This is a genomic window from Fibrella musci (genome assembly GCF_041321105.1).
In the GTDB taxonomy this organism is placed as follows: domain Bacteria; phylum Bacteroidota; class Bacteroidia; order Cytophagales; family Spirosomataceae; genus Fibrella; species Fibrella musci.
This window is the reverse complement of the sequence record NZ_JBGGWD010000004.1, coordinates 115,344-173,014: the sequence shown is the minus strand read 5'-3', so window position 1 is coordinate 173,014 and position 57,671 is coordinate 115,344. Positions and strand designations below refer to the sequence as shown.

Annotated in this window: 42 protein-coding genes and 2 pseudogenes (2 of these 44 cut by a window edge); 18 read left to right on the top strand and 26 right to left on the bottom strand. The window is 55.7% G+C overall.

From position 1 onward, the window contains the following. Window positions 1-926: the 5' portion of a YpdA family putative bacillithiol disulfide reductase gene (locus ACAW74_RS13865; protein WP_370698803.1), read on the bottom strand. Its footprint begins 94 nt before the window's first position; 926 of the gene's 1,020 nt are visible here — the first part of the coding sequence; its start codon is at window positions 924-926; its stop codon lies beyond the left edge, outside the window. A gap of 204 nt (window positions 927-1,130) precedes the next feature. Beyond that, window positions 1,131-2,738, bottom strand: a complete 1,608-nt coding sequence (locus ACAW74_RS13860; RefSeq protein ID WP_370698802.1) for a hypothetical protein — start codon at window positions 2,736-2,738, stop codon at window positions 1,131-1,133. A 190-nt stretch (window positions 2,739-2,928) separates the two neighbouring features. Between ACAW74_RS13860 and priA the strand changes: the two genes are divergently transcribed. From priA to ACAW74_RS13845, 3 genes are read left to right on the top strand one after another with little or no spacing between them, the layout of a single operon-like run. Next, complete coding sequence (priA, locus tag ACAW74_RS13855; protein WP_370698801.1) at window positions 2,929-5,448, top strand: replication restart helicase PriA; 2,520 nt, start codon at window positions 2,929-2,931, stop codon at window positions 5,446-5,448. Window positions 5,449-5,490: 42 nt separating this feature from the next. Then, window positions 5,491-5,724, top strand: coding sequence for a hypothetical protein (locus tag ACAW74_RS13850; RefSeq protein WP_370698800.1), 234 nt, complete (start codon window positions 5,491-5,493; stop codon window positions 5,722-5,724). Beyond that, window positions 5,717-6,445: an ATPase gene (locus ACAW74_RS13845; protein ID WP_370698799.1), complete on the top strand. Its 729-nt coding sequence runs from the start codon at window positions 5,717-5,719 to the stop codon at window positions 6,443-6,445. Before ACAW74_RS13850 ends, ACAW74_RS13845 begins: the two co-directional genes overlap by 8 nt. Window positions 6,446-6,454: 9 nt before the next feature. Here the strand turns inward: ACAW74_RS13845 and ACAW74_RS13840 are convergent, their stop codons facing one another. Beyond that, on the bottom strand, window positions 6,455-8,656 hold the full coding sequence (locus ACAW74_RS13840) for an alpha-galactosidase (RefSeq protein ID WP_370698798.1): 2,202 nt from the start codon (window positions 8,654-8,656) through the stop codon (window positions 6,455-6,457). Window positions 8,657-8,819: 163 nt separating this feature from the next. Further along, window positions 8,820-11,648: a malto-oligosyltrehalose synthase gene (gene treY / locus ACAW74_RS13835; protein ID WP_370698797.1), complete on the bottom strand. Its 2,829-nt coding sequence runs from the start codon at window positions 11,646-11,648 to the stop codon at window positions 8,820-8,822. A gap of 175 nt (window positions 11,649-11,823) precedes the next feature. On the opposite strand from treY, the gene ACAW74_RS13830 reads away from it, so the two are divergent. The 6 genes and pseudogenes from ACAW74_RS13830 to eutC all read left to right on the top strand — a co-directional run. Further along, on the top strand, window positions 11,824-12,543 hold the full coding sequence (locus ACAW74_RS13830; protein WP_370698796.1) for a murein L,D-transpeptidase catalytic domain family protein: 720 nt from the start codon (window positions 11,824-11,826) through the stop codon (window positions 12,541-12,543). A gap of 115 nt (window positions 12,544-12,658) precedes the next feature. Continuing rightward, window positions 12,659-14,221, top strand: coding sequence for a hypothetical protein (locus ACAW74_RS13825; RefSeq protein WP_370698795.1), 1,563 nt, complete (start codon window positions 12,659-12,661; stop codon window positions 14,219-14,221). Between the two features lies 1 nt (window position 14,222). Further along, on the top strand, window positions 14,223-14,561 hold the full coding sequence (locus ACAW74_RS13820; protein ID WP_370698794.1) for a tRNA-binding protein: 339 nt from the start codon (window positions 14,223-14,225) through the stop codon (window positions 14,559-14,561). A 65-nt stretch (window positions 14,562-14,626) separates the two neighbouring features. Beyond that, window positions 14,627-16,723 carry a plastocyanin/azurin family copper-binding protein gene (locus tag ACAW74_RS13815; protein ID WP_370698793.1) on the top strand — a complete coding sequence of 699 codons (2,097 nt, stop codon included), beginning with the start codon at window positions 14,627-14,629 and terminating at the stop codon, window positions 16,721-16,723. 642 nt (window positions 16,724-17,365) lie between these two features. Beyond that, entirely contained in the window at window positions 17,366-19,837 is a 2,472-nt protein-coding gene (locus tag ACAW74_RS13810; RefSeq protein ID WP_370698792.1) for an NHL domain-containing protein, read from the top strand. Window positions 19,838-19,920: 83 nt separating this feature from the next. Continuing rightward, window positions 19,921-20,664: pseudogene (gene eutC, locus ACAW74_RS13805) on the top strand (ethanolamine ammonia-lyase subunit EutC); the annotation flags it as partial. Between the two features lie 93 nt (window positions 20,665-20,757). Here eutC and pdhA read toward each other — a convergent pair. Beyond that, on the bottom strand, window positions 20,758-21,804 hold the full coding sequence (gene pdhA / locus ACAW74_RS13800; RefSeq protein ID WP_370698791.1) for a pyruvate dehydrogenase (acetyl-transferring) E1 component subunit alpha: 1,047 nt from the start codon (window positions 21,802-21,804) through the stop codon (window positions 20,758-20,760). Between the two features lie 253 nt (window positions 21,805-22,057). Here pdhA and recF point away from each other — a divergent pair, with 253 nt between their 5' ends. Then, the gene (gene recF / locus ACAW74_RS13795; RefSeq protein ID WP_370698790.1) at window positions 22,058-23,149 is read left to right on the top strand and encodes a DNA replication/repair protein RecF; all 1,092 of its coding nucleotides are present in this window, start codon (window positions 22,058-22,060) and stop codon (window positions 23,147-23,149) included. Between the two features lie 92 nt (window positions 23,150-23,241). Here recF and ACAW74_RS13790 read toward each other — a convergent pair whose 3' ends face one another. Beyond that, window positions 23,242-23,634, bottom strand: a complete 393-nt coding sequence (locus tag ACAW74_RS13790) for a VOC family protein (protein ID WP_370698789.1) — start codon at window positions 23,632-23,634, stop codon at window positions 23,242-23,244. 108 nt (window positions 23,635-23,742) lie between these two features. Between ACAW74_RS13790 and ACAW74_RS13785 the strand changes: the two genes are divergently transcribed. Beyond that, window positions 23,743-24,000 carry a hypothetical protein gene (locus ACAW74_RS13785; RefSeq protein ID WP_370698788.1) on the top strand — a complete coding sequence of 86 codons (258 nt, stop codon included), beginning with the start codon at window positions 23,743-23,745 and terminating at the stop codon, window positions 23,998-24,000. A gap of 45 nt (window positions 24,001-24,045) precedes the next feature. Continuing rightward, on the top strand, window positions 24,046-24,984 hold the full coding sequence (locus tag ACAW74_RS13780; protein WP_370698787.1) for a carbohydrate kinase family protein: 939 nt from the start codon (window positions 24,046-24,048) through the stop codon (window positions 24,982-24,984). Here ACAW74_RS13780 and ACAW74_RS13775 read toward each other — a convergent pair. Next, window positions 24,981-25,568 (bottom strand): hypothetical protein, encoded by a 588-nt coding sequence (locus tag ACAW74_RS13775; RefSeq protein ID WP_370698786.1) that lies wholly within the window; start codon window positions 25,566-25,568, stop codon window positions 24,981-24,983. The genes ACAW74_RS13780 and ACAW74_RS13775 overlap by 4 nt on opposite strands. A 148-nt stretch (window positions 25,569-25,716) precedes the next feature. Here ACAW74_RS13775 and ACAW74_RS13770 point away from each other — a divergent pair, with 148 nt between their 5' ends. Together ACAW74_RS13770 and ACAW74_RS13765 are read left to right on the top strand one after the other, a co-directional pair. Beyond that, on the top strand, window positions 25,717-27,366 hold the full coding sequence (locus tag ACAW74_RS13770) for a DUF1800 domain-containing protein (protein ID WP_370698785.1): 1,650 nt from the start codon (window positions 25,717-25,719) through the stop codon (window positions 27,364-27,366). Between the two features lie 132 nt (window positions 27,367-27,498). Then, window positions 27,499-29,007, top strand: coding sequence for a DUF1501 domain-containing protein (locus ACAW74_RS13765; protein WP_370698784.1), 1,509 nt, complete (start codon window positions 27,499-27,501; stop codon window positions 29,005-29,007). Window positions 29,008-29,046: 39 nt separating this feature from the next. Here the strand turns inward: ACAW74_RS13765 and ACAW74_RS13760 are convergent, their stop codons facing one another. From ACAW74_RS13760 to pseH, 8 genes are all read right to left on the bottom strand, one after another. Further along, complete coding sequence (locus ACAW74_RS13760) at window positions 29,047-31,485, bottom strand: ABC transporter permease (protein ID WP_370698783.1); 2,439 nt, start codon at window positions 31,483-31,485, stop codon at window positions 29,047-29,049. 142 nt (window positions 31,486-31,627) lie between these two features. Then, window positions 31,628-32,371 (bottom strand): glycosyltransferase family 2 protein, encoded by a 744-nt coding sequence (locus tag ACAW74_RS13755; protein ID WP_370698782.1) that lies wholly within the window; start codon window positions 32,369-32,371, stop codon window positions 31,628-31,630. 73 nt (window positions 32,372-32,444) lie between these two features. After that, the gene (locus ACAW74_RS13750) at window positions 32,445-33,728 is read right to left on the bottom strand and encodes a glycosyltransferase family 4 protein (RefSeq protein ID WP_370698780.1); all 1,284 of its coding nucleotides are present in this window, start codon (window positions 33,726-33,728) and stop codon (window positions 32,445-32,447) included. Window positions 33,729-33,904: 176 nt separating this feature from the next. After that, window positions 33,905-34,651 carry a DUF3800 domain-containing protein gene (locus ACAW74_RS13745; RefSeq protein ID WP_370698779.1) on the bottom strand — a complete coding sequence of 249 codons (747 nt, stop codon included), beginning with the start codon at window positions 34,649-34,651 and terminating at the stop codon, window positions 33,905-33,907. 25 nt (window positions 34,652-34,676) lie between these two features. Then, the gene (locus tag ACAW74_RS13740; RefSeq protein WP_370698778.1) at window positions 34,677-36,164 is read right to left on the bottom strand and encodes a lipopolysaccharide biosynthesis protein; all 1,488 of its coding nucleotides are present in this window, start codon (window positions 36,162-36,164) and stop codon (window positions 34,677-34,679) included. 11 nt (window positions 36,165-36,175) lie between these two features. Continuing rightward, window positions 36,176-37,234 carry a pseudaminic acid synthase gene (pseI, locus tag ACAW74_RS13735; RefSeq protein WP_370698777.1) on the bottom strand — a complete coding sequence of 353 codons (1,059 nt, stop codon included), beginning with the start codon at window positions 37,232-37,234 and terminating at the stop codon, window positions 36,176-36,178. A 76-nt stretch (window positions 37,235-37,310) separates the two neighbouring features. Further along, a complete protein-coding gene (locus tag ACAW74_RS13730) occupies window positions 37,311-37,628 on the bottom strand; it encodes a tail fiber domain-containing protein (protein ID WP_370698776.1) in 318 nt (105 codons plus the stop codon). An 865-nt stretch (window positions 37,629-38,493) separates the two neighbouring features. Next, window positions 38,494-39,033 carry a UDP-4-amino-4,6-dideoxy-N-acetyl-beta-L-altrosamine N-acetyltransferase gene (pseH, locus tag ACAW74_RS13725; protein WP_370698775.1) on the bottom strand — a complete coding sequence of 180 codons (540 nt, stop codon included), beginning with the start codon at window positions 39,031-39,033 and terminating at the stop codon, window positions 38,494-38,496. A gap of 107 nt (window positions 39,034-39,140) precedes the next feature. Between pseH and ACAW74_RS13720 the strand changes: the two are divergent. Then, window positions 39,141-39,299, top strand: a pseudogene (locus ACAW74_RS13720) (transposase); the annotation flags it as partial. A 606-nt stretch (window positions 39,300-39,905) separates the two neighbouring features. Here ACAW74_RS13720 and ACAW74_RS13715 read toward each other — a convergent pair. The 7 genes from ACAW74_RS13715 to ACAW74_RS13685 all read right to left on the bottom strand — a co-directional run bounded on the left by ACAW74_RS13715 (window position 39,906) and on the right by ACAW74_RS13685 (window position 47,782). After that, the gene (locus ACAW74_RS13715; RefSeq protein ID WP_370698774.1) at window positions 39,906-40,622 is read right to left on the bottom strand and encodes a LamG domain-containing protein; all 717 of its coding nucleotides are present in this window, start codon (window positions 40,620-40,622) and stop codon (window positions 39,906-39,908) included. Between the two features lie 351 nt (window positions 40,623-40,973). Then, entirely contained in the window at window positions 40,974-41,960 is a 987-nt protein-coding gene (gene pseG, locus ACAW74_RS13710) for a UDP-2,4-diacetamido-2,4,6-trideoxy-beta-L-altropyranose hydrolase (protein WP_370698773.1), read from the bottom strand. A 96-nt stretch (window positions 41,961-42,056) separates the two neighbouring features. Then, the gene (gene pseF, locus ACAW74_RS13705; protein WP_370698772.1) at window positions 42,057-42,758 is read right to left on the bottom strand and encodes a pseudaminic acid cytidylyltransferase; all 702 of its coding nucleotides are present in this window, start codon (window positions 42,756-42,758) and stop codon (window positions 42,057-42,059) included. A gap of 47 nt (window positions 42,759-42,805) precedes the next feature. Further along, window positions 42,806-44,515, bottom strand: a complete 1,710-nt coding sequence (locus tag ACAW74_RS13700; protein ID WP_370698771.1) for a hypothetical protein — start codon at window positions 44,513-44,515, stop codon at window positions 42,806-42,808. Beyond that, window positions 44,512-45,687: a UDP-4-amino-4,6-dideoxy-N-acetyl-beta-L-altrosamine transaminase gene (gene pseC, locus ACAW74_RS13695; RefSeq protein WP_370698770.1), complete on the bottom strand. Its 1,176-nt coding sequence runs from the start codon at window positions 45,685-45,687 to the stop codon at window positions 44,512-44,514. Before pseC ends, ACAW74_RS13700 begins: the two co-directional genes overlap by 4 nt. A 99-nt stretch (window positions 45,688-45,786) precedes the next feature. Further along, window positions 45,787-46,806, bottom strand: a complete 1,020-nt coding sequence (pseB, locus tag ACAW74_RS13690; RefSeq protein WP_370698769.1) for a UDP-N-acetylglucosamine 4,6-dehydratase (inverting) — start codon at window positions 46,804-46,806, stop codon at window positions 45,787-45,789. Between the two features lie 94 nt (window positions 46,807-46,900). Beyond that, entirely contained in the window at window positions 46,901-47,782 is an 882-nt protein-coding gene (locus tag ACAW74_RS13685) for a hypothetical protein (RefSeq protein WP_370698768.1), read from the bottom strand. A gap of 181 nt (window positions 47,783-47,963) precedes the next feature. On the opposite strand from ACAW74_RS13685, the gene ACAW74_RS13680 reads away from it, so the two are divergent. Next, window positions 47,964-48,521, top strand: coding sequence for a DoxX family membrane protein (locus ACAW74_RS13680; protein WP_370698767.1), 558 nt, complete (start codon window positions 47,964-47,966; stop codon window positions 48,519-48,521). A 103-nt stretch (window positions 48,522-48,624) separates the two neighbouring features. On the opposite strand, the gene ACAW74_RS13675 is transcribed toward ACAW74_RS13680, so the two are convergent. Continuing rightward, complete coding sequence (locus ACAW74_RS13675) at window positions 48,625-49,014, bottom strand: RidA family protein (RefSeq protein ID WP_370698766.1); 390 nt, start codon at window positions 49,012-49,014, stop codon at window positions 48,625-48,627. Between the two features lie 166 nt (window positions 49,015-49,180). Here ACAW74_RS13675 and ACAW74_RS13670 point away from each other — a divergent pair, with 166 nt between their 5' ends. Continuing rightward, complete coding sequence (locus tag ACAW74_RS13670) at window positions 49,181-50,206, top strand: MBL fold metallo-hydrolase (RefSeq protein ID WP_370698765.1); 1,026 nt, start codon at window positions 49,181-49,183, stop codon at window positions 50,204-50,206. Window positions 50,207-50,258: 52 nt separating this feature from the next. On the opposite strand, the gene ACAW74_RS13665 is transcribed toward ACAW74_RS13670, so the two are convergent. Both ACAW74_RS13665 and ACAW74_RS13660 read right to left on the bottom strand, forming a co-directional pair. Next, complete coding sequence (locus tag ACAW74_RS13665) at window positions 50,259-51,737, bottom strand: M28 family peptidase (RefSeq protein WP_370698764.1); 1,479 nt, start codon at window positions 51,735-51,737, stop codon at window positions 50,259-50,261. Window positions 51,738-51,860: 123 nt separating this feature from the next. Further along, entirely contained in the window at window positions 51,861-55,658 is a 3,798-nt protein-coding gene (locus ACAW74_RS13660; protein ID WP_370698763.1) for an RICIN domain-containing protein, read from the bottom strand. Window positions 55,659-55,881: 223 nt separating this feature from the next. Between ACAW74_RS13660 and ACAW74_RS13655 the strand changes: the two genes are divergently transcribed. Next, window positions 55,882-56,607, top strand: a complete 726-nt coding sequence (locus tag ACAW74_RS13655) for a hypothetical protein (protein ID WP_370698762.1) — start codon at window positions 55,882-55,884, stop codon at window positions 56,605-56,607. Between the two features lie 105 nt (window positions 56,608-56,712). On the opposite strand, the gene ACAW74_RS13650 is transcribed toward ACAW74_RS13655, so the two are convergent. Further along, a protein-coding gene (locus ACAW74_RS13650; RefSeq protein WP_370698761.1) for an AAA family ATPase crosses the window boundary here: on the bottom strand, window positions 56,713-57,671 show its 3' portion. The gene runs 19 nt beyond the window's last position; the window shows 959 of its 978 coding nt (coding positions 20-978); the start codon falls outside the window, past its right edge; it ends in the stop codon at window positions 56,713-56,715.

Genomic DNA, 57,671 nt, shown 5'->3' with positions numbered 1-57,671 from the left:
ATAAACACTTTTTCGGTGTAAATACCTGCCATGACCGTACCGCAGACATACAGCCCAGGTACGTTGGTCTCGAACGTCTGCCGGTCGTATACCGGAATCTGCGTCTCGGGATCAAGGTCAACGCCGCAACGGGTTAGTAGCTCGGCATCGGGGGTGTAGCCCGTCAGCATGAGTACAAAATCGGCGGGAATCGTCTGGGTTTCGCCTGTTTTCAGGTTGTGCATCCGGACGTAGTCGGGCCCGATACGCGTTACGCAGCTATCGAAGGCGGTTTTGATCTTGCCCTCTTTCACCCGGTTTTTCACGTCGGGAATGAGCCAGTATTTCACCGTCGGCTTAAAATCTTCGCCCCGGTGCACTACCGTCACGTCTACGTTGTGGCGGTACAATTCGAGCGCTGCTTCAACGGCCGAGTTGGCGGCCCCCACAATCACCACCTTCGTAAACGAGTACTGGAAGGGTTCGTCGTAATAATGGCTGACGTGCGCCTGCTCTTCACCGGGGATACCCAGCCAACGCGGCTTATCGAAATAGCCCGTTGCCAGAATGACTTTATAAGCCTGAAACGTGTCGCCGGTGGTGGTCGTGATAATGAACAGATCCCCCTGTTTGTGCACCTTCTGGACTTCCGTGAACACCTTCGTATTCAGCTTGAAATAGGCCGCTACTTTGCGGTAATACTGCAACGCTTCGTTGCGGTTGGCCTTCACGCCCGAAATCGGGAACGGAATTCCGCCGATTTCAATGTTTTCGGCCGTCGAGAAAAAGCGCATCAGTTTCGGATACCGCCGAATCGACTCGGTAATGCTGCCTTTTTCCAGAATAAGGTGGGTCAGGCCGCTCTTGGCGGCTTCAATGCCCGCTGCCAGTCCGCAGGGGCCACCACCCACAATGATGACATCGTAAGGGTGTTCGCTTGTATTCATATCGGCTGTATTACGCTCAGATGGATATAAGGCTAACGCAAAATCAGCGCGGAAAGGTCGAGGGGTAAGGAATGTACAATGCACGATGTGTAATGTACAATGCACAATGTATAATGTACAATGGGTGTTGCCACGCCTAACTGTGCATTATACATCGTACTGTGTACATTGTACATCGTGCATTGTACACAGTACATCGTACAGTCACTTTATACGCCGGAAGGTGATTGGCGCGCATCCGCCGGGGCCGATGGTGATGGTCACCAGAGCGGGGCTGCACCCATCGACGATACCGGGTTGCGGCAGGAGCAGGGCGTAGAGATAGCGCGTTTGTTCGACCAAACCATGATTCTGAAGGGGCGGCAGCGTATTGCCCGGCAAAGTCGCCACCAGATCAACGTCGGGCGTGATAGTCGCCAGCCGGGTGCCACCTGTGTAGAGACTACTGCTACTTTGCGGCGTATCGAACAACACAAACGCCACCTGATCGCCCGAATTCACCTGGTTGAGCAGCACCCGTACGTCGGGTAGCAAATCGCCAGCGCAGAGGGTAAGCGCATCGGGTGTATCCAGGAAAGGTTGCGGACAAGGGTCGTTGGTAGGCGCTTCAACCACCACAATGTCGTAGGCTTCGCAGCCCGTTTCCAGGTCTTTTACCACAATGGTGTAGCTTCCTTCTTTCGACACAATCGGAGAAGGATCGGTGCTGGTAAAGCCGTCGGGGCCCATCCACACGAATAGCGGCGTGGTGGCGTCGGTTTCTACCGACAGCATCACCGAACACGTTTTGCAGGGCATAGCCCCACCCTGCGCGGCAATCAGTGGCGGCGGCACGGGACTTTGAAGCACACGGGCGGGATTCGACGCATCGACACAGCCGTTGGCAAACGTAACGATGGCCCGGTAAATCCCCGGTGCGCTGACGGTGAGCGTAGTGCCTTCGCCCGCTGTGCCCCAGGGGCCTGTCCACAGAACAGAACTGTAACGACCCGTGATGGTAGCCGTTAGGGTAACCGTCGGGGTGTTGCAGCTCAGCGCCCCCTGATTGACCGACACGACACCCGGACGCTGATCGCTGGCGACCGTTGCCGTAGTAGCGGTACCCCAGCAGCTACCGAGGCGGCCAGTAAGCGTGTAGGTACCGGGTTGACTCACCGTTATGGACGTGCCATTAGTTGGGGTTGGGCTACCAGTACGCCACCACGAATAGGTGGTGCCCGGTGTGGGGTTGGTCAGGCTCAGCGTGACATGGTGGTCGGTGCAGGTCAGGGTTGTCGAGTGAGGCGTCATCTCCATAGAGACACTCGGAAAAACCGTAACGGTCGTCTGGGTGGATACACGGCAGGTCAGATCATCGGGGGTAGGATAAAGCAACCCGTAGACGTAATAAACGATGGTCGCCCCCGTGGTGTTGGTTGTTGGCAGGCTGGCCAGCGATGCCGTAACGGTGCTGCCCGATGGATTGGTAAGTGCATACGTACCTGGCGGACTGCCGCCCAGCGGGGTGCCGCCCGTATACATAGCCGTGCCCGACTGGGGGCTGCTAAAATAAACCAGCCGCAGACTATCGGTGGGAGCCGTGTTGGTGGTAACCAGTTGCAGACCGGGCAGGACGCCACCGGCGCATACCGATAGCGTGTTGACAGGCGTCGTCAGGGTTGGGCATCCTGCCAGACGGGCGGCGACGTTGCTTGTGTGTGAAGTACTTGCGGCGACCTGCGCCCAAACCGGGAAGCTAGCTATCAGGAGCAAAATGACTAGCCAACTTCGCAAGGCCATCCCCCAGCGGACGGTTGCGTACTCGTTTTTCATGTGAGGCTGTACTATGTAAATAGGCTGTACTTAGGCAGATAGGTCGATCGATTCAGCGTCGATTGGCGTTACAGGCAAAATCAGGCGCTGGTCGGCGTATCTTTATGGGCTGGGGGTATGTGCACTTGTATCAAATCCCTTGCCAGTTTGGCCAGTAGCATCGAGTATATTTACTGGAAGTGACTTTCTCATGAGTGAAACGGCAACAAATACACTATTTTCCTACTCGACTACCGAAGAAATCACCGTCTTTGCCGATCTGATTCTGCCGATCCCCGTGCCACGTTTGTTTACGTACCGGGTCAAACGGGATATGGCCGAGGCGATCAAGGTGGGCGCGCGGGTGATTGTGCCCTTCGGGAAAAGCCGGGTCATCACGGCCGTGGTAGCCAAGCTGCACAACCAGCCACCCCAGAACTACCAGGCTCGTTACATCCTCGAACTGCTCGACGAATACCCGCTTGTTACGGGCTATCAGTTGCAGCTATTCGACTGGATGTCAACCTACTATATGTGTTGCATCGGTGAAGTGCTCAACGTGGCGTTGCCGTCGGGTCTGAAGATCACGAGCCAGTCGAAGGTGCAGTTCAACCCCGATTTCGATTATCCTGAACTGCTCAATGAACAGGAGTCGGCGCTGCTTGAGCAACTGAAAAAGCATCCGTCGCTGAGTTACGAAGAGCTGGGTCGGCTGGCTGGTGAGGTGAACGTACCCACGCTGATCAAATCGCTGGTCGACAAGCGGGCGGTCATTGTGTTCGACGAGGTGAAAGAAAAATACGTACCCAAGATGGTACGCAAAGTAAAACTGCACCCCAACTACGAGCAGCCTGAACAATTGCTGGCGCTGCTGCAACGGCTCGACAAACTCCCGAAGCAACAGGAAGTGGTCATGCGTTACCTGCGGCACGTACCCATGCAACGCAACCCGGCACTCAATAAGAACGGGCTCGACAAAACCATCCTGAATCAGGACGACGAACTGTCACAATCGTCGCTGGGTACGTTGATCAAGAACGAAGTATTCCTGACGTTCGAGGTCATCCAGCCGCGTTTTGCCGATACGTTTTCGCCGCAGAAAGAAATCAAGCTGACGCCCGCCCAGCAAACCGCCGCCGACAGCATCATGGCGCAGTTTAGCGAAAAAGACATCGTGCTGTTTCACGGCATCACGGGCAGCGGCAAAACTGAAGTCTACATCGATCTAGTGCAGAAGGTGCTGGCGAGCGGCTCGCAGGTGCTGTATCTGCTGCCCGAAATCGCGCTGACGACCCAGATTGTGGTGCGCCTGCAAAAAGTGTTTGGCGATAAAATGGGCATTTACCACTCCAAATTTTCCGACAACGAACGCGTGGAAGTCTGGAAAGGCATCGTGTCGGGGCAGTTTCAGTTTGTGGTGGGCGTGCGATCAGCGGTGTTTTTGCCGTTCGACAACCTCGGCCTGGTGATCGTAGACGAAGAGCACGAAACCTCTTACAAACAGCACGACCCGGCTCCGCGCTACCACGCCCGCGACGTGGCCATGATGATGGCGCAGTGGCAGCAGGCCAAAGTGTTACTCGGCTCGGCCACGCCCAGCATCGAGACCTACTACCAGGCCAAGCAGGGGCGTTACGGGCATGTCGAACTGTTTCAGCGGTATGGCGACGCCAATCTGCCGTTTATCGCGCTGGTCGATGTGAAGCGCGAACGGAAGCAGAAGACGATGAAGAACGAGTTTTCGTCGGTATTGTATGAAGCCCTGGCCGACAATCTGGAGCGGAAACAGCAGAGCATTCTGTTTCAGAATCGGCGCGGTTACTCGCCCTACCTGCAATGTGAAGACTGCGAATGGACGAGTCAGTGCCTCAACTGCGCCGTCAGCCTGACCTACCACATGCGGGCCGCTGAACTGCGCTGCCATTACTGCGGCCACAAAGAAGCCGTGCCCAAGGTGTGCCCCACCTGTGGCTCCACGAAGGTGAAGACGGTAGGCTATGGCACTGAGAAACTCGAAGATCAGTTGCAGATCATGTTTCCCGAGGCCCGCATTCAGCGCATGGACCTCGACACCACCCGCGCCAAAAACGCCTATCAGCAGATTATCAGCGAGTTTGAGGCGGGTAAGGTCGATATTCTGGTCGGGACGCAGATGATCACCAAGGGACTCGACTTCGACAACGTGAGTCTCGTGGGTATTTTCGACGCCGACCGGATTATCCACTTCCCCGAATTCAGGGCGACCGAGCGGGCGTTTCAGATGATCACGCAGGTGTCGGGTCGGGCCGGGCGCCGGGCCGACCGGCAGGGGCGGGTACTGATTCAAACCGGCAACCCCACGCAGCCGGTGCTGCAAAAAGTGATCGACAACGATTACTTCGGTCTCTATGAAGACGAGATCGTGGAACGGCGCGATTTCAACTACCCGCCTTTCTCCCGACTCATCAAACTCACCGTGCGCCACACCGATCAACGCATCAGCAAACGCGCCGCCGACCGCCTTCGCGCCGAACTGGCTGAAAAGCTGGGCGATGAGCGCGTGCTGGGGCCCGAAGAGCCACTGGTCGAACGCATCCGCAACCAGTTTCTCTACGACATTCTGGTCAAGCTCGAAAAAGACAAGATCAACGTCAAGGCCGTCAAAGCCTTTATTCAGGAGCGCATCACCGACATCCTCACCGACAAAGGCCTCCGTCAGGTCAGCATCGTGATTGATGTGGATTGCCTGTGATTTTGCTTAACTTGTTACAATCAACAGTAATTTTCTACAGCCATGATACTATCAGACGATGAACTAGACTTTTTGGAACAACAAATTCCTGAACTAGCTGAATTGGCTACCCGAAGGGCATTTTGGCAGACGCTGGCTTCGGGCGATCATGCTGTAGTGGCCGAAGACGGACTAATAGTTGAGGTGAGCCCTGATGGCACCCGGAAGGTTTTAAAAACAATCGAAAAACCTCAACATATCGTGCAGCGGCAGTTTATTATCCCGAGACATGACTAGGCGTCTGCGCATGTTTGCTGGTCCTAACGGATCGGGAAAGAGTACTGTAAAAACAGACATTCCGGCCTCTTTTTTAGGAACGTACCTGAATCCAGATGAGATTGAACGGCTGGTGAGGCAGGATGGCTTTTATGATCTGGCTGGTGTAAGCTTATCGGTAGAAGAGCAGGAAATTGTCAGCTTTTTCGACGCGCATCCACTGACCAGAAAAGCTGGACAGCAGCAAAGTAGCGTCGTAGGTGTAGATGAGGCTGCTGGGCGGATCTATTTCGTCGCTGAGCGATTTAATTCGTATACCAGTGCTATACTAACCGACTTCCTGCGCCAAAAACTTATTCAGACTGGGCACTCCTTCACATTTGAGACGGTGATGTCGTCGGCCGACAAACTGCAAACGCTACAAAAGGCGCAGCAGGAAGGGTTTCGCACGTACCTGTATTACGTCGCAACAGAAGACCCTCTAATCAACGTTGCCCGTATTCAGCATCGAGTGCGTACAGGCGGGCATCCAGTTCCTACTGACAAAGTAATTGAACGGTATCATCGATCGCTGAATCTGCTCCTTGATGCCATTCGCCTAACAAACAGGGCGTACATATTTGATAACTCCGGCTCATCAAGGGTTTGGGTAGCCGAGGTTACGGAGGGCACCTCAATACAACTACAGACAGACTCTACACCAGGTTGGTTTGTGAAGGCTGTGTTGGATAAACTTTCGTAGCTATCAGCCCTACTCGACAACCAGCCATAGCATGCTTTCGGGGGCGATGTCGACGGTGAGGGTCGCTTCGCGTTGACGGTTAAGGCGATAGAGTTGGGGCTTGCCCTCGCCAACGCGAATCCGGGCGGAGTCGATCAGGCCGGCGTAATAAAGGGGCAACCGAATAGTGCGGCGAATGGGCTCTTTCAACGGATTAAACAGCACAGCCAGCCCTTTTTGTGGCAACCGTGGGTTCACGTGCAACATCCCGTCCCAGTCGCGACCGTCGGGGCGGCGCAGGTGAATCAGGTCGGAGTTGAGGATGGCGCGGTACGTTTTATACCAGTCGATGACCTGCCTGACGGCCGTTTTGGTCGCGTCGGTATCGTACAGGCGTGGCCCCCGGTAGCAGGCCTGCGCGCCCGTACCATAGTTCTGTAACATCAGCGCCTTGTAGTCGGCGAGGTGTTCCGACAGCGGTTCGATAGTTGCCGCACTGCCACCGCCCTGATATTGGGTCAAGGGGACAAACATCCAGCCCATCGAGGGCGTCTTTTCCCAGGTTCCATCGAAAATATGCTGCCGCCCGTGAACGATCTGCTCGGCGCGGGGCAGCGAGAAATTAACCTCCCGGTAGCCCATCGCGATTTTATGCGTGCCATCCAGAAAATACCAGTCGGGCGCGTTGATATATACGCCGCGTTCGTTGAGCCAGCGGTAAAAGCTCTTCTGCATGTCTAGCTGCTGCCATTGGCTATCGGCGAGGCCTTTATGGCCGGGGTGGCTGGTCGACGCGCACACATCGCCGGGGTAGGGACCGTCGTGTTCGAGCACATCGAAGCCGGTTTCCGTGATAAACGTTTTCAGCTTTTGCAGGTAGGCAATGCCCCACGGGCTACCCAGACAGGCTGCGGCCCCAAACTGCGCCCCTTTGTCGGGTAGGCCGGTTTTCGGATCGATAACGTCGTCGGCATCGCTGATCCGGCGGCTGCTGAAGAGCGAGTACCCACCCAGCCGGATGCCCTTACTATGGGCGTAATCGACCAGCTTTTTGAACTTCTGAATATTGACGGCCGACGTATCTTCCATGTTGAGCCCGCTGCCAAAGCTCAGGATGATCATCTCGTAACCGGTGGCGGCGCACTGATCGACCATAGCACGTACCTGCGCCGGGTTGGTGCTGATGAGGTGCATGAAAATGGGATTCTCAGTGGCCCACGGGACAATGGTGCGGTACATACGCCGTTGCGCCAATCCATTGCGTTCGCGGTCGTATGAGTCGAGCAGTAGTTCGTGGGTACGTATGGAGGTGTAGGTCTCGCCCGGAGACAGCGACACGCCCGGCCCGATGGGCGGGTGCACTTCCAGCAGGCAGGGCGTCTGATACTCATAATTGACCTGCGAGCGGTACAGGCTGTCGGTTTTCCAGTGCGTTGTCTGATCCGACAGGTTTGCCTTCATGGCGTTGTTGAACGCGTAGTTGCTCTCAACATATAATCGGGCGGGCGTCTTCATCTGATCGGGTCGGCCCACCACCGCCGATTCTTCTTCCGGCACGGCCAGTATTTCGTTGACCACACCATCGAGCGTCAGCGTCGTGTTGCCCCGATTCTCGATTGTCAACCACTTGGCCACCAGGGGCAGGCCGTCATACAGACCGTAATGCACCGTCACGCTTACACCCGGCAGGTTAGCATGCGTATAAGTAAACGACAGCGTTTTGCCGGTGGGCTGATTCGGGTTCAACGCCCAGAAACGGGGTTTCCAGTTCAGGTAAGGTTTTAGCTCAGTAACCTGTACCTGCTGAAGCTGGAAATCGGCGGCGTTGGCGGTCAGCGTCGGAATCCAGTCTTCACGCAGGTAAGCGTGCAGCGATTGTCCATACAGCCCACCCACAGCGTACGATTGGCCGTTAATGGTCAGTCGGGCCTCGGGGCGTACCGAGCGCACAAACTGTTCGCCCGTTCCCAGATGTTTTAGCGACACCGTAGCCACGTTGGGCGCGATCCGAAACCGGCGCAGTAGCAGCCCGTTGCTGAGGTACAGGTCGTTGCCGTCGGCAGAGCGGTAGACCTGCGCCGATGCACGTATCGACTTCACCAGCCAATCGCCTTCGACGGGCTTCTCGCCCGGCCATAATGGCAACTGACCAACGGGTTGGCCGTAAACGGTTTTTCCAAAACCAAGAAACAGCAGGCCGGCTAATAGCCAGTAAGGGTAACGTCGGGGCATAGGCGTGAATGAGGTTGCCCCAAAAAGCATCCTGCCAACGCCAGACTACTCGTACTAAGCGGGCATTGCCTACATGCAGCGAAGGGTATAAAAAGGCAGGCTATCACGCCCTGTTGTAGCCTGCCTTTTTATACCCTTCGGGATCAATCGTACTACTCAACCATTACCCCTGTTTCAACAGGGCCAGCGGTAAGCTACCCGCGAACAGGTCGGTTAGTTGTATCGACGGGCTGCTGACGGGTTTACTGCTTAACGCATCCGTCCATTTGCTGTTGTCGGGAAGCGTTACTCGCGTATCCTGCCAGTCGAGCGCAAGTGGATCAGCCGTGCCGGTTTGGTTGGCCAGGCGGGCCAGGTGCAGTGGCACGACGACAACGTACCCAGCCGTGTCGGTTTGGCGGGCGAACGCCAGTACATACTCGCGATACGTACCCTCCACGGTGAGGGGAACGTACCCAGCCGAGGCCCAAAAATCCGGATTTTCGCGGCGTTCGGTCAGTAGCTTGTGCGTCAGCCAGAGTTTGATCTGCCCTGTACGGCGGCTTTCCCAGAGGGCATCGGGCTGAGGCGCTCCCTCGCCCTGAAGCGCGTTCAGCATCTGGGTACGTTGTTCATAGTTGACCGCCCGCCGGTTGTCGGGATCTACGAGACTCATATCGAACAGTTCGCAGCCCTGATAGACGTCGGGCATACCGGGCGTCGTGAATTTCAGCAGCACCTGCGCCAGTGAATTGACAATCCCGAAATCGGCAATGCGGTCGAAGAACCGGGCAAATTCGGGCCAGAACGCACCATTTTTGTCGAGCAGGCTATCGATGTAGGCATAGCAGGCGTCCATATAACCGCGGTTGGGCTTGACCCAACTTGTGTGCCGCTTGGCCTCCTGAAACGACTTCGTGACGTAATCGTGCAGCCGACGCGGGAAGTCGTCTTCGTCGTCCCAGGCGGTTGAGCCTTCCTCATACGGATAAGCACCCACCAGCGTTTGCAGGATGAAATACGCATCGTTGGGGTCAGGTTGGTTGGCGGGTCGGTTCGCGGCGGTCTGGTCGAGCCAGCGTTGGGCCGTTTGAGGCCATTCGTCGCCTAGCGCCGTCAGCACATTGAGGCGGGCGCGTACGTCTTCGCCCCGTTTGGTATCGTGGGTCGAGGTGCCGTTCATCGCCAGCGGCCATTGCGCCTGCCGGTCCTGCATGGCTCGGTGAAAGGCGTCGACATCCATACCAAACGCCTCCGCCGAATCGCCCACTTCGTTATGACCGATGAATCGGAAATAAGTGTAGAGCAGTGTATCCTCCACGCCTTTCGCCATCAGCGGCCCCGTGAATTGCATGCACCGCTGGTAGAACCGCAGGGCGCGGGCGTTGTACTCCGCATCGCCTTCGAGCGGTTTTTGCAGCCAGATTTCGTCCAGCAAATCGACCGACGCACCAAACTCGACGGTCCGCTCGCGCACAGCAGTCAGCAATTGACGCACGGCCCCGGCTTCGTCGGCCGACAGCGGAAACTGGTTGCCATAGAACCGATACACGGGGCATTGCACCAGCAATTCGGCCAGCGTCAGCAAAAACATCGTGTCGTTGATCGTCGCCATGCGCTCGGTTGATACCAACTGCTGGTTGTAGAAGAGCTTGTACAGGTTGGCCAGTTCGCCACCCATATCATGATACAGAATATAGGCTTTCCGGCTGAGCATCTGATCGTGTACCGACGTGGCGTTGCCCACCAGTTGCTGGTAAAACTTGGTAAACGCCGCCTCACTCGTTGCGTCGGTCAGTACGTTGTTCACCAGCGCCAGGTAGTCGTACCCACTGCTCCCCTGAATGGGCCAGTTAGGCAGGTTTTCGCCCGGTTCCAGAATCTTTTCGACCACGATATACGGATCGTCGCCCATCGCCCGGCGCAGGTTGTCGAGGTAACCGGCGGGGTCGAACAGGCCATCGACGTGATCGACGCGCAGGCCCTGAAAGGTGCCGTCGTCGACCAGTTCCTGAATAAGTGAGTGGACATGCTCGAACACTTCGGGGCGTTCCACCGCCAGACATAATAGGCCGTTGACCGTGAAAAACCGCCGGAAGTTGATGCGCCGCCGTGTTTCGTCGCCATCGCACAGCCGGTAGTGCTGATCCTCGGTGAGCGCGTGCAGTTCATCGACCGATTGGTTGATGGTCGCCAACCGATAGTCGACGTAGGCACGTACCTCGGCGTTGTCGTCCATCAGTGCGGCCAGTTCCAGCCGGGCGGCGTCCCAGGCTGCGGCGGCGGTAGTATGCTCCTCGGCCGTCGAGTGGGCGCGGCGAGCTTCGGGCTGCGCGTGCTGCCCCTGCGTGGCTACATTGCCTTCGAAAACGGTTGGGTGCGTCGGCTCAGGTACGTACAACCCGTCGATCTGATCGAGCCATTGGGCGAGCGCTGCCGGTACATTGGCCGGCTCAACCGTCGTACCGACGGGCGTGGTCAGCACGTGCGCATAGGTGTGCGGTGCCAGCGGAAAATGGTTTTCGTAGTAGGCGAGCACCAGTCGCTGATGCTGGTAGGCGACCTGCAACTCACCCCCGGCAATAATGTCTTTGAGCGGTTTACCCAGAAACGGCGCCATCAGCGTGCCGCTAAACAGCTCATTGGTGCCGGGAATATCGAAATAGCCCGCGTAGACCGACTGCTGTCCTTTTTCCAGCACATCCGTCACCCAGGGGTTGGCGGGATGGTAGGCGAGGTGATTCGGCACAATGTCCTGCACCCAACCCATACCCCGGTCGCGGAGCCAGCGGCTCAGGTCACGAAGTTGAGCCACCGTGCCGATTTCGGGATTGATCCGCTGCGGGTCGATGCCATCGTAGCCGTGCGTACTGCCAGGCGTGGCGGCGAGAGTCGGCGCAGCATAGATGGTGGTTACGCCCAGTTGGTGCAAATAGTCGAGCTGCTGTTGCAGGTCAGCAAAGGTAAAGCCGGCATGCAATTGCATGCGGTAGGTCGAAACAGGATTATACATAACGTGGTGTGACCCCACCCCCAGCCCCTCCCCTGAAAGCAGGGGAAGGGAGTTTTGGCTTCGCCTTCTCCGAAGGATCAACGCAGCGGAGCTCCCCCCTCCCCTTTTTTAAGGGGAGGGGCCGGGGGTGGGGTAGTAATTCTTATCTTTAACCAGTAAAGCCGACCGTAGTTGTATGAAACTTTTTCTACTGCCCATTCTAGCCTTATTCTGCTGTGGGACAGCCCCGCTGCGCCAGCCTGAAACAACCGCGAAACCGACACGTACCTGCACGACCTCGGCCGATCCGCGCATGCACCTGTACGACGATCTCGACCTGGAACTACTGGGCCTGAATCGGCGGGCGTATGAGTTGGGCGTGACCGGCATGCAGTACGTAAACAAGCCCAAACCGCTGTTGCTGCTGGCCGATATGACGCAGCCTTCCGTCAACAAACGGCTGTACGTGATCGACGTAGCGAACCGGAAACTGCTGTTCCAAACCTACGTGGCGCACGGGCAGGGGTCAGGTACGTTGCGGCCCCGCCAGTTTTCCAACGTAGCGTCGTCGATGCAGTCGAGTCTGGGTTTTTACCGAACGATGGGCCGTTACTGGGGCAAACACGGGTTGTCGCTGAAACTAAAAGGGCTGGAGCCGGGCATCAACGACCGTGTGTTTGACCGAAACATTGTCTTGCACGGTGCTGCCTACGTATGCGAAGACACCATCCGTTACACGGGTATGCTGGGGCGAAGCCAGGGATGCCCCGCCGTGCCCGACGCCCTCTCGACGCCCATCATCAAGACTGTAGAAGGCGGGGCCACGCTGTTTGTGTATTATCCCGACAGCCGGTATCTGGCTACGTCGTCGTTTATCAATGGAAAACGTGAGCCCGTAACGGTAGCGAGCCGGTAACACGTTAATTTCATGCATTTAATGCCAGCTTCGATAGGAAACTTCACCCCCTCCCTGCTTTTAATTTAATAGCAACCGGAAGCCAATGCGGCTTTTCCGAACGTACCTAACTTTCATGATCAATAAATCATTTATTGCGGCTGGCGCTTTCTGGGCCTGCGTGTGCCTGCTGGCAACCCCTACATGGGCTCAAACGCAGTCTGTTGAGGCCAGTAAACCGCTCGTACTGACCACGCAGTCTGCCGATTTTCTGCTGCAATTCGACTGGATGCCGACGAACGGCGCCAACCCCATGCTCACCCTGTCGAACGGACAGGCAATTCCCCTCCAAAACAGTAAGGTGGGTAAACTGCCCGGCCTGTGGCAAACGGTATCGCTGAGTTACCAGGCAGCCCGCAAAGGCATGCCCCCCATGCTCAATAAATTGCTGATCAACGGCGTAACGGTGCAGGAAGGCGCCAACCTGATTGCCGGTAAAGCGAGTGGCCAACCCGTGCAGCTAACGGTCGCCAGTGGGTCGGCCACGGTACGCAACGTGGTGGTTCGCCCCCTCGCCGACCGCTCCGTAGCCAGCTGGGCGGGTCCCGTGACCTACAAGCTATACAAGGGTAGCTTTGAAAACCGGGCCGAACTCGACAACCAGAAACCCATGAAGACCGACACCGATGCGGGCATCAACTACAACGTGTCGTACGGGCAGTCGGGGCGCTTTACGATCCTCTTCGACGGCAAACTGAACGTACCTGCGGCCGGCGATTATATCCTCGACCTGCAAATGGGTGGTGTCGCTGGCGTTTGGGTCGACGGTAAGCCGGTAATTCAGATGACCTACCGCGATCTGGTCGATCCGGTATCGCAGCCGATTAATCTCGCCGCTGGCACCCACGACGTACAGGTGGCCTTTGCGCGCTCGTGGCCAGCTCCGGGGTTAGGGTTATTCATCAGCCAGCCCGACACGCGCCCCCAGGCGCTGCACGTGAGCGGGTCGCTGCCCGAAGTAACGCCCATCAGCACGATGCTGGCCCAACCCGAACCCCGCCCCACGCTGATCCGGTCGTTTGTGCAGATGCCCGGCGAGGTGTCTAAACGGACCCACGCTCTGTCGGTAGGGAGTCAGACGGGCATGCACTACAGCGTCGATCTGAACCAGATGGCGCTGCTGATGGCCTGGAAAGGCAACTTTGCCGACGTAACGCAAATGTGGTACGAACGCGGCGAACCGCAGTTGCTCCAATCGGCCGGTACGACGGTTCGCCCCGCTCCCCGCACGGCCCTGGCCCCGCTGGCGAGCAATACCGCTGCCTGGCCCGATAGCCTGGGCACCAATGTATTGCAGTATACGGGGCTGGTGCTCGACAAAGAGGGTAATCCCGCCGCCGAATACACGCTGGCTGGCACGACAGTACGTGATCAAATCCGCGCCTCGGCCAACGCCCTCGCCCGCACGCTGACGATCAACGGTGCATCTTCGTCGCCGCTCTACTGCCGCTTGGCAGCCAGCAAGAACATTGAGGAAGTAGACAAGGGACTGTATGCCATTGACGACCGCAGCTATTTTGTGCGCCTTGACCCCAAAGCGCCCGTGTCGATTCGGCAGAGTGGCGGGAAGCAGGAACTGGTGATGCCTGTGGCGCTCAAAAATGGCAACGCCACCATTAGTTATTCCCTCGAATTTTAAGATGGAGCCCCTCACCTGGTCTGAGTTTGAGCGCGTCGATATGCGAGTCGGGACAATCCTGTCGGCGGAAGTCTTTCCGCAGGCCCGCAAACCCGCCTACAAGCTCACCATCGACTTCGGCCCGGAGATCGGCACCAAACGAACTTCGGCGCAGATTACCCGGCTTTACCAGCCCGAAACTCTCGTAGGGCAGCAGGTGGTGGCGGTTGTCAATTTTCCGCCGAAGCAGATTGGCCCGTTTATGAGTGAATGCCTCGTGCTGGGCAGTGTAGCGCCCGACAATACTGTTACCTTATTATCAACCACCCATCCCGCCGAAAACGGCCTGCGGATCGGGTAACTTCTTCTTAACCCTATAAGGTTTCAAAAACCTTGTAAGTTTAAGGATTTGACAATCAAAACTATATGAAAAAGCTCGCGCTTTCGCTGATTGCTCTTTCACTGATTCACACGGTAACGCTGGCGCAGAAACCAGCCAGCGAAGACGATTACTACCGCATCGTGACCCTGCCCGTTCCCGAAGGTGTCGCGCTCGAAGTGGGCGGCATGACCTCACTGCCCGACGGGCGGCTGGCCGTAAGTACCCGGCGGGGTGAGGTCTGGTTTATTGGTAACCCCTATATGCAGGGGAGCCGCCAGCCCACCTTCAAACGCTTTGCCACCGGTCTCCACGAGCCGCTCGGCTTGCTCTACCGTACGGTTGGCCCCCACAAAGGCGAACTCTTTGCCACGCAACGCGGCGAAGTGACCCGGCTGATTGACACCGATGGCGACGACATTGCCGATGAGTACCGCTCGTTTTACAAGTGGCCGCTCTCGGGAAACTACCACCAGTACAGCTACGGCCCGCTGCCACTGCCCGATGGCGATATGGTGATCACGCTTAACGTCGACTGGATCGGGAAAGGCGGTAGCCTCTCGAAATGGCGCGGCTGGATGCTGCGGCTGAACGATAAAGGCGAAATGACCCCCTGGGCCACGGGCCTGCGCTCACCGGCGGGCTTCATGGCCCTACGCGATGGCAGCATCTTCTACGCCGAAAACCAGGGCGACTGGGTCGGGTCGGGTCGGGTAACGCACCTCGAGAAAGGCGACTTTGCGGGTAACCCCGCCGGCCTGCGCTGGAGTGGTGAAGAAGGTTCGCCGCTGAGCCTCAAACCCGAGGACGTACCCAGCACGGGCAAACCCATGCACGAGGTAGCCAAAACGGTGAAGAACCTGAAGGTGCCTGCCGTGTGGTTCCCGCATACGCTGATGGGCATCTCGACCTCCGACATGCGCGAAGACACCACCAACGGCGCGTTTGGGCCCTTTGCCGGGCAGGTGTTTGTGGGCGACCAGGGCCACAGCAAGATCATGCGGATGACGCTCGAAAAAGTAAATGGCAAGTGGCAGGGCGCCTGTTTCCCGTTCCGCGAGGGCTTCCAGTCGGGGATTCTGCGGATGCTATGGGGGCAGGACGGCTCCATGTTCGTGGGTATGACCAGCCGCGGTTGGGCCGCTACGGGCAAGTCGCCGTTTGGGGTGCAGCGCCTCGTCTGGACGGGTAAAACGCCGTTCGAGATGAAGACGATCAGCTCGCGGCCCGATGGATTCGAGATTGCCTTCACCATGCCCGTCGATCGCAAAACGGGTGAAGATCCGGCGAGCTACAGCCTCAACAGCTTCACGTACAAGTATCACAGCACCTACGGCAGCCCCATCGAAGATGCCCGCACCGTACCCATCCGGGGTGTCATTCTGAGCGCCGACGGCCTCTCGGCCCGGCTAGTCGCCGACACCACGCTGCGCGAAGGCTATATCCACGAAGTGAAAGCCGAGGGCGTCAAATCGGCCACGGGTAGCTTGTCGCTGCTGCACAACACAGGCTACTACACGCTCAACGCCATTGCCCCCGGCGAACGGGCTAACGTACCGGCACGCATGGTGGCTTCGGCTAGCGCTGCGCCAATGGCCCACGACCACGCGGCCATGATGGCCAGCACCACACCCGCTGCCAGCACGAAGAGCAGCAAAGCCACGGGGAAGGCTGGCAAAGTCGCTGGTACAGCCATCACGCCAACCAAAAAGACGGTAGCCGCCGTAGCGGCCAAGCGCACCACCGAGCAGCCCACCGACTGGACCAACGGCCCCGATCAGACGATCAGTATCGGTACGAAACCGGGCCTGAAATTCGATACCGAGCAGGTGGAGGTGAAAGCGGGTAGCCGCATCAAATGGGTCTTCAACAACAATGACGACATGCTCCACAACTGCGTGATTGTGAAGCCGGGTACGTCGGCGGCGGTGGGCGATGCCGCTCTAAGGCTGAACCTCAACGGCGCGAAGCTCAACTACGTACCCAACTCGCCGAACGTGTTGTACCATACGAATATCCTGCAACCCGAATCGGCGGAGAGCATCTATTTCACAGCCCCCACCGAACCGGGCGACTACCAGTTCGTCTGCACCTTCCCCGGTCACTCGATGTTCATGGTGGGTACGTTGCGGGTTGTGAAATAACGTTATCAACGGTACTTAATCGATTAGGCTACGGCCTTTATAAACAATTGGCGTAATGGCATTCCTTCGTCGGTACGGGATGGCATTACGCCAATCTTAGTAAACGCCCAATATTCAACCCGTCCCCTGCTGCTGCAAAGTCAGGCACCCGACCGACCAACTGACCTGAAACGTCCTTCTTTACTAACCAAGTTCTATTATTATTGACTTTGATGTTTGTTTGCCTCAACGAAGGTTCATCCCCGCTCTTTACTTAGCGTCATTGCTTTTCGAATTGTAGCTATCACCCGCGCTTGTTATCTCTGCTTGCAAAAGCACCCGATTCAGTCAACAGACAGCTAGTCGGCAACGTACAAGATTACCAATGAAGCTGGCATCAGACAGAAAGCCTTGTAGCACCTCATTAAGTACCCGCAACTACTTTTAGTAGAATAAAGCATTGTCACTTATAAGGTTACACTCACCCTCTTATATTTACCTTCATTTACTTTTATCTGCCGTTTAGCCACCTGCGTCCTTCACCTTGATTCGGTCATTTCATCAGAGCCACAGGGGGCTTTAACAATCGCCGACCTGCGTGTTATCTAAATGCCACACAACGTAGGTACCCACCTGACTTATCACTTTATTGTATACCGCACCATGAACAGTACATCGTCAATAATCCCAGAACGCCAGGCAGGGCCTCGGAGACACAAACTGCCCTTTGCCTGGGTTGTCTTCAGCATTTTATTAGTTGCTGGTTTTGCGTCGACATCGCCAGGTCAGACCATACGAACTATAGCCGGATCAACTCCTGTGGCGAACGGCGGTCCGGCTACAGACCTGAATTTGTCGGGCGTAATGGCAGTTGCCGTCGATTCGTACCACAACCTATACATTGCCGGCAGTGGCTGGAATGGCGTTCTTAAAGTTGATCCGAATGGCATAGCGACAAACATACCAACGTCTTACTATGTCAAGTCACTAGCCAGCGACACAAACGGAAATATCTTCTTCGGATTAATCAGCGGGGTTATTCAGAAACGGGCACCCAACGGTACCATTACCACGCTTGTAACAGGCGGTCCTTTTTCGTCTCCTTCTGGCTTGGCGGTAGATGGGCTGGGCACCATTTATGTGTCGGATGAAGCAGCCCGTACTATTCATAAGATAGCTCCCAACGGCACCATCACCCGAGTGGCCGGAACCGGCGGGCTGGGTAGTTCAGGCGATGGAGGTCCGGCCCTGAATGCCACGTTCAACTACCCACAAGGGGTGGCTATTGACTCATTTGGCAATATCTATGTGGCCGATTTCAACAATAGCCGTGTTCGGAAAATCGATCTGAATGGCATTATAACTACGATTGCTGGGACAGGTGTGGAAGGCAGTGGTGGTGATGGCGGCCTAGCTACGAGTGCCCAGTTGAATAAGCCGGTCGGGTTGGCGTTTGATCCGGCTGGTAACCTGCACATTAGTGATGCAAATAGCCTCAAAGTGCGCAAAATCAGTCAGGGTGGTACGATCTCTACTGTAGCGGGTACAGGCGCAAACGGATTTAGCGGTGATGGTGGTCCGGCACTAAACGCCGCATTAGACCGGCCTTTTGGACTCGCATTTGACCAGAACGGGAGTTATTATTTTGCCGACATCTACAACAAGCGCGTCCGGCGAGTAGATGGCAACGGCCTTATCAACTCTGTTGCCGGTGGTGGCCCCCTGGTCTTTAGCGGCGATGGCGGCCCCGCTGTATCGGCCCGATTGAACAGACCCGCGGCGGTAGTAGTAGATCGTCAGGGTAACAAATACATTGCTGATACAGAAAATCAACGGCTTCGAAAAATAAACGCCAACGGCACCATCTCAACGATCGCCGGGAATGGCGTCGAGAATCCGATGGGTACCGGCGATGGCGGCCTGGCCGTGAATGCCGCCCTGTACAGACCTAATGATGTGGCATTGGATAGCCGGGGGACCATTTATATCTGCACGGGTAATCTGATACGCCGTGTAACGCCCGATGGCATCATCTCAACGTTTGCGGGTAACAATTCTGCCGGATTCAGCGGTGACGGCGGGCCGGCTACCAATGCGAGCCTGAATGCCCCGGCAGGAATCGCAATCGATAAATATGACAACGTATTTATCGCTGATTTAGGCAACTTCAGAATTCGTAAGGTTACGCCAAATGGGCTTATTACCACGATTGCGGGCAATGGCTCACCTGGGCCCACTAGAGGCGGTGGCGGTGATGGCGGGCCGGCCTCGCAGGCCTCTGTCTGTCCCTACAGGGTAGCCGTCGACAGTGCGGGAACTGTCTACTTTTCTCACGTGTATAGTTTTCGGTTTGAAAACACACACCGTATCCGAAAGATAGGTGTCGATGGGATCATCAATACGGTGGCAGGCACTGCTAGTGCCAATGGTGGCTTTAGTGGTGATGGTGGCCCTGCCTTGGACGCTAAGCTTTTTCAACCGCAAGGCTTGGTTGTCAATCAGGCAGGCGAGGTCTTTTTTGCCGACAAATCAAATCACCGTATCAGAAAGATCTCACCTCAGGGCATTATTAATACCGTTGCCGGTACTACCGCCGGGTTAGGTGGTGATGGCGGCCTCGCTATCAACGCCGCCCTGAACGCTCCATCGGATGTGGCCGGCGACCCATCGGGCGTCTTATACATAGCCGACACTGACAATAATCGCATCAGACAGGTTGATCCGGAGGTGAGCATACAGGTTTTGGGATCGTCAACAATATGCTCGGGAAGTAGCGCTACTCTCGTTGCAGCGGGTGGAACAAGCTACAGTTGGTCTACAGGTGCTAGCAGCGAGTCGATCGTAGTCAACGTAGCCGGAATCTATTCTGTAACGGCCTTCAGTGGTAGCCAGCCGGTAGGAGTTGCCACCAAAACTATTTACACAGCCGGGCAATCGACAGTGAAAGCGGGAAACTGGACCGATCCAACAGTATGGTCCTGCGGACGGATTCCACAGATAACCGATCTGGTGCTATTGCAGCATACTGTATCACTGCCTACCAGCTACACGGGACAGGCCAAGCGTCTTACGATGACCGGAAATGGTAAACTCGTTTACGGGCTGTCCGCACAGGTAAGAACGGCTTTTCAGTAGGTAGGCCAGGGCACGCTGTTTGAAGTTTACAGGACAAAGCAACCTGATGCTACAGCAATTGACCTTACCTTCAGCAAGCTACTTCAATGGATGAATGGCATTTCCTTCAGGCCTACACCGCCGCCCGCATTGCCCGGGGCCGGGTTGGGCATAGCCTGCCGACACACGCCCTGCTCGATTTCCAACTCGATCACGCCCGCGCTCGTGATGCCGTCTACTCGACACTGGATACGGGCCGGCTCCTCACCGAACTCGACCGCATTCTGCCCAGACCCCTGCTGCTGCAAAGTCAGGCACCCGACCGGCCAACGTACCTGAAACGTCCCGATCAGGGTCGCCGCCTCAATGCCGACTCGTGGCTTCGGCTGCAAACGCTACCAACCCCGGCGACCCCGCCCGATCTGGCTATCGTCGTGGCCGATGGGCTGTCGGCTACAGCCATCAACACGCACGTGGTGCCCCTGCTGACTCAACTCGTTCCAGCTTTGGTGCATCTGGGCTGGTCGTTAACGCCGCTCTGTCTGGTACAGCAAGGGCGTGTGGCCGTGGCCGACGAGGTTGCCTATGCGCTCAAAGCCAACGCCACGTTGATCCTGCTAGGCGAACGTCCCGGCCTCTCCTCCCCCGACAGCCTGGGAGCGTACCTCACTTACGCCCCTCGCCCTGGCCTCACCGACGAATCGCGTAACTGCGTGTCCAACATTCGTCCCGATGGTATGCCCTACGAACTGGCCACGCAAAAACTGCTCTACCTGCTCACCGAAATGCGCAACCGCAAACTATCGGGCGTGGATTTAAAAGACGAGATGGGCCTGTTGGGCGACTAAGCACCCGTACAACGTAGAAAGTCCACTGGCCAAGGGGATGTTAGTTAACATCCCCCCTTGGCCAGTGGACTTTCTACGTTGTACCTCTATTGCCTATTCCATCAGGAACGGGTAATCGGCCTGCATGTATACGTCTTTGAACGCTTCTTCAGCAGGCGGGTAGGGCGACTCTTCGGCAAACTTCACCGATTCGTCTACTCGCGCTTTGATGTTGGCGTCGATCGCGGCGATTTCTTCTTCTGTGGCAAAGCCTTCTTTCAGAATCGTCGCCTTCACGTTTTCGATCGGGTCGCGCTGCTTGTACTGCTCGACTTCGTCTTTGCTGCGGTACTTCTGCGGATCAGACATCGAGTGCCCCCGATACCGATATGTACGGAACTCCAGGAAGGTAGGGCCCTCACCGGCACGGGCGCGCTCAGCAGCGCGGCTCACGGCCTCGTGTACGGCTTCCACACTCATCGCATCGACCGGCTCCGACGGCATATCGTAGCTTTCGCCGATGGTGTAGAGTTCCGTCACGTTTGAGGTGCGGGCTACCGACGTACCCATGGCGTAACCGTTGTTTTCAACCACAAAAATCACAGGCAGTTTCCACAGCATCGCCATGTTGAACGCCTCGTGGAGTGCCCCCTGCCGCACGGCGCCGTCGCCGAAGAAACAGATGCAGAGGTTACCCGTTTTGTTGTATTTCTCGGCGAAGGCGATACCTGCCCCCATCGGAATCTGCGCACCCACGATACCGTGACCACCCACAAAATTCACTTCCTTGTCGAAGATGTGCATCGACCCGCCCTTGCCCTTCGATGAGCCCGTTTGCTTGGCAAACAGTTCGGCCATGACGGCGTTGGGGCTGCTACCCAACGCGAGCGGAATACCGTGATCGCGGTAGGCGGTGATCCACTTATCGTCTTTAGTCAGGGCCGAGTAAGATCCCGACGAACAGGCTTCCTGCCCAATGTACAGGTGGCAAAAGCCCTTAATCTTCTGCTGTCCGTAGAGCTGCCCTGCTTTTTCTTCAAACTTCCGCTGAAGCTGCATCGACTCGTACCAATAGAGGTAACGCTCTTTGGGGTGCCGCGTTTTGGCCGGTGCCTTGCCGTTACTTTTGGTAGCAGACGCTTTGTCTTTGACAGTTGCCATTGTGTATACTGTAAGTAGAGAGGTAATTGCCCTATGACGGCCACCCGCCAACGGGAGAACAAAGGCGATGTATCTTTGTTGCTGCTATAAGGCAAATTGCCTGCAAAAGTACAAATAAGATGGGAACGCGGATGAAACAGATTGAACGGATTAGCACAGATTAGTTATTCTGGCCGACGAACGAATCCACCAGACATCAAAAAGCTGGGCCAATCCCTTCCATCCGTTTCATCCGCGTTCCCATCAGCACCCCATGCACCTCGACAAACTGAGCCTGACAAACTTTAAGAATTACGAAGATGCTCTCTTCACGTTTAGTCATCAGGTGAATGTGATCGTGGGGCCAAATGGCAGCGGCAAGACCAACCTGCTCGACGCCATCTACTTTCTGGCCCTGTCGAAAAGTGCGTTCCAGACCATCGACGCGCTGAGCGTTACGCACGACGAAGATTTTTTTATCCTCGACGGCATCTTCGTCAAACACGACCGGCCCACGCAAATCACCATCAGCCTGCAAAAGGGGCAACGTAAGGTGATTCTGGCCGATAAGAAGCCCTACGAAAAAATCAGCGAGCACATTGGCCGCTTCCCGGTGGTGCTGATGGCCCCCAACGATACCGATCTGGTGCGCGAACACAGCGAGGACCGCCGTCAGTTTGTCGACGGCGTGCTCTCACAACTCGACATCGACTACCTCCAGGATTACCTCCAGTACCAATATGTGCTGAAGCAGCGCAACAGCCTGCTCAAACTCTTCGCCGAACGCCGCGCCGTCGACCACGATCTGCTCGACACCTACGACCAGCCCCTGCTCTACATCGGGCAGCGCATTTTCGACCGCCGGAAGCGGTTTGTGGCCGATTTCCTGCCCAGTGTACAGGCCCATTATACGTACCTGAGCGAAGGCCGTGAAGCCGTCGATATCGTGTACGACTCCGACCTGAACAAGCTGGGTTTCGAGGATCTGTTTGTGCAGAACCGCAGCCGCGACGTAGCCATGCAGCGCACTACGATGGGCGTTCACCGCGACGATTTCGAGTTTCTGATCGATGGCGTAGCCCTCAAGCGATTTGGGTCGCAGGGGCAGCAAAAGACGTTTGTGATCGCTCTCAAGCTCGCCCAGTTCGACTTGCTGCTGGCCGACAAACAGACGCGCCCAATTCTGTTGCTCGACGATATTTTCGACAAACTCGACGATGGCCGCATCGGTAAGCTCATCGAGCGCATCAGCGACGGTACCTTCGGCCAGTTGTTCATCACCGACGCCCGCCCCGAACGTACCCAGCAATTCCTGGCCAACGTACCCGCCGATGTTCGCTTCTTTAGGGTGGAGAAGGGCGTTTAGAGTTTAAGGTTTAACGTTTGATGTTAGCTGCGCTAGATCAGAACGCGTAAGCCAACGTCAAACCTTAGACACCAAACTTGAAACCGTCAACATCAAGCCGTTATTTCAATCCGATTCTGCTCGGGGTCCAGCACGACGCTTTCGTAGTAGCCATCGCCGGTACGGCGGGGTTCGCCAACGATGGTAAACCCATCAGCCCGCATCCGTTCGGTCAGGCCATCGACGGCGGCTTCGCTACCTATGGATATGGCAAAATGAATCAGGCCTGAGAATTGGGCATGCGCATCGTTCAGCGAGTCGGGAATGCCCGGTTTGTGCATCAGTTCAAGGCGGGCACCACCGTCGGGAAACGACAAAAAATAAGAGGAGAACCCGGTTCGGGGATTCACATATTTTTCGTTGGCCGTAGCGGCGAAATACGTCTCGTAAAAGCTCCGCATCGCTTCCAGATCACGAACCCAGATGGCCAGATGGTCAATCGTCATGGGGCAAAGGTCGGCGATCGGGGGCACTCGCCGTTCGCTCTGATTGACCAAAGGTGGTGATGTATAAACGCATTGACTAACTTGCCATTCATACAGACACACAAACCTATGTCACTCGAAGAACGAATAAACAGGCTGGAAGACCGAATCGCCGAGTTGCTGATTTCGCAGGCCACGCTTAATGATCGGTACGACGATGTGCTCAATCGGGTCGCCGAACTGGAAGTTACCAACGAGCAGCTACGCCACCAGATGGCCACCCTGACGGCCTACCTCGATCTGCAACCCGATCAGATCGACGCCGAGCCGGATCAGTTTGGCATGTCTAAATGGCTCAAACAGGTCGTTAAACGGCGCATCAATTAACGTTTCAATTACCACCTCCCACCTACCCTTTCACCCTACGCTTGTATGTCGTCGCGACGCCTCGTTTTGTCCGTTGGTGAGCTGCTGGCCGATTTTCTGGGCCAAACCTTTACCGAAAGCCTGCTCGATGCGGCTGATTTCACCCGCTTTCAGGGCGGATCGCCCGCCAACATGGCCGCCAACATGGCCCGGCTGGGCAACGCTTCGGCGCTGATTGCCTCGGTGGGCGACGACAATCTGGGCCAGTTTCTGGTACAGGAAGTAGCTAAGACGGGCATCGACACAAGCCACATTACGACCGACGCTACCGAGCCGACGAGCATCGTAGTGGTGTCACGTACCCGCGCTACGCCCGACTTCATCGCCTACCGCACCGCCGACCGGCTCATCCGGCCCGAGCACCTGCCCGACAGCTTGCTGGCGCAGGCGGCGCTGTTTCATACGACCTGCTTTGCCCTTAGCCGCGAACCCGCGCAGTCGACCATTGTCGATGCCGCCCGGCGCGCCGCTGCTATGGGGGTGCAGGTCAGTATCGACGCCAACTACGCGCCCAGCATCTGGCCCGACCGGCAACAGGCCTGGCAGATACTGACTGACTACTGCGGCACCGGTGCCCTCGTGAAACTGAGCGAAGATGATGCCGCTCGTCTCTATGGCAACGTACCTGGCGAGACGACCCACGAGCAGATCCTAGCCGATTTCCACCGAATGGGAGCTCGGCTCGTTTGCCTCACGCTGGGTGCCGACGGCAGCCTCGTTTCGTCGGATCATGGTGCTACGGTGGTGCGGGTACCGGGTCAGCCGCTCACGGTTGTGGATGCGACCGGTGCGGGCGACGCCTATTGGGCCGGTTTCCTGACGGCCTGGCTCGACGGCAACGTACCTACAGCCTGCGCGCAGGCGGGGGCCAACCTGGCCGCCCTTAAACTCACTCGTAAAGGGCCATTGCCCGCCCAGGTAGAGCGAAGTGTACTCTACAGCTAGCGCGGTTGAGTGACCATCGAGCAGCTAATCCAGGAAAGCCGGTAAGGCGCAAACAGCCAAGTCTCGCCGTCCAGCACGCAGCCATCGGTCTGTACGGATCGCTGGCCGGGTCGTTTTTGCTCGAACACCGCTCGTTCCTGGTTATACCGCGCCTGGTAAGCTGCTGATGTAGCTTCTATAGCGGGCGAAAGCCCCCCTTCCCGAACCAGATAATAATGAGCGACCAGCCAGTAGCTCTTTTCGGCGACGCCATTACGGCGCTGGGGTGTCCATTGCCCATTTAAAGAACGTATCGACTGCCCAATGTCGGCCAAGTAAGCAACGGGCAATGCCGTATCGTCGTCGGCCACTACGCCCACCGTATCCAGTTCGCCCGTTTCGGTCAGCCTGAACCTGGCTGTCATCCGAACACCACCCGTCTTATAGCGGTACGCCCCGGCTTTTAGCCGATTGACCGCATATACGGCTCCCTGTCCATTGGTCAGGCTGGGGGGCGTAATTGCCGACTGTGCCTGAGCGAAGACGGTGCAGAGCAGCAGAAAGGTCAACAGACAGAACCGGTTCAGGGTATCACTAGTCGTCATTGGCGATACGAACGTTGCTTAGTAGTGAGCAATATATCGCTTTTGGGCAAATGGGCAACTTAACGTGGAAATGGCCTACTATTTGCTATTATCTTTGGTATACAGCCTGATACGACACGTTAACCGGGCGGCGCTTTGCCCAACCGTAATGCCTCTTTTAGATCCTTACACCGTCCCGCTAACCCGGGAGACGGCGGCTCATCTATTGCGCCGGGCTACGTTTGGCCCCACCAAAGCAGAGATTACGTCGCTGGTGGGCAAAACCGCTGCACAGGCTGTTCAGACGCTGATCAGCAACATTAATTACACCCCGCCGCCGCCTGTCGAGATGGATGAGAATTACCCGGCGGCTGGGCAGCCTTATCTCAACGGGCCGTTCAACGGGGGGCGTAACTTTCAGTTTGGCTATTTCATCAAATACTGGTGGCTGGGTCTGATGACCCAGCAAACGAACACGCCCAACCTGATCGACAAGCTGACGATGTTCTGGCAAAACCACTTCGTCACGACCCGCGCTACGGTGGATGATTACCGCTTCGTCGATCGATACATCCGGCTGCTGCGTACCAACGCACTCGGCAATTTCCGAAGCCTGCTCATCGCCGTGACCAAAGACCCGGCCATGCTGCGCTACCTTAATGGCAACGAAAACAAAGCCAGCAGTCCCAACGAAAACTACGCCCGTGAGCTTCAGGAGCTGTTTACCTGCGGGGCGGTCGATTTTGCCGGGAATAAAAACTACACCGAAGACGACGTGAAAGCCGCCGCCCGGGTGCTCACCGGCTGGAGCTACACCAACCACTGGATCGAGGGTTCCACCTCGTTCACGACGGTGTTTACGCCTGCCGAGCACGATAGCACCAACAAAACCTTTTCGGCCAAATACAACAACACCGTCATCACGGGCCGAACGGGGGCTACAGCGGGCGATTTGGAGCTAGACGATCTGGTGACAATGCTGCTCAACCATCCACAGACAGCCAAATTCATCTGCCGGAAACTTTTTCGCTGGTATGTCAACCCACACGTTACGCAGACAATCGAGGACACCGTGATTGCCCCGCTGGCTACCTTCTTTGCTTCGGCGGCCAACAACTGGGACATTCAGCCGGTGGTGGTGAAACTGCTTACGAGCCAGCTCTTTTTCGACGCCAGCAACCGGGGCGCCATCGTTAAATCACCGGCCGATCTACTGGCGGGTTCGCTTCGTTTTTTTGAGCAGCCGGTGCCCGTGATCGCCACCGACTACGTGGCCTTTCGCCGGCTGATGGAGTTTGTACAGTGGCGGATGGAACAACTACAGATGGATACCCTTGATCAGCCGACGGTGTTTGGTTACGAGCCATTTTACCAAACAGGTTTCTCTAAAAACTGGATCAACACCAACACGGTAGCCCAGCGCAATGAGTTTACCGACGCGCTTATCTGGCGATGGTACGAAGTCAAACCGGGCTACAACCTCGGCATCGACGTGCTTACGTGGGCGCGGTCGCTTCAGCCCGACTTCAGCAACGTCTACAACGCTACTACCAACCCGACTGGCACGCCGCCCATTACCTGCGAACAGGTGTTGGCTGCTTTCACGGCCGATATGTTCGTGTTTGAGCTACCCCAGACCCGAAAAGATTTCCTGATCGACACGATGATGATGCAGAGCCTTCCGCGTACGTCCTGGCTGTTTGAGTGGAATGCCTATCGCAGCAACCCCACACATCCGGCTAACGCCAACACCGTTACCTGGCGGCTCCAACTGCTGATGCGCTACGCCCTGCGCCTGGCCGAGTACCACGTTTGTTAATTGTACCTGTGTAGAGACGCATTCCCATGCGTCTCATCTGTGAACATCATTCAGGAATGAGCTACGAAAATACGTCTCATCTGTGAAAACCATCCGGCAATGAGACGCATGGGAATGCGTCTCTACAGTCTTATGAACCGTCGAAAATTTTTTGCTGCGGCGTCGGCCTTCACGGTGCCGGTCATGCTCAACGGGTTGGAACTGAAAGCCATGACCCGGCAATCGGCGCTGGTACAATCGCTGCTGAACACCAACGCGGTCAACACCGATCGCGTGCTGGTAATTGTGTACCTGAACGGCGGCAACGACGGCCTGAACACGGTTATCCCGATTGATCAGTATTCACGCTACGACACACTACGGCATAACATCGCCATCCCGCAAAACAACCTGCTGGCGCTGAACGGCTACCCCGAACTGGGCCTCCACCCGAGCATGACGGGCATGCGAAACCTGTTTAACGATGGGCGGCTGTCGATTATCAATTCGGTTGGCTATCCCAACCCTGATCAGTCGCATTTTCGTTCGACGGACATTTACATGAGTGCCGCCGACTCGAATGTGCAGCTGACCTCGGGCTGGGCCGGGCGTTATCTCTCCGACCAGTATCCGGGTTATCCCACCGGCTACCCCAACGCACAGATGGAAGACCCGCTGGCGCTGCAAATCGGCTACCTCACCAGCACCACGCTGTTGGGTCCGCAGCAGTCGATGGGCGTGTCGGTCAATGATCCCGATGCCTTTTACCAATTGGTAGGTGCAGGCCAGAACATTCCACCCGCCGATGTACCTCCGGGCGATGCTGGCGATCTGGTAACGTTTATTCGGCAGCAGCAAGCCCTGGCCGTGGGCTATGCGGGCGAAATCAAGACGGCGTTTAATGCGGGGCAGAACTTCTCAACGTACCCACAGCCGAACCAGAATGCCCTCGCCGATCAGCTCAAAATCGTGTCGCGGCTGATTCACGGCGGGCTAAAGACCAAAATCTACTTCGTATCCGTCGGTGGCTTCGACACGCATTCGACGCAGATTTACAATGGCAATCCGCTTCAGGGCGCGCATGCCGATTTGCTGGGTAAAGTGTCGGATGCACTCTGGCTCTTTCAGGAAGACCTTCGGCAGCAGGGCGTGCAGGATCGAGTCGTGGGCATGACGTTCTCCGACTTTGGGCGGCGGGCCAACTCCAACGCTTCCTTTGGCACCGATCATGGTGTCGCGGCTCCGCAGTTTGTGTTTGGCACGGCCATGAAACGGCAGATCATCGGCCAGAATCCGAACCTCTCGGACCTGATTCCGAGCTATGGCAATAACTTCGACGTGAAGATGCAGATCGACTTCCGGCGACTTTACCGCGACATACTGGTCGACTGGTTTGGCACGACACAGGCGAAATCCGATTCGTTACTATTGCACAATTTCCCCACGGTCTCGCTTTTTTCCGACCTCTGCCAGACGGTTACTTCCGGACCCTGGAACGACGCCAATACCTGGTCGATGGGGCGGGTGCCGGTGGCGAGCGAGCGTATTTGTGTGAATCCCGGCCACGTCGTTACGGTTAGTCAGAACGCATCGGTGAAGTCGGTGCGGATGCTGGGTACGTTAAAGTACAGCAACGGCGCCCGCATCCGCATTACGGGCTGACAATCGGCACGTTCTCTTCCTGGCTGTTACTCCTCGGTATTAGTCGCCTTTCAGAATTTGGGCCGGGTTACTGCGGGCCGCCTTGATGGTTTGCGAGCCAATCAGCACACAGGCGATCAATAATACCGTCAGCAAGCCGGCAAACAGTTCGGCAATCTGCACGGGCGTATGATACGGAAACCGGGTAAGCACCACTCGCTCGAAGAACAGGTACGTTACAGGCAGTGCGATCAGTGCCGAAATCGACAGGAGAAGCAAAAAACCGCGACTTAGTAAGTAGACGAGGTTACCCGAACTGGCGCCCATCACCTTTCGGATACTGATCTCCCGGAGCCGGGTTTCGGTGGTAAACACGACCATCCCGAACAAGCCCATCGAGGCAATCGACATGGCGAGGAACGCCAGAAAACCAATAATCTTAATCAGAGCCGATAATTCGCTGTAGGCATCTTCGATTTCCTGCGCGTAGAATTTAGCCTGGAACGGATGAACGCGATCAATCTTCTTCCAGGCCGCCTCTATTTTGGCCAGCGTCTCCAGCGGGTCAGCGCTTTGCAGTTTGGCATTCAGGATGGTCCTGTCTCCGGGCGTCCAGGGCATGAAAGCAACCGGCTCGATGAGGTTATCGACTTTGCCGTAATGAAAGTCTTTCATGACGCCAACGATGGTCATTTTGCGCGTTCCACCGAAATTACGGAATGTGACCTGCTGCCCGATGGCTTTTTCAGGATCGTTGTTACCAATGTTGAATCGTTTCAGGACTCGCTGGTTAACAATTATCTCGGTGGCCGCTTCGGCCGTGGTGGGGCGGGTCTTAAAATTGCTCCCGGCAAGGAGCCTGTAGCCATGCAGCGCCAAGTAGTTTTCGTCGACGTTGTTGGTCAGCACCAGGGCCGAGTCGCGCGAGTCGTTGTAGGTCATGTAGCCACCCCACGCATTTCCAACACCGGTAATGATGAGCGACCGGGACAGCGCGGCTACTTCCGGCATTTCGCTCAGTTCTTTGCGGAAGGCGTCCGACTTAGCCCCCTGCATATTGATAGTCAATACGTTATCGGTATTGAAACCCAGATCGAAGGCCAGTATGTTTTTGTACTGCACGTAGCCGATGGCCGTGGCTGTGATGAAGATCAGCGTGAACGTATACTGCACTACCACCAGCACGCGCCGCAGGGTTACGTGCTTGTAAATGGTTGGCGACGAGCTATTTCTGAATGCGTTGACGGCGCTCACATTGGAGTAAAACAGGGCGGGCATGAAACCGGCAATCACCCCCACCGTGACCGAAAACACGATAAAGGCGGCCACCATCGTTGGCGTGAGTTCAAGTTTCACCGTACGCTGCATCTCCGGAGCCAGTTGTATCAGTTGCGGGCGTATGACAAGAAAGAGAACAAACGATAGCAGAAGAGCTGTGAGAGAAACCAGAATGGCCTCGGCCAGAAACTGTTGCCAAATCTGACTCCTGTCGGCTCCAATCGCCTTGCGAAGACCGATTTCCTTGAAACGGCGTATGGCACGTGCTACCGAGAGATTGGTGTAGTTGACACACGCCGACAGGATCACGACGAGCGCCAGCCCACTCAGTAGCCAAAGCACAACCGGGGGCGTATGGCGGCGCACCGAGCCGCGCATATCCCGGAGGTTTTCGCCAACCACAATCTTGTACAGGGGTAGCAGTTCGAGTTGGATCTGCGTACCATCGTCGGCGCGATTTTCCTCGCGGGCGATGGCGTCGAGCTGCGCCTGAATAAACGCCCCATCCGCTTTTTTCGGTAGCAAAACATAGACGTAGCTCAACCCCATGTTGGTCCAGGCGTCGACGTGTCGGTCGTTTTTGTTCAGTTGCTCGGCTGTCGACAAGGATATCAGCGCTTCGAAGTCGATGTGCGAAAAGAACGGAACGTCTCTCATCACGCCGGTCACCTGGTAATCGAGTGTGTCGAATTTGATTGTCTTGCCAAGTGCGGGCTTATCGCCGAATAACTTTCTCGCGGCCGTTTGGGTGAGCACCACCGAGTAAGGATCTCGCAGCGCCCGGTCGGGGTTGCCTTCCAGCATCGGGAATGTAAAGATGTTGAACAGCGACGGCTCCGCCCAGTAGCCCTTGATCGGAAGCGTATTGCCGTCTACCTGGGCATCCTGCGCAAAGTCGCGTATATTCGTTACGTCGGCACCAGTGGACCGGCCGGTGCCGACCAGCTTTTCCCGGATCAGCTTTCCCGCCTTGATGGAGGCAGTAGCATACCTATCGCCAGATCGCGATCTGTTGTCACGATTGGCCGACAACACGCTGGTGACGCGGTAGATTCGCTCGCCGTTTTTATGGAACCTATCGTATGAACGCAGGTCGAGCACAAATGCAATCAGCAGTAACCCAACAGACATACTGATGGCCAGCCCAACGATGTTGATGGCCGAGAATAGCTTGTTACGCAGTAAGTTGCGTTTTGCAGTTTTAAGGTAGCTCCCAATCATACCTTGGCTTGTAAAGCGTTGGCTTACAGTGGTCTTACTGTACAGCCGTTTCTACAGCAAGAATACCGAGCGATTATAAGCCGAATGAAAAAATGGGATGAACTCGGCTAAAAATGGGACGAATGCCCCACCGACGCAAGCCTCACGTCGTGGCGGCCCGCCACACGATTTTGGCGTGGTTCCAGAGGGTGGGCAGCAAGCCGAAATGCCAGGTCAGCACCTTGAAGCGGTCGATCAGCGATTGACGGTGTTTTTGCACCGACAGCCCACCGACCAGGTAACGGCACAGCTCGAACGGCACGTACCCAACGCGCCGCGCCGCTTTCAGGCAGCGGATTTCCCAGTCCAGATCGGCGCTGAGGTTGTCGATTGGGTACGTTGGCGCGATGGTCCGGCGGGCCACAAAGGCCTGATGACTCACCTTCATGCCCAGCGCCATGTCCTGCCAACGCAGTTCGGTGGGCAGTCGATGGGGCGTCACCTCACTGCGTAACCCCACCGGCGAGCCATCGTCGCGGACAAACAGGGCATCGCTGTAGTAGACATCACAAACCGGCCGATGCTGCATGTAGGTCAGTAACGAGCGTAGTGTCTGCGCATCGAAGAGTTCATCGCCCGCGTTCATAAACCAGACAAACTCGCCCGTGGCCAGGGCCTGCCCTTTGTTCATGGCGTCGTAGAGCCCCCGGTCGGGTTCAGATACCCAATGCGACAGGTGAGCTTCGTAACGTCGCACGATATCGAGCGTGTGATCGGTCGACGCTCCATCGACCAGAATGTATTCGTAATCGACGCCCAGCACGCATCCCTCCTGCCCCACAATGCTGCTAATCGTGCGTTCCAGATACGGCTCGGCGTTGTAGGTGATGGTGATGATGGAAATCATGCTCAACGAGTGATTGGTGTCTTCCGTAAGCGGGTGAATTAATTCACCCGCTTACGGAAGACATACGAATGAATTACAGATGTCGTGAATCACTGATCAACGATTCGTACAGACTCGCGTATTGTTCGGCAACAACGGTTTCGTCGTAATGGGCTAACACGTGTTGACGGGCGGCGTGGGCGATGGCGGCGTAGTCGTTAGGGGGCAGCGACAATAACCACTGCATGCCCGCGCTCAGGTCTTCGGCCGATTTGTATTGCGCCAGATACCCTGATTCCCGGTGCTGAATCATCTCGGGAATACCACCCACCGTGAACCCCACGGCGGGCGTGCCGCAGGCCATTGATTCCATAATCGTGTTGGGCAGGTTCTCGGCCAGCGACGGGATCACAAACATATCGGCCGCGTTATAGGCGTAGCTAATCTGTTGCATATCAGACAGCGGCCCCAGGAAATGGTATTGAAACGGCAGTTCGTGGAGCAGGCCTTTGTCACCTGCCCCGAAAATCAGCAGTTCGACCTCGCGGGGATTGTCGAGCTGCGCGTGGAGCTGATGCAACGCCTGTTCAAAATACCGAAAACCCTTTCCGGCCGTGCTCACTTTCGCCGCTGCAAACAAAATCAGCCGCCGGTTCGTGGGCAAGCCTAGTGCCTGCCGTGCCGCCGCCTTCTCCATGGGCCGAAAGAGTTCGGTGTCGATGGGGTTCGGAATGTTCAGCACCGAAAACGGGCGAAACAATCCACTTTTCCGGGCGCGGTTGGCCAGCCATTCGCTGCACCCCACCGGCACCAGGTGCGCCGTTTCGTAGGCCTTCTGCTTCCGTTCCCAAACCGAGTGGCTCAAGTCGTTGGGGCCGGGCCGACGCAAAAACGGAACACAGTTACCACACGATCGCTGGTAGTTCTCGCAGGTACCGCTGTGGTGGCAGCCACCCGTAAACGCCCACATGTCGTGCATGGTCCAGACAATGGGTTTTTCCAATCGCATCAGGCTCCCGAGGCCTTCAACCGAGAAAAAGCCGAAATTGACCCAGTGCAGATGCAGCACATCGGCCTGCCGGATCACCGAGTTGAACGTCAGATCGACGCCCGTTACAGCCGGCGAAAACTGAAACCGGACAGATTTGTCTTTCTCATAGGGCAGGAACGCCAGCCGTTCGGCACCAAACCGGGCAAACGCCATCTTCTGCGCCAGAAAACTCGTAGCCAATGCATCGACATTGGCCTCCGGGTACGTAGACTCCTGCACCAGCAGTGTACTATCGACCCCGAAGCGATTCAAGGCCCGGTTGAGTCGCCCCGCCGCTACGGCTGCGCCGCCCGTGGTATGGTATGTATTCAGATGAACGACGCGCATTCGATAAGTCTTGGATTGTCGTGTCAGTCAATTAACTCTTACAACAAAATTTGCTATTATTCAAATAATTTCAGACCTTTGTTGTACAAGTCGACCGGGGTAACTCACTTGAGTTATTCGGGCCGCGAAAATCATAAAGCACTGCTTTTGAGCCTCGGTTTTTAACCGGGGCTTTTTCATTTTCGCACAATTCCACAAGGGTCATTCGTAGAAGCTATTTTTAACAGTATTGAATCGATATAGTTGAAGTAGTTTTCCACACCAAATTTCTTCAAGCTGCCTTTAGGAAACTCGCGTCGGTATAAACAATGAGATATACAATCAACTGCTTGAATGAACATGGAATGTTGTGAGCTACGCATAAATACATCTTCAATAATATTGTCTGTTGGCGCATTGTACGTACCTGAGTAATGGGATGGGGTAGGATTATAGACGCGCATTTTTCGAAGCAATTTTCGAATAGCGGCGTCGTCTGAATCATCAGCGACAATAATTCCTATATCGTTTGCTGTCTTTTTCAAATAAGTATCATACCGTTGAATAAGCCTTGACCAAGCAAGTTCTTGAAAGTTTGTATTGGCTGGAAATTGACTTTTCTCTAAGCAGATATTAATAACAACAGCTTTGTCAAAAATAGCGGGCAATTGTTGCATCAACTCTTGCAGTATTTTAATACGAACTGGTTTACGGATTTTTCTGTATGCTTCTATCTTAGAAATTCGGATTAGTTCTGCTGCATGAATTTCTGTACGAATCAATAGACCAGTTGTTGCTTTTAAATGCTGACGAAAGATTTTTACTTTGTCGAGGCAAGTCTTCCAATCGCGATCCGAAACAATTAGCCCGCTCAAAATATAATGTTTCGAAGCGTATCTCACACAACCAGGATCACCACTTTCGTCAACATACATTAGTTGCATAATACTAGCTTTACAAGCAAAAAGGTCATCTGTATTTCTTCCAGACCTGACTCAGCATCCCGTTCAGGTCGGGGTAGATTCGGAGCGCGAAGATAAGGCCCACATACGCCGCCACAATGCCCGCCGAGCGCAGGGCTACATCGAGCAATACAGCGACCAACGTACCTGTCGGGTAAGCGGGCCAGGCAGCGACCAGCCACACCAGTCCGCCGATAGCGATAACGGCTACATTACGCCAGGTAAACGGCTGCAAACCAAACTTATACCACACAAATAACGTCCGCGACAGGTTGAACAGGCCCGTTGTAACAGCGGCACCAATGGCCGCCCCATTGAGGCCGTATTGGCGGATGAGCATGGGGGTCAGCACGATGGTCAGCACCACCATGAGCATGTTGAACAGCGAGTCCCAGACGTAGAAACGCGAGGTGTTCAGGATGGTCCCGTTGACGCCCGTCGCCATGTCGAATAGTTTGCCCAGCCCGATCCAGAGAATGACGTAGTAGCCAGCCTCGTAGCCTTTAGGCAGAAAACGAAACACACTCGGCAGGTTGGCCGCAATCCCCACAAACACCAGACAGCCGATCAGCAACTGACTTAGGCAGCTTTTGGCATACACGCTCCGAATCTTTTCCAGATCGTTGTTCTTCCAGGCATCGGCAATGACCACGCCCGATACTTTATAGAGCATCATGGCCGGTGCCGCAATGACCGACCCGAAGTTGGCCGCCGTGCCATACACACCCGTGCTGCTCAGCCCCAGCGAATTGTTGACCAGCGCCTTGTCGATGTGCAGAATCACTTGCGACGACAGGCCCGCAAAGAGTGTCAAGCCGGCGTAGCGATACAGTGAAACGGCCAAGCCCGGCGGCAGCGTCAGGTACGTTGGGTTGAGCGTAAAATGCCCGTTACGCACGACACTGCCGATCATCAGCCCCAGCGGAATCAGATAGGAACCGAGCCAGCCCCAGAGCATGGTGTAGAAGTCGATCCAGCCGAACCAGTGGGCCAGCACAGCCAGCAGGAAAAATACCCGCTGCCCCACGTCTTTCAGGAACGTACCCGTCACGCTGTCGTAGAGTAGCCGGGCGTAGGTGTCGAACAGGTTGAAAAAGAGCGTGAAAAACGTCAGTGGCAGCAGCAGGTAATAGTGCTGCACAAACAGGGCCGACTTCGCCTGATTTTCGGCAATCACCCAAGGCCGAAACACCCACAGGGCCACAGCACACCCCAGAAAACCCAGCAGCGAAGTACCCACAGCCAGCAACAGAAAGCCACCATGCCCCCGCTCGTAGTTGCGAAAATACGGGAAATAGCGCCCCCCCGCGCCGTTGATACCGAGGTTGGCAAACTGCGTCAGAATAATGGCCAGGCTACTCAACAACTGAATAAGCCCATTCTGGTCTTTACTCAGCAGGTTGGGCAACAGCAGTCCCGTTGTCAGAAAACCAATGACAATCCCGACATACGAAAAAGCCGTTCCCTGAATAGTTTGTTTTTGGATGGACGACATGCGTCTCTACATTAGGAACGAATCAAATCCCATGATAACGCGGTGCCTGCCTTGATGGGTTGCGCGGCGGTTTTGGTCAGAATTTCGTCGTAATGGCGGGTGTGCAGGCCGTTGGCAGGCCGGATACTACGCACGTTTTCTGCCGTGAACGCCTCCCCCGCTGCCATATCGCGCACCACATACAGCGACCGTTTGAATTGCAGGCTCTTCTGCTCCTTCGGCGTAGGCGTGTAGCTCACCTGACCCATCGCCAGAAACGCCCGCTCCGACTCAACAACCAGGCTTTTCAACTCCTCCGGTTCGAGCGAGAAGGCCGAATCGACTCCCCCGTCGGCACGGCGCAGGGTAAAGTGTTTTTCGATCACTACCGCCCCCAACGCCGTAGCGGCCACCGCCGCCCCGATGCCCATCGTGTGGTCTGAGAGACCCACAGGTACGTCGAAAAGGGCGCTCATGTGCGGGATCGTCAGCAGGTTGGTGCTTTCGGGGGTGGCTGGGTACGTACTCGTGCATTTCAGCAGAATCAGGTCACGGCAGCCGTTATCACGCAGCACCTTCACCGATTCGGCCAGATCGGCCACCGTGGCCACGCCCGTACTCATGATGACCGGCTTACCCGTTTGGGCTACCTTTTTCAGCAGAATATGGTCGGTGTTTTCAAACGACGCAATCTTGTAGAGCGGTACGTTCAGCGATTCCAAGAAATCGACGGCGGTGGTATCAAACGGTGAGCTGAACGCCACCATGCCGTGCTGCTTCGCCCGCTCGAAGATAGGCCCGTGCCAATCCCAGGGCGTGTAGGCCTCTTTATAGAGCGTGTAGAGGTTCTTATCGGCCCACAGCGACTGATTGTCGCGGATGAAAAATTCATCCGATTGTCCGTTGAACGTGATGGTGTCGGGCGTGTAGGTCTGAAGCTTGAGCGCGTGCGCCCCGGCTTCTGCCGCCGCATCGACCAACGCTAACGCCCGGTCGAGCGACTGATTATGGTTTCCCGACATTTCGGCAATAACGAACGGCCGGTGCTGCGGGGAAATGGTAAACTGTGCAACCTGAATGGGTTGGATCATGCGAGTGGAAGACGGTGGTTTGTCTACGAACAAGCCGATTGGCTTTTACTGACAAACCAAATTTGGTCGCACAAAATTACCGCTTCCGTTTGAGGGCATCAACTTCCCGACGAAGTTGCTCGATCAGGGCGCTTTGCGATTTAATGAGCGCCTGTTGTTCCTTGATGGCTTCGGTCAGCAGGGGCAACACGCCGTCGTAGTTCAGAAATTTAACACCATCCGCATTTTCCGACACGGCTTCGGGCAACACCTGCTCGACTTCCTGCGCCAGAAAGCCCACTTCCCGGCCTGCCGACCCACTTTTCCAGTCGTAGTAGTAGCCATTCAGCGCATTCACTTTTTGCATCGCGTTGGTCATCTTTACCACGTTGGTTTTCGACCGGGCATCCGACATGAGTTTTAAAGTACCATACAAGGCCAACTTTGACCCAGAAATGGGGACTCCACCCACACCAATTTTTACCCCGTCATCGAAAATTTGTCCACTCGACAAAACTCCCGTGCTATTAAATCGCGGGACAGAGTTTGGTGAAGCGTTCCCTACTACCGCAATTGTTCCATTACTTGGCAGAGTTACTTTTGACAAGTTACCATCTGTATCTGCCATAACAACTGATGTACCTGAACTAACAGGTAGACCAGCAAAACGTACCCCACCCGTTGTATGAAATTGTGTTTGAGGCCATTCCGTACCAAGTCCAAGGTTTCCATTTGCACGCATCAGCATGTGCACAGTAGAATAGTTACTCCATGAAAACAGTGAACGACTCAGAAGCGGACCTCCACCCGAAATTAAGGAGTTGTCAGGGTATCTACGAGCGTTGAAGTTGATCATCGGCCCGCCAGATGTTATGTCATTGGCTGGATCTGTAACGCCAATTAGCATGAAAGCCGACGCATTTGGAGTTTGGTTATAGGCAAACATCGCTGGCACAAAACTAGTGGTGCCTGTCGCAGCATTTCTAAAACTAAGATACTCGCTAGCGCTATAGTTGACCTTCAGCCGAAGTAACTCGTTAAAATTGTAGGTGTTAGGATGCCATTTTGTAATTGTCACACGGCCATCGCTAACGGCTGGCAAATCAATTAATGTTTCATTGCCTACATCCGTCCAGCGATCCTCTGTTGGATCTTGTGAATAGCCGGTCAAAAACAACAGGCTACACAGTATAGTCCAGTATAATCGACGCATAAAGTTTTTGCTCTACTTATATCAATAACCAATAATAAAACATTTTAACAAAACATTACACTTAGGCTTACCTGTATATTTTAGTTCGCATTACTTCTCTGTAATTCTTCCATTCCTCCCTTAGCATGGCTAGACCAACTACATCTTGCCAACGGCCATCTTTCTTAACGTGTTGCCTGTAATATGCCTCCCTTCTAAAGCCAAATTTCTCGTGCATGCTAGTAACCTTTTCATTAAAAACAATCACTTCGCAGCGTAACTTATTCAATTTAAGTGTATTAAAAACGTAATCAAGCACGTTAAACTCAATCTTGGACCCAATGCCTACACCTTGGTTGGTTGTATCCCCAAGATAGAAGGCCCAGTAGCAGCTGCTCAAAACCTGACTGATCCCATACAGCGACGCTACGCCGATATCAGTTCCGTTGTAATTGATCATCCAGTATTTGTTGGTATGATCACTATGCATCGCATCAAACCACTTTTGCTGCTGTTCTTCTGATATATAGCCGTCAGTGTACATATATTTTGACACCTCTGGTTGGTTGCGCCAGCTACGAACCAACTCAATATCTTCTTGGGCCATCTCTCTCAAGATCACGTCCATCGTTCGAACTTATTAGAGTATGTCTAAAAATGGTATTTTAAAGCAGGTAAGTTTAAGTTGCTAGATATAAAGCACGACAAACGTATCATACTTCGCTCTCCGACTTCCAGTGGCAAGTTATTCACGAACTGCTCGCCGACCAACGAAAACGTAAACACGAACCGCGCCAAGTGCTTGATGCCATCTTTTACGTGCTTATGGGTGGCATCACTTATCGACTGATGTTTAATAATTTACCACCTTGGAAAAACGTTTACTATTACTAAGCTAAGTTTCGCAAGCAGGGCATCTGGCAGGAGCTGAACGGCCCCTTGCGCGAGAAGGTACGCCAGAAAGCAGGTCGACACTGGACCCTCTCGACTGCTATTGTGGATAGCTAAAGCGTAAGGACTACCGGTACGGGCAGACAATGATGCTTCGACGCCGCCAAGCACGTCAGAGGCCGCAAATACCACATTTTGGTGGACACACTAAGCTTGTCACTGGCCGTGGTGGTACGTCGGGCCGACATTGGCGAACGACGCGGGGCGGGGTTTATGTTGTGCGGCCGACAAGGCGGCAAGTTGCACAATTGACAGCCCGTGCGCAACAGCCATAAGATCGCGTCCATCATCTGGCGCAACTCATGCTTACGCTTGAGTTCAGGATTGAAAAAGGGCGGAACTGCGGCCTACTGGTAGTCAGTCAGTGGTTGCCACCGCAGCGGCGGACCGTTGAGAGGTCATATGTTTGCTGCTTGGTCACTACAAAGTTGCCTAACTACCACCTTTTGCGATCTCCTAACACGCTCTAAGCAGCTTCATTAGCCCGTTTATACCAAAAGTGTATGGGTTATAGCCATATAGCTGTTGTACAAACGGGCTAGCTAGGTTTTACAATCTATACAACTGCATTATTTCTTCTTTTGTCAAAACGCGGTTGTATATTCTCACTTCATCAATACTACCATTGAACCCAAGTGTTCCATCATTCCGCTGACCTATAAAGGTACGTACCGAGCCAGAACCGTAGTAAGGCTTACCGGTCATAGATTGAGAAGCAACCAACTCACCGTTGACATAAATTTTGAGAAGATCTTGGCTTCGAGTTGCTACAACATAATACCATGGTGTCAGGTCAGTTGGCAATTTGCCAACATATGCGTAATTATTGAGGCCCTGCGGATTTGTGTAAGACCACATTCCCCATCCGTACACAGTTGTATTAGCCAGAACCATAGACTGATCTCCGCCAGGCCCTCCAGAATTTAATATGACCATGACTCCTCCTTGCTGAGAGGGTGGTATAAAAGTAGGCTTCACCCAAGCGGCGTATGTAAACTCTGGCAGGTTAAACACATTCTGAGGTAGCTCAATAGAACTGGCACCGTTAAAAAAGTAGGCTGATTCAGCGTTACCATAACGGTCTGCGATTAGGGTAGCACCCTTCACATTGGCTACATTATTGTTGCCACTACCATCATTAGCGTTCTTTGTGAAGCTATAATAAGCTAGCTGACCACTGATTGAAGGAGCGGCATTGTGATCTAAACAGGATTGTGTGCCAAAACCTATCAACAGGACAGCTAAATAGGTGTAGATTCTTTTCATACGTTAACCGAATTCGATTAATTAACTGCAACCTACAAAAATATCATTAAGTAGGATATATTTTGTTCCTCATGATATCTTTATGAGCTTGCCACCCTTGTTTTAGCACAGCTAAACCAACAACACCTTGCCATTTATTATTTTTAGTATTCTATCTATAGTATGCTTCCCCCACGAAAACCGAACTTTTCGTGCAGCGTGGTCACCTCACCATTGAAGATTATTAACTCTCAGCTTGTTCAGTTTTAGTTCATTGAATATGTATTCAGGAACATTAAACTTGATTTTTGAGCCAATCCCCGCTCCTTGTACAATAGCATCATATAGATGGAATGCCTAATAGCAATCAATCTAACCGCATAGTTGCGTGAAGACCTGCCGATAACGGTCGGCGGTTTTTCCGTCGAAAACGAGGCGCTGCTTAAACACAGTGGGGGTCATGCGGGCCTTCTGGACGGCCAGATGCAGGGCATCGGCGTCGATAGGCATCGACAACGTACCCAGCGCCAGGTGCCGGTCACGCATAAACGACACCATCCGTTTCTGATTGTCGGCGGTTTGCACCACCACCATCGGGCGGCTTACGGTGGCGACTTCATAGGCGATCGTACTGGCCGATACTACATTCAGCCCACTCCCACCGATAGCCCGGGCCATCTGTTTGGCCGAGAGGTTATGCAGCAGGCTCAGGCGGTCTTTGGGCAAATCGGCGAAGGTATCGGCATGAGGATTGGCCGCGCCAAGCGCTACGGTGACCCGCAGGTTCGGGTTTTGGTCGATCAACAGTTCGGCAATGGTCCGGCTGACGTTGTGCGGATCGGCACCACCCATGTTGACAAACGCCTTGTGCTCGCCGTCTTTAGGCTGAGGCTTTTGCTTAAAAGCCGGATTCACCAGCGCATAGCCAGCGCCCAGCAGCAGTTGCGTGTAGGGTTCGGTCTGGTAATCGGCGGGGGTGACATCGCCCGCATGATTGATGACCACGTCGGCCACCTGATGCCCCTGCATGAGGTCGTCGATAAAGACCAGTTTATGCGCCTGTTGGCGCACGGCCCGCTGAAACGACTCGTCATACTGGTAACCATCGAGCACCACCACATCGTCGGCGGTCACGTGGGCGAGCAGTTCAGCCAGTTCGTTGCTGGCCAACTCAACGAGTGGAATGTGCAATTTGGCCAGCAACTTTCGCGTCGACTCTGACGGGTTGGCAATGGCGAATCGGCGGTCAAAGGGAGCGGTTTCTGGCTCGCCCAGCATTTCGGCCAGCGCCAGACTACGCATGATATGCCCCATGCCGGTTTGAGCCGACCCGTCGGCGCGAAAGAGAATTTTCTTCATGAGTTAGGTATGTTGGATACGGATTTTCGGCACAAAGGTAACGGTAAAGTAGCGCATGGCTTCAGCCGGCCCGTAAGTCGTCGTAACAAGGCATCGTCAGGCGTTTTCGTTACCCTGATACAGAATACGAATCTTCATTTCGGCCAGTTGCCAGTCGGTCAGGGTATCGATGTCCTGTGTTTCCAGTTCCGGGATTTCCAGACCGCTGGTGTTTGCCGTAAGGAGTTGGCCGGAGTCGAGAAAGCGTGGAACGTTGAACCAGTAAAACTGACCGGCGTCGTGGTAAATGGGCTGCAGATCCTGCGAGCGGGTCTGCGCAAATTCGGGGTAGAGCCACGCCAGCCGGTCGCCCTGCATAATCACCGATCGCTGTACGGGGAAGCTGTAGCGAACAACCGGAAAAACAGCGTCGAAATCGCCCGTTTCCAACTTACCAAACGCCTCGCGCAGCCGGTCGGGCGTCACGAAAGGAGCCGTCGGGTACAGGCAGCACGCCCGTTCAAAAGTGTGTCCCTGTTGCGCGTAGGTCTGTAACACTTCGGTGAGTACGGCCCCGGTTGTAGCGTGGTCGGTAGCTGTTTCGGCCGATCGGGCAAAAGGCACCGCCGCGCCGTATAGCTGCGCCATCTGGGCGATTTCGGCATCGTCGGTCGAGACCATCACCTCATCGAACAGACCCGACTCCTGCGCCGCCCGGATGGAATACGCGATGATGGGCGACCCCAGAAACGGGCGGATGTTTTTGCGCGGAATACGCTTGCTGCCCCCACGGGCGGGTATGATACAAAGGTTGGGCATGGGTTACGAGTATGGAAAGCCGTACTGATCCGTGTACACCGTCTGGACTACCTGTCCTTATCGGCTTTCAGTACCTTGAAGGCCGCAAAACGGCCCGATTTGACGAAGATAGCCAGTGGCAGGTTGGCGGCGTCCATCTTTCCAGTAAGCGGAATAATGGCCGTGAAGCCGGTGTCTTTATCGTTGGCCGAATCGTCGTTGTCGAGCCGCTGATGAAAGAGCGTGGTGTAATAGTGCCAGCCATCGGGCCTTTGTACGCCCACGTATGTGTCGTTGAAGTTGGCTTTCCGACCGGCCACCTTGGCCCAGCCACTTACCACCAAAAAGCCATCATCGACCCGCTTCAGATCGACCGCGTATTGCAACGAATCGCCGGGCGTAGTTGTAGGGACCGATGCAACCGGCTGGCTCTGCAATCGGGTCAGCGACGGGGTTTCGGGTTTGAAATAGCCCCGCCGGGCCAGATCGCTTAACCGACGGACGGGCTGATACTGCGGCGCACAGGCCCGAATCTGCCCGTACCGCTGCCAGAGCAGGTTGTCGGTCTGTTTCAGTTCGCGAAACCGAACAATCTTGCTGTGATACGTCCAGTTGGAAACGCCCCACAGCCCGAACGTACCCAGCACAGCCAGCCCGACGAAAGTTGTTTGCCAACCCCGCCACAGCGGGGCAGGCTGTACCCGGCGCTGCGCCAGCACCTGCGCTACCGTCAGGTACGTTGCGGCAATATGCAGGGCCGTGATGTTCCGATACCGCGACGCAAACACGATACTCGTATCATTCTGAATACGATTCACGGCCAGCATCAGGCCCGACAGATGCAGAAAAACCAGCAGCCAGAACAGGGTGGGGTTTGTGCGGTCGTAGCGGATCAGCAGCAGGTACGTCATCCAGAGCAACGTAAGACTTCCCAACCCGATTGGTAACCACGGCACGGCTGGATGGTAAACGAGCGCCCCCAGAAAAGCCGTATCCAGCGCCAGCAGGTGCACCAGCTTTTCGGGCCGCAGCAACGTACCCAACGAAGGCCCAGCGGGGTTTTCGTAATGCAGAAAGTAAGCCCAAAGCGCCGGTAGCGTCACGGCCAGCGTGATCAGCACCCAGCGCCAACGCCCCTGCATCGCCCAACCCGCCACCAGCAACGGCAACACCAGCATGCCATTGCCATTGGTAAACAGCGTGACCAACCCGACGACTATTGCCCAGGTGGCCTGTTTCTGACTCGCCAGCCAGAAGGCCAGCAACGCCAGCGCCGGTGCGCCTACGTTCGAGACGGCGACAATGCCCCAGAACGCGATATTCCAACCCTGGAATTGAAACAGCAGGTAAAGCGCGGGCAGGAAAACCACCCCCAACCCCCTCCTTAGCAAGGAGGGGGCTACACTAGCTGAGGCGGAAAAAGCCCCCTCCTTGCTAAGGAGGGGGTTGGGGGTGGTCATTGCTAGCCACAGTAACCCCGCTGTCAGCAGTAGAAATGCCAAGCCAACGTATTGCAACAGCCGAAAATCGACCGAGCCAGTCAGGGCCAGATCGAGCCACGCAATGAGCTTGACCAGCACCAGCCGATGGAAGTTATTCTGCTCCATCAGCAGGCTGGCTTTCTGCCCAATCGTGGTGGCCGTGGGGAGACGATTCAGGAAATCGACTACCGTGGGGTAGTCGTCCATGTACGGAAAATCGTAGGCGTAGGCCAGCACCGTCACGACGTAATAGAGTACCGGCATCAGCGCCAGTCCAATCAGCAATCCCCGTTTCATGCGCCCGTAAAGTCCAATACCGCGTCGATCACGAATTGTTGCTCGTCGTCGGTAAGGGTCGGGTACATAGGCAGACTCAGGCAACGGCTATAATAGTGCTCGGCATGAGGGTGATCGCCCGGCCGGTTACCCTGCTGCTGGTAATACGGCATGGTGTGGACAGGGATGTAGTGGACCTGCGCAAAGATGTTTTTGGCCCGCAGTGCATCATAAAGGCCCTTCCGGTCGTCGACCTGCACCACATACAGGTGGTAGGCATGCCCTACGCCGGCTGGCGGCACGATGATCTGCACGGGTGTTCCGGCGAAGGCGGCATCATAACGAGCGGCAATCGCGCGGCGACGTACCAGCATCTGATCGGCGCGTTTGAGCTGACTCAGGCCCAATGCGGCCTGCATGTCGGTAAGCCGGTAATTGTACCCCAGTTCTTGCAACTGCATGTACCAGCCGCCCCGCTCGGGTTCGCCATCGTAGGGGGGCGTAAAGTCGCCGGGTTTGTTGGTAATGCCGTGGGTACGTAGGCGCATCAGGTGGTTGTAGTGCGTTTCGGTGCGGGCCGTAATCATCCCGCCTTCTCCACAGGCAATGTGTTTGACGGGGTGAAAGCTAAAAATCGCCAGGTCAGCCAGCGAGCTGTCGCCACAGTGGTGGGTACATCCCTGCGCATCCGTAAATGAGCCACCCGGCGCGTGGCAACTGTCTTCAAGCAACCATAGCCCGTGTTCGTCGGCCAGCTCCCGAAACAGGGCAAAGTCGACGGGGTAGCCCGCAAAATCAACGGGGATGATACCCGAAAAATACCCTTTGGGTTTCGACTCGATCAGCCGTCGCACAGCCGCTACATCCAGCAACAGGGTGTCAGGATCGATATCAGCAAAATACACCTCGCCCCCGCAATAGCGCACGCAGTTGGCCGAGGCCGAAAACGTAATGGGCGTGGTAATCACGCGCGACCCCGGCCCAACGCCCAGCGCCATCGCACACAGGTGCAGCGCCGCCGTTCCGTTCGATACCGCCACGGCATAAGGCGCACCAATGTACTCGGCAAATGCTTTTTCGAAAGCACCAATCGTGGGGCCTTGCGTCAGCATCGGGCCGCGCAGCACATCGGCCACGGCGGCAATATCCTCCTCCGTAATGTGCTGCTGACCGTATGGAATAGGGTTATTCATGAAGAAATGAATGAATAATGAACAATGTACAATGCACAATGGATGAGTCTTGCTCAGTTAGTGCGCGCCGTATATTACCCATTGTACATCGTGCATCGTTCATTGTACATTAAATTGAGGATCAACGTGTTGGCGTATTTCGTCGCGTAGCTGATCGACCGACAGCCACTCGTCGTTGGTGCCTGAATTGTATTTGAAGCCCTCGGCCACGCGCTTCCCGCTAAACGCCGACAGGTAATCGTCGATGCTCCAGGTGGGCGTTGAGGGCGTAATTACGTAGTAACGGTCCGTCTCGATGGTGTTGAGCGAATCGGTTTCGGTAATCATTTCTTCGTGCAGTTTCTCGCCGGGTCGCACGCCCACAAGCTTCTGCTCGCAGTTGGGCCCAATCGCCGTGGCCAGTTCCGTGATCCGGTACGACGGGATCTTGGGTACGTAGATTTCGCCGCCCCAGGCATGTTCCAGCGCATACAGCACCATCTCGACGCCGTCTTCCAGGGAGATGTTGAAGCGCGTCATGTCGGGGTGGGTAATAGGCAGCACACCGTCTTTCCGCTTTTCCAGGAAAAACGGCACTACCGACCCCCGCGAGCCGATCACGTTGCCGTAGCGCACCACCGAAAACCGCAGATCGCGCGGGCCTTTCATGTTGTTGGCGGCCACAAACAACTTATCCGAGCACAGTTTGGTAGCTCCGTAGAGGTTAATGGGCGCGGCGGCTTTGTCAGTCGAGAGCGCCACCACACGTTGCACCCCCGTGTCGAGCGCGGCATTGATTACGTTCTCGGCCCCAAACACGTTGGTTTTGATGCACTCCATCGGGTTATACTCGGCGGCGGGCACCTGCTTCAAAGCGGCGGCATGAATGATGATGTCGACACCTTCGCAGGCGCGTTTGAGTCGATCGGCATCGCGCACGTCGCCAATGAAAAAGCGAATGGCCTTGTATTGGCTGTGCGGAAAGAGCTGACTCATTTCAAACTGCTTCAGTTCGTCGCGCGAGTACACAATCACGCGTCGCACGTCGGGGTAGCGTTTGAAAATAGTCTCGACGAATTTCTTGCCGAACGAGCCCGTGCCGCCGGTAACAAGAATGGATTTATTAGAAAGATCAAGCATAATATCTGTAGAGACGCAACCCTTTGCGTCTCACCGCCGGATGGTTATTGCGCCAAAAATGGCTGACGCATGGGAGACGCAAAGGGTTGCGTCTCTACAATTTTACGCGTTTAAACGCATCAACGTAGCTTTTGGCGCTGGCGTTCAGGACACGTACCTGCATAGCCTGCGCGTAGTCGCGGAGGATTTCGTAACTGAAAAAGGCTTTGGACAGCGACGCAAACTGGGCCGACATCCGCGAGGTTTCTTTCTTGACGACGTCGTAGATCGGGATGTGGGTGGCGTCGCCGGGTTTGTCGTAGAAATGTTCCTGCTTCATCAGCAGCTCGTTAGTGTCGGTAACCCGGATTTCTTCGTGCCACGAGTGGTCGGCCCCGAACAAATAAATCTCGCGAAACCGGCGTGTAATTGCCAGATACAGCGACGCCGCCAGGATGTTCTGCGACTGCGGCATGCCCCACCCTTTCCGAAACACAACATGCCGAAACCAGGCATAGCCCCGCACGACGGTGTAGTTGTAAAAGACCACCCGCACATTGGGGTGTTTGCGGTGTAACTGAGCGACCAGATAGCTGTTCCGGGCTGTCTGCGGCACAAACAGGTTCATGGGCCACACAGTCAGGTTGATGAGGCAGCGAATCGTCTTTTCAACATCTTTCCGGCCATTATTTTCCTCGCTGTACAGAAAAAAAGCCGGGTCGAGCAGGGCGTAGTTCTGGGGTTGTAGCTGAGCGTATTCGGCCGACGACGCGAAGTTATTGACGCAGTAGAGTTCGGCTTCCCGGATGAAGGCCAGATCCGATTCGAGCGATTGCCGCAACGACGGTCCGTTGCCCAGAATGGCGCATATCGGCCGTTGAGGAGGCAGAATATCGACCGAGAAGCGGGATTTTATCAGCACTTTCAGCACTGAGGCCACCGTGTCGATCAACACACTGACCTGCGCACTAAACGCATTAACAAGAGTTTCTAACATGAAAAAACAACCGAGCGATGGCTTGGCTTACTACAAAGGTCGCTATCGGTTGGCAAACCCGGAAGTGTGTCTTTGGTCTCTTTCACATTCTGCACGGACTCAGACACAAAATTTATTGACATTGAATCTATTGTTGATAAAGCGGCGTAAGTGAGCACAACATCACTCTAAACTCAACATTATGAACACAATTGCAAATCTCTTCGACCACTTCGACAAACTAGACACGCGCATTAACCGCTGGCTGGTTGCCAACAGTATCGGCATTCTGCGTGTCTGTATCGGCTTAGTTTTTCTTGGCTTCGGAGTTCTCAAATTTTTCCCTCACCTCAGCCCCATTGAAGATTTGGCGACACGCACAACCACTGCGCTGACTTTCGGGGTGTTTGCTGGGCATAGTGCCATGGATTTTGTGGCTGGTCTGGAATGCCTGATCGGTATCTGTTTTCTGAGTGGCCGCTTTCTGCGGGTTGGCGTCTGGTTGATGGCCTTACAGATGATAGGGGCAATGTCACCATTGCTGATTTATCCGGGCGAGCTCTTCCCGGGTCCGTTGCATGCGCCGACATTGGCTGCGCAGTATATCATCAAAGACATCATTCTGGTGGCAGCCGGTATGGTCATCGCCTCGACGTGGACGGGCGCCCGAATCGTTGCTGAGCCCACACGCATGCTGACCAGCTTGCGCCGTAGAGCACCCAAAATTCACCGGGCCGTTGAAGCATCGGCTTCTTATTGAGTTAGTTGCCTACTGTCGTACCGTTCGTGTCGAATACCTTGGATTGCTTACAGACTAAGGCAGACTATAAACGACGTGATTCGTCTGCCTTATGTCTGTCGGTTTACTCACAGTCCTTCGTACAAACGGCAGTGGCTTCCAGTTCGAGACGAAGGCCATAATGCAGGGTCGGCACGGGTACGACAGCACGGGCGGGCTTGTGGGGGCCAAAGAAAGCCATGTATAGGCGGTTTACCTCGGTCCAGTCGTTAATATCGGTTACGTAGACACGTACCTGCAACACCTGGTCGGGTGCGCTACCGGCCGCCGTCAGAATGGCATTCAGGTTTTCCAGCACGGCCTGCACCTGCCGGGCAAGGGGCGCATCGGTGAGTTTCTCGCCGGATGGCAAAACGGGCAATAAACCAGCTATATACACTAAGCCATTATGGGCAACAGCCTGCGAGTAATGCCCGGCAGCGGGGGCGGCATCGGGGGTTTGAATAAACGTCATGATGTGCAGTAAGGGCAATTAGCATGCCCACGGTGAGGTTAGTACAGATCTATTTGGCGGCAAATAGCACAAATCCGCTTTTTATACTCGAAAAGTTCGTCTGTTTTTGTCTGGTTCGTAGTTTGGTCTGTAACCACCGCTCAACGGTTGGCTTGTTTCCATGACCATGCGCTCTACGCTACTTTTTCTCTGTCTGCTAACGGCCTGCGCCCCGCGCTACAAAGGGCCTGTTACCGATCATTTCAACGGCAAAAAATTTGTCAACACGGGGCCACCGGTAGAACGGCAGGGCGGGCTGCTCAAATGGCTGCTGCACCGCGACAAAGGCCCCTGGCTCGATAACCCCGACGCCCAACCCGGCCCCAAACCAGCTACCCGCGTTTTGGGCGACAGCGTGGTAGTTACGTTTGTCGGTCATTCGAGTTTTCTGATTCAGACCGATGGCCTCAACATCCTGACCGATCCGGTCTGGAGCAACAAGATTGGGCCGACGAAATGGCTGGGTATCAAGCGCCGCCGCCCGCCGGGGCTACGCTACGAAGATCTGCCGCCCATCGACGTCGTGCTGCTGAGCCATTGCCACTACGATCACCTCGACCTGGGTACGTTAGGGCGGCTGGCCAATGACTTTTCGCCGCAGATGGTAACGCCACTGGGGGTATCATATCTCCCTAAAAAAGTAGGCGGCAAAACCACCCGCGAACTCGACTGGAACGACCGGCTGGAACTGCTGCCCAACCTGGCCGTTACGGCCACGGAGGCGCGCCACTTCAGCAACCGGGGTATGGGCGACCGTGACCGCACGCTCTGGGCGGGGTATCTGCTACATACCCGTTTCGGCACGATCTATTTTGCGGGCGACACAGGTTACGGCGATCTGTTTCCGAAGATAGCCCAGAAGGCGGCGGACAGCGAAAGCGGGGCTATCAAGCTGGCGATGCTGCCCATTGGCTCCTACCGCCCCACCTGGTTCATGGCCCCGGTGCATATGTCGCCCATCGATGCCGTGAAGGCATTCAACGATCTGGGTCGACCGCAAAGTGTTGGTATCCACTTCGGCACCTTCCAGCAGGGCGACGACGGCCTGTTTGAACCCCAACAAGACCTGACCAAAGAACTCCTCACCCAAAAAATTCCCCTCCAGCGGTTTACCGTACCGACAGAGGGGAAGGCGATGGTGTTTAAGAAATGAGTTTTCTTCCCTAAGGGGGCGGTTTGACCGCCCCCTTAGGGAAGAAAACGATTCACCTTTCCAGCTTGAAACCAGCATCGACGACGGGTCGCTTGGGCTCATTGGCAACTTGCCAGGCCGTGACGTACATCCAGCGGGTCATGTTGGCAAGCTTGGCGTAGTCGATGCGGGCGGGTTCGTCGCGCGGGGTGTGATAATCGGGGTGCAGGAGCGTCGTAAAGCAAATCGCAGGTACGTTGGCGCGGGCGTAGGGCAGGTGATCGGAGCGGAAATACCAGCCTTCGGGGTGGTCGGGTCGATCCCAGAGCGTATCGAGCTTAAACTTGGCCGTTGCCTGGTTGGCGGCCATCGCCGTATTAACCAGATCGAGCGAGTTGCGGTGAGGCGGCTGCGAGCCCAGCAACGCGGCGCTGTCAGGCACGTTCCGGCCCATCATTTCGCCATTTAACACTGCCGCAATGCTCGACTTGGGCACCGTCGGGTGATCGACAAAGTAGCGCGAGCCCAACAGACCTCGTTCTTCGGCACCGTGGAAGACGATCAATAGCGATCGTTTGCCCGGTTTCTGCGCAAATGCCCGGCCAATCGCCAGCGCCGCTGCGCAACCCGTGGCGTTGTCGTCGGCACCGTTGTAGATGGAGTCACCCGCTACGGCCCGGCGGATACCGTCGTGATCTTGGTGCGTGCTGATGAGTACGTATTCGTTTTTCAGGGTCGGATCGGTGCCGGGCAGTTTCGCCACGATGTTTACCGACGGATAGCTGAAGCTTTCAACGTTGACCACGTTGGTAAACTGCTGATTGGGCTGCTGTATCATCGGCAAGGCTTTGGCCGGTAGCCACAGCAACGGTGCCTGCGAAAAGACGCGTGTATTGGGTCCGCCCGGCAAATCATACCGGCCCATCTCCATCGCGCTACTCCACCAGTTATAGATGGCATCGGCCCGGCTGTCCGACACAAACAGCGTAGCCACGGCCCCCGCTTTGACGAACTCAGCGGCGCGGCGGTTCATGGTCGATAGCATAAACCGACGGAAGCTCAGATCGCCCGGCGGGTTACCCGAAAACAGAATAGCCACGGCTTTGCCCTTTACATCGACCTTCGCCATCTCCTCGGGCGAACCCGCACCGACATACACCAGTGGGGCATCGACAGAGGCAATGGCCGGAGCCAATGCGATCACGTCGGGTCCGTACGTCAGCGCTTTACCGCCCACTACAAACCGGCTCGTTTCGCTCACGCGGGTACGTTGGATGTGGAAAAACTGGAAGTAGGTACCGTCGTCGCCACCGGGTTGCAGGCCCATTGCCCGCAGTTGCTCGGCAATCCAGGCCGAGGCTTTTAGCTCGTTGAGCGATCCCGCCACACGTCCCTGAAAATGGTCGTCGGCTAGTTTGTAGAGATCACGTTTAAGATCAGCTTCGCGGATGGCCACCCGGTTGTCGGCAGGTTGTTTCTGAGCCAGAGTGGCAGTCGACAGCAGCGCCAGCCCAAACGCCAGTCGCCGAATGCGTTGAGTGAAGTGAATCACAGAAAAAAGTCGGTTAGTTAACTATCTAAAGTAACGACTTTCACGTGCCCGACCGCTCTTTCGGCGTAAAAAAGCAGCCGCCAGACAATCATCTGGCGGCTGCCCGATTGATGAGGCTGTACCTTACTGTTGGATAATAAATCGGAGCGTGGCTGGTTTCCAGCCATCAGGCGCAATGTTTATCAGATAGAGGCCGTTGGCCAGCTGCTCCGTGTTGAGCCGATAAGGAGCGGCTGGAGCGGCATTTAATCGAAGTTGTTGCAGGGAACGACCTGTCAGATCGCTGACGCTGAGCCCGACCGGTTGACCGACAACCGCGCTGAGGTCAATCAGCACGTGGTCGCGGGCCGGGTTGGGCCATAGGCTAAAGGTGGCGGCTATAGGTTCGTCGGCAAAACCGATACGGCCACCCGCGGGGCAGGTCGTTTCAGTGATGCTCCATTGCTGGTTGGTGCCATTCGTGGCCGCCGCCTGAATGATGTCGCCGCCTTCGTTGGTATTAGACCCACTTACATCGATGCGTTTGCCTGAGTTGCGGTTCGTAAAGGTGTAGAAGCCTTCTGTGTTGCGAACGACGCTCCATTGCTGGTGATTACCTCCCCAGAACGTCCATTGGTGGAGCAGCGTCCCGTCGGCCGTCGAGGAATTGGGAACCTCGATCGACTTGCCGTTATGCAACACCGACACCCGATAATAGCCCCCGTCGATGGGGTAAAACCGCCACTTCTGCCAGAGCCGGTCAGTGTTGGTATTCTGGCGGATATTCACGCCGTCGTCGGGTAAGCCGGAAGGTACGTTCAGCACTTTTCCACTGCTGCGCGACTGAATCCGGTAACACTTGGTGGGATCGATAACGGCCGTTGGCTGAACTACGGTGGTTGAACTGCCCCCCGTTGTGATGCAGGCCCGTTCTTCGATCAGCCATTGCTGGGCAGCGGTACCATTGGGCGTATACTGAACGACCATCCCACCTTCAGTCTGGTTGCTGTTCTGCACGTCGAGCGCCTTGCCCGAGTGGCGGGCCGTAATCTGAAAATAACCTTCGGCGTTGCGTTGTAGCGACCAGTGCTGGTTTCGGCTGTAGATGCCGTTAGAACTCCACTGATGCAGACCTGCCCCATTCTCTTGCGACGACCACCACACGTCGAGCACCTTGTCACTATGCGCCGCTACGATCTGGTAATAGCCATTGTCGATGGGTTCAAACTTCCACCGCTGCCACTCCTGGTTGGCGTCGGTGCGCTGCCGAACGGCCCCGCCATCGTCTTTCACGCCATTCTCGACGCCCAGCACCCGGCCACTTACCCGCGAGTAAATCCGGTAACAAGTGTTGGGCACCACGCCTGTCACCGACACCGGCGGCGGAGTTGAACCAGTAGGCGTTGCACTGATCTCAACGCCGCCCGTCCAGGCCGAACCACGCCGGGTATAGACCCGGAAGTAGTATGCCTGACCGGCCATCAGTTCGGTTACCGTCAGGGAAGTCGCTACCCCCTGATACAGCACCTTTCCCCCGAAAAACTCGGCGCTATTGGCTGTGAAACTGCTGTTGGCTGTATACGTAGGCGCACTAGGCCGATCGGTGAAGCCCGACCCCGCCTTACCCACAACCAGCACATTATCGAACGAAATCACTGGGTTATTCCAGTTCAGCCGCACGGCGTTGGTGAGCGGCGTAGCAGCCAGGTTGGTGATGGCCAGGCTGGGCGAGTTACAATCCGGATAGATGCGCACCGAATCCTGCGCCGTGAGGCCACCGGCATCCGTAACCTTCAGGGTAATCATGTAGTAATATTCTTCGCCGTCGCAGCCTACAGGCGATATAACCACGGTTGGCGATGGCTGATTAATGACGGCCTCCCGGTGTTCGTGGTTGTTATGGTGCAGGCGCACCTGCCAGGCGTAGGTCAACGTCTCGGGCGACTCGTCGGTGATGCTGGCCGTTAGGGTGTAATTGCTGGCTTTGTCGAGCGGGTATTTGCTGTTGGTTACCGGGCTGGTAATACGGGCCGTTGGTGCGGCATTGTTGAGCGACACCTGGAACGATTTAGTATCGCTCAGCCCTTTGCTGTCCTGCACGGTTAGCTGCACGGAAAAACCTTTACCGGGCAATCCGGAAAACACCTTGACGGGGCTAGCAAGCGTCGAACTGGTGCCATCGCCGAAATCCCAGGCGTAGGTGAGCGGGTCGCCGTCGGGGTCGGTCGAGGCGCCTGCGTTGAACGTAACACTCAGCGGCGACGTACCCGTCAGTGAACTAGACGTCGCCACAGCCGTCGGGGGGCGATTGCCGCCGTAGCTGATTTTCATGATGCTTCCCGCAAAGACATTCACGTAGTACAGCGCTCCATCGAGCGGGTTATATTCAACGTCGACGATGCTATTGATACCCGTTGTAGCCGACAGAAAATCACGTACCTGCGTTACTTTTCCGTCAGCCGACAGCGTAGCGGCTTTGATCCAGTTGGTGCCGTAATCGGCGAAGAAGTAAGTGTTTTGCCAGGCAGCCGGAAACGCCTGATTGGCCGGATAATACGCTCCGGCGGTTGAGCAATTGCCGGGAAAAGGTGTCCCCGCCGCACCTCCAGCTCCACCCAGCGGCGTGGCCGTGGGCGTGTTGCCATTGAAGGTGGGGGTGCGGGCTATCGCTTCGCCGTGTTTCCAGTCGAGGGCGGGGCGGCTGTGGAAGTAGCGGCGCTGCAAACCGGTCAACGGGGTTGAACCGCAGGGACTAGTTGCCACTACGGTGCCCGCCGCCGGGTTGACCTCGTCACGGAGCAGATCGGCGAAGGTCAGATAAGGCTTCCCGCACGACGGATCAGGGTTCGGTTCATCGCGATTTTGCAAGGTCTGGGCGATGTTCATGTAGTCGACTTGTGGCGTAATTCCTTCAAACAACGGCCACCCTGCATTTTCGCCACCCGTCCGGATTACGTGCATGTCTTCCCAACGATCCCAACCCACGTCACCAATGAGCAACGTACCTGGGTTGCCGTCAGTGGGGTTGGTGCTGCCCGTGCCGGGTTGTAACGTCATCCGGTAAGGGTTACGCAACCCGAGGGTCCAGACGCGCGACTTCGCCGACCGCGGGTTGGCCGGGTCATAATATGGGTTGCTGCTGAGTCCATTGCCTGTGTTAGGGTCCAGACGCAGCACTTTTCCGCATAGCGACGTAAGCATCTGCGACCGGAACGCGCCCACGTTTTCGTTGGCACTCATAATCGTGTCGGCCAGCGCCGCCTGATAGTAAGTCTCGGGGGCAGAGCCCTTATCGACACTGGTAAAGCTGGCGTTGTCGCCGGTCGACAGCAGCAGCGAGCCATCCCGTCCAAACACAATGGTACCACCTGCATGTGACTGGTGCGTGAGGGGCACACCTGTTTTTTTGCTTTCGCCCAACAGCAGTTTCCGGGTATTATAATCGGCGCTGACGGTGCTGCCCGTGGTAACGAGTTTGTAGCGTGTCAGGCGGCCGATGGTGGCATTGTAGTATTCATTCCGATTGATGTCGTAGTTAGCCCGATCGCCATTGAAAAGCTGATACCGGTCGACAACGTAGAAAAAATAGGCAAAGCCATTCTGGTCGAAGTTCGGGTCGAGCGCCACGCTCAGCAGGCCAAAATCGCCCCAGTTACCAACTTCATTAGCCAGATTGATTACGGGCGTGGGTTGTTTGACATATTGCGTTCCATTCCAGACCGACGCCCACAGGTAGCCATCTTTTGTCCAGACAAATTGGTAACGGCTGTCTTTGCTGAAAATGATTCCGATTGGTATTGTATAACCATCCTGAGCCTTACTGTTATTGAACCCAGTGGGCAGTGTTTGCCCCCAGGCTACCGAAGCCCCCCCTAACCCGCCAAGTAGACTGATTGTGAGGGCAAAAGCCAGCTGGTACAGCTTAGCAAATCGCGTAAACATGTTGTCAAATAGTAACGGGAGTTAGGGGATAAAGCCGTCCAGAACTACCTTGGAAAGCCATCCCCATCTTGACGTAGTTGCCGCGTTTCGTCACCGACTGTTCACTACGCACATTACTTTTCGCTGCTTTTGTTATTGAGCGTGTAGGCCGGCCCGTTGAGGCAGTCTGCCGAACATTCGGTCTGTCGGTTGGTTCGTTCAGGAAACAGAACCAACAAAACCAATGGCACAGTCCTATCCGCAGACGATTCTGCAAAACACGCTTCATGCCTTGGGCCGGGCCGACGCCCAACCCGCCAGTGGGGCCGATCTGATCCGGGAATGGCAATCGGCGCTGAAAAATGCCGATGGCACGGAGACCGTCAGCCAACACCTGACCGATCTCTACGACGAACTGCTGAACCCCACGCCCGATAGCCACCGGGTGAAGCATCATCTGAACGCGCTGGCCGCCCAAACGCAATCGCTGGCTCGTTCGGCCGACGGCGAGATGACTGACCAACTGACGCAGCTGGCCGACTCGTTGCGTTCGTTTGCGACGGATCTAAACCGCGTTGGCGACGACAGCCAACTGGCCGAAAACCAAACGGCCGACGGCACTATTTATGACCTCTATAACCCCGGCGACCGGGCGCAGAAGTTATTCATCGACACGCTCGAGACCTTTTCGGCAGGTCCAGCGGGCGCAACGACTGAGCAGGGTTCGGCCATGGTGGAAGACTGGGTAACGGTGGTTCGCTCAGACGTGAGCACCCAGTGGATTGAAGCGTCGCTCCTGCAACTGCGCGATGCGCTCGAAGCGGGCGACATGCGCACGACGGAACGGCTTATGCGCGAACTGGCCGGCACGGCGCAGGAATATGCGAACAACACGCCCGACGGCCCGTTCAGCAAAGACCTGACTAACCTGGCAACCGCCCTGATCAGCTTTGCAGGACCCTTGAGTTAATTAGGATGTATAATGAATGATGCACAATGTACAATGGGGTTGCGTCAGCAGTAAGTACGCCGCATAGACCATTGTACATTGTGCATCGTTCATTATACATTATCCTCACCTGGGTACTTCGACACGTTGCACTAGTTGGGCAATGACATCGTCGGGCGTAGCGCCTTCCATTTCGCGTTCGGGCGTCAGCAGGACCCGATGGCGCAGCACAGGGGCGGCCAGTTCCTGCACATCTTCGGGCGTAACAAAATCGCGGCCCCGGATGGTAGCCAGCGCTTTGGCGCTGTTCAATAAAGCGACCGCGGCACGGGGCGAAGCGCCCAGATACAACGATTTGTTGGCGCGGGTACTCCGCACGATCTGCGCGATGTAGTCGAAGAGATTTTCTTCCACATGCACTTGATGCACTTTGCTGCGGAGCTCAGCCAACTGATCGGCCGTCAGCACGGCGTCGATGGCGTCGATCGCATCGGCCAGATTCCGGCGTTGATGGTGTCCCCGCAGAATATCCACTTCTTCGGCCTGATCGGGGTAGCCCACCACAATTTTGAACAGGAAGCGATCGAGCTGGGCTTCGGGTAGCCGATAGGTCCCTTCCTGCTCGATGGGGTTCTGCGTAGCCAGCACCATAAAAGGCGGTGTCAGCGGGTACGTTGTGCCGTCGTTGGTCACTTGCCGTTCTTCCATCACCTCAAACAGCGATGCCTGCGTTTTGGCCGGTGCCCGGTTGATCTCGTCGATCAGCACCAGGTTGGCAAAAATGGGGCCCGGCTTAAAAGAAAATTCGGCCGTTTTCGGGCTGAATACCGACGTACCCAGCACATCAGCGGGCATCAGATCGGGCGTAAACTGCACACGGCTAAACTGCACCGAAATGGTTTTGGCCAGCAATTTGGCCGTGAGGGTTTTGGCCACGCCCGGCACCCCTTCGATCAGGACGTGCCCATCCGCCAACAGGGCGGTCAGCAATAAATCGAGGGTTTGGTGTTGCCCGACGATCACCTTGCCCACCTCCGAACGGATGGCATCGATGGCCGTTTTCAGGCTTTGAAGGTCTACGCGGG

Coding starts and splice junctions, on each gene's coding strand:
- ACAW74_RS13860 (WP_370698802.1), bottom strand. CDS start 2,738: ATGAAAAACGAGTACGCAACCGTCCGCTGGGGGATGGCCTTGCGAAGT.
- priA (WP_370698801.1), top strand. CDS start 2,929: ATGAGTGAAACGGCAACAAATACACTATTTTCCTACTCGACTACCGAA.
- ACAW74_RS13850 (WP_370698800.1), top strand. CDS start 5,491: ATGATACTATCAGACGATGAACTAGACTTTTTGGAACAACAAATTCCT.
- ACAW74_RS13845 (WP_370698799.1), top strand. CDS start 5,717: ATGACTAGGCGTCTGCGCATGTTTGCTGGTCCTAACGGATCGGGAAAG.
- ACAW74_RS13840 (WP_370698798.1), bottom strand. CDS start 8,656: ATGCCCCGACGTTACCCTTACTGGCTATTAGCCGGCCTGCTGTTTCTT.
- treY (WP_370698797.1), bottom strand. CDS start 11,648: ATGTATAATCCTGTTTCGACCTACCGCATGCAATTGCATGCCGGCTTT.
- ACAW74_RS13830 (WP_370698796.1), top strand. CDS start 11,824: ATGAAACTTTTTCTACTGCCCATTCTAGCCTTATTCTGCTGTGGGACA.
- ACAW74_RS13825 (WP_370698795.1), top strand. CDS start 12,659: ATGATCAATAAATCATTTATTGCGGCTGGCGCTTTCTGGGCCTGCGTG.
- ACAW74_RS13820 (WP_370698794.1), top strand. CDS start 14,223: ATGGAGCCCCTCACCTGGTCTGAGTTTGAGCGCGTCGATATGCGAGTC.
- ACAW74_RS13815 (WP_370698793.1), top strand. CDS start 14,627: ATGAAAAAGCTCGCGCTTTCGCTGATTGCTCTTTCACTGATTCACACG.
- ACAW74_RS13810 (WP_370698792.1), top strand. CDS start 17,366: ATGAACAGTACATCGTCAATAATCCCAGAACGCCAGGCAGGGCCTCGG.
- pdhA (WP_370698791.1), bottom strand. CDS start 21,804: ATGGCAACTGTCAAAGACAAAGCGTCTGCTACCAAAAGTAACGGCAAG.
- recF (WP_370698790.1), top strand. CDS start 22,058: ATGCACCTCGACAAACTGAGCCTGACAAACTTTAAGAATTACGAAGAT.
- ACAW74_RS13790 (WP_370698789.1), bottom strand. CDS start 23,634: ATGACGATTGACCATCTGGCCATCTGGGTTCGTGATCTGGAAGCGATG.
- ACAW74_RS13785 (WP_370698788.1), top strand. CDS start 23,743: ATGTCACTCGAAGAACGAATAAACAGGCTGGAAGACCGAATCGCCGAG.
- ACAW74_RS13780 (WP_370698787.1), top strand. CDS start 24,046: ATGTCGTCGCGACGCCTCGTTTTGTCCGTTGGTGAGCTGCTGGCCGAT.
- ACAW74_RS13775 (WP_370698786.1), bottom strand. CDS start 25,568: ATGACGACTAGTGATACCCTGAACCGGTTCTGTCTGTTGACCTTTCTG.
- ACAW74_RS13770 (WP_370698785.1), top strand. CDS start 25,717: ATGCCTCTTTTAGATCCTTACACCGTCCCGCTAACCCGGGAGACGGCG.
- ACAW74_RS13765 (WP_370698784.1), top strand. CDS start 27,499: ATGAACCGTCGAAAATTTTTTGCTGCGGCGTCGGCCTTCACGGTGCCG.
- ACAW74_RS13760 (WP_370698783.1), bottom strand. CDS start 31,485: ATGATTGGGAGCTACCTTAAAACTGCAAAACGCAACTTACTGCGTAAC.
- ACAW74_RS13755 (WP_370698782.1), bottom strand. CDS start 32,371: ATGATTTCCATCATCACCATCACCTACAACGCCGAGCCGTATCTGGAA.
- ACAW74_RS13750 (WP_370698780.1), bottom strand. CDS start 33,728: ATGCGCGTCGTTCATCTGAATACATACCATACCACGGGCGGCGCAGCC.
- ACAW74_RS13745 (WP_370698779.1), bottom strand. CDS start 34,651: ATGCAACTAATGTATGTTGACGAAAGTGGTGATCCTGGTTGTGTGAGA.
- ACAW74_RS13740 (WP_370698778.1), bottom strand. CDS start 36,164: ATGTCGTCCATCCAAAAACAAACTATTCAGGGAACGGCTTTTTCGTAT.
- pseI (WP_370698777.1), bottom strand. CDS start 37,234: ATGATCCAACCCATTCAGGTTGCACAGTTTACCATTTCCCCGCAGCAC.
- ACAW74_RS13730 (WP_370698776.1), bottom strand. CDS start 37,628: ATGTCGGATGCCCGGTCGAAAACCAACGTGGTAAAGATGACCAACGCG.
- pseH (WP_370698775.1), bottom strand. CDS start 39,033: ATGGACGTGATCTTGAGAGAGATGGCCCAAGAAGATATTGAGTTGGTT.
- ACAW74_RS13715 (WP_370698774.1), bottom strand. CDS start 40,622: ATGAAAAGAATCTACACCTATTTAGCTGTCCTGTTGATAGGTTTTGGC.
- pseG (WP_370698773.1), bottom strand. CDS start 41,960: ATGAAGAAAATTCTCTTTCGCGCCGACGGGTCGGCTCAAACCGGCATG.
- pseF (WP_370698772.1), bottom strand. CDS start 42,758: ATGCCCAACCTTTGTATCATACCCGCCCGTGGGGGCAGCAAGCGTATT.
- ACAW74_RS13700 (WP_370698771.1), bottom strand. CDS start 44,515: ATGAAACGGGGATTGCTGATTGGACTGGCGCTGATGCCGGTACTCTAT.
- pseC (WP_370698770.1), bottom strand. CDS start 45,687: ATGAATAACCCTATTCCATACGGTCAGCAGCACATTACGGAGGAGGAT.
- pseB (WP_370698769.1), bottom strand. CDS start 46,806: ATGCTTGATCTTTCTAATAAATCCATTCTTGTTACCGGCGGCACGGGC.
- ACAW74_RS13685 (WP_370698768.1), bottom strand. CDS start 47,782: ATGTTAGAAACTCTTGTTAATGCGTTTAGTGCGCAGGTCAGTGTGTTG.
- ACAW74_RS13680 (WP_370698767.1), top strand. CDS start 47,964: ATGAACACAATTGCAAATCTCTTCGACCACTTCGACAAACTAGACACG.
- ACAW74_RS13675 (WP_370698766.1), bottom strand. CDS start 49,014: ATGACGTTTATTCAAACCCCCGATGCCGCCCCCGCTGCCGGGCATTAC.
- ACAW74_RS13670 (WP_370698765.1), top strand. CDS start 49,181: ATGCGCTCTACGCTACTTTTTCTCTGTCTGCTAACGGCCTGCGCCCCG.
- ACAW74_RS13660 (WP_370698763.1), bottom strand. CDS start 55,658: ATGTTTACGCGATTTGCTAAGCTGTACCAGCTGGCTTTTGCCCTCACA.
- ACAW74_RS13655 (WP_370698762.1), top strand. CDS start 55,882: ATGGCACAGTCCTATCCGCAGACGATTCTGCAAAACACGCTTCATGCC.